The following is a 48022-nucleotide window of genomic DNA, read 5'->3' as shown; positions in this document are numbered from 1 at the left end:
CGAATATTCTTCCATAGCGCCCAAAAAAATGAAGACGGCCTTTATCTATACAATGAACGTCACGGAAAATTTTATGCGCGAGATGCACTATCCCGAGCACCTTGGCGGCATGGAATACTTTACGGGCAGAATGCTGACCCCGCCCACCGTGCTCTATGTCAATGACACCTATCAGTTTATGGATTACAGCAAGTACAAGGTGGAGTGTTTTTCTGAAAAAGACAAGCTGAAGCGCAGAGAAGAAGTTTTTCCGGAAGACTGCCGGAAAGCCTTTGAACTGGGCATGAGCATGGCCCGGGCCTGAACGGCACTGTCGGGATAGATGGAGCAGGAGCGCGGCCAGCCAGAGCAGGTTCACCTTGAAATTGTTCTGGCGGCTGCGCGAACGCATGCCCGTCACAAAGGCGGAACGCAGCCTCAGCCGTTGCCCGAACAGATCGTGCCTAAAGGCTGCAACGCCAGCCAGTTGCGTTGCAAATCGCCGCAACGGGCATCATAGCACCTTGAAATATACAGCGCTCCATAATTTCTACGCCAGACAAGGCTTGAGAAATACAGACAAAATAACGGTTGAACACAGGGCTAATGCTGGCACTGCGGGCAAAAAACGGTACTCCGGCCCGCCACCTTGGCCTTTTCCAAAAGGCCTCCGCAGGTCTTGCATTTTTGCCCGCCGCGCCCGTACACGGCAAACGTATTCTGAAAGGCTCCCACATTGCCGTCGGCATCCCTGTAGTCACGAATGGAGCTGCCGCACTGGGAGATGGACAGTAAAAGCACGTCCCGCAGGCATTGCAAAAGGCGGTTGGCCTGAAGCCGCGTAAGCTCCGAGGCTTTCCTGCGCGGGTCAATGCCTGCGGCAAACAGGCTTTCGTCCGCATAAATATTGCCGACCCCGGCCAGCACTTTCTGATCCAGCAGCACGGCCTTGATGGCTGATTTTTTTGCGGCAATGCTGCCGGCAAAGGCCGCTTCCGCAATATCCAGAGGCTCGGGGCCAAGCTCCCGCCAGAAAGGCCAGCGGGCGAACATATCCGGCGTGCCTGCCAGCATGGTCCCAAAGGCGCGCACGTCGTCAAAAAACAGGCGGCGCTCGCCGGACGGTGAACAGGCTTCAGACACGGACAGGTCTGCCGCCCCGGCAGGCCCGTGTTCCGCCACAACCTGCCCGCCAGCGCCAGCAGCGGGCAATGCTTTCAGATCAAGAATACAGCGGGTATGCGTGCCCGGCGTGGTTGCCGCCGCATAGGTCATAAGACGCCCCGTCATGCGCAGATGCACGGCCAGGCGCAGATCTTTCATACCGCGCACGCACGCTTTTTCCGCTTCGGCTGCGTCAAGCAGCAGCAGGAGCAGCTTGCCCCGGCGCGTTACGTCAACAATGCGGCATCCCCGCAGATCCTGAAGGGGCAGGCTCAGAGGATGTTGGCTGGTGGCGCGCAAAACCTGCGCATCAGCAATAACACGCCCCTGCACATGGGGCCGCAGGGTGCGGGCAACAGTCTCCACTTCCGGCAATTCAGGCATGGTCATCCTCTGATCGGGCAAATAACATGCACTAACTATAAGGCGCACCAACTGCATGGCAAGGCCGGGCAGCGAAAGGTTCGCAAGTAAAAAACCCGCTTGCGCGGGTTTATAGTCACAGCATGCCCCATATACGGGCTATTTTTCAGAAAGATAAATATCCAGCAGGCCTTCCGGCGGATCAATAATAACGGCCGGACCTTCCAGATCAAAGCCCGCGATAAATTCGGGCCTTGCAGGAAAGAGCACTTCGCGGTTGTCATCGGTCATGATGACCCACATCTCAAGCCCCGCAGGATATTCAAAGTGGTCGAGCGTACCCAGACGTTTTCCGTCCGGCAAAAAAACATCGCCCCCCAGCAGGTCTTCCAGATAGACTTCATCATCTTCCGGTTCCGGCAGGGTTTCGCGTTTGGTTAACAGTTTGCAACCGCGCAGCCCTTCAACGGCATTGCGGTCAACCACGCCTTCAAGCTGAAGCAGCGGGCGCCCTTTATGGCTGCGCACAGCCACCTGACGTACCCGGCGCGGCTCGCCATCGCCCGCCTGAATCCAGAGCGGGGTTGTCAAAAGCAAGGGGGAGTCCGCATACCAGTCGATGCAGATCTCCCCTTTAATGCCGTGGGGCCGCGCAAGCGTACCCATATGAATCCAAGAATCGGCCATAACTTCCAGACGCTATTCCAGTATTTCCAGCACAGTGCGTTTTTTGCACTTGATGGAAGCGGCACTCAGAATGGTGCGCATGGCACGGGCCGTGCGCCCCTGCTTGCCAATAACCTTGCCCAGGTCTTCTTTGGCAACCTTGAGTTCCAGCACGGTAGTCTGCTCGCCTTCCACTTCGCTGACCTGCACCTCGTCGGGGTGATCCACCAGGGACCGGGCAATATATTCGATCAGGGCCTTCATTGTACACCTCCAAGGGGCCTGCGCCGGAAATATCCGGAACAGTAAAGGCCGTGCGCAGTGCCGATTTGCCCATAAACGGCCATTCCCGCCATGTTTTACGATATGCGGGAGGCCGCAGGGCATCTGCCGCCGTGGCGGAAGCGTAGCGGAATGCGCTAGGCCATGTGTTTTTTGATCAGGGCGCGGACGGTGTCCGTGGGTTCTGCGCCACGGGCCAGCCATTCCTTGATTTTGTCCGCATCGAGCTTGACTTCAACCGGATCAGTCATGGGATTATAGTAGCCCAAAAACTCCAGCGGACGGCCATCACGACGGGTTTCGTCAGTGGCGGCCACCACCCGGTAGAAGGGGTGCTTTTTGCTGCCGAGGCGGGTCAATTTCAACTTTACAGCCATGAGTCCAACTCCCTTTGAGGTGTTATGTTATCGTTGCGCCCGGGAAAGGGCAAGGGCGGAAAAGCCTTGGCGCAAAGAGGTGTTGCCGCTACGGCGGCGCTCCTTGCCGCGAAATGCCTTATTTTTTCTTGCGCTTCTGGCGCTCTTTTTTCTTGCGCTTTTTAGCTGCAGCCGATTTGCCGGAACCGGCACGCCCGACGGGCATGCCTTCCATGCCGGGCAATCCCCCCATTCCGGGCAGACCACCCATACCAGGCAGGCCGCCCATGCCGGGCATACCGCCCATGCCGCCGGGGGGCATAATGCCGGGGGGCATACCGCGCATGCGCGGCATTGAGGGCATTTTTGCACCCTTGCCGCCCATCATGCCCTTCATCATCTGGCGCATCTGCTCAAACTGGCGCACAAGCTGGTTCACCTGAGCCACGGTTACACCCGCGCCCTTGGCAATACGCGCCCGGCGGCTGCCGTTCAGAAGGTCGGGATTGCGCCGCTCGGCCATGGTCATCGAATTGATTATGGCCTCGGTGCGCGCCATTTCCTTTTCGGGCATGGCTCCGCTGGCTTCGGCCAGCTTGTCGCGCAGACCACCCAGGCCGGGAATCATCTTGAGGATGCTTTCCAGCGAACCAAGCTTTTTGATGCGGCGCATCTGGGTACGAAAATCTTCAAGGTCAAAGCTGGCTTTTTTCATCTTGCGGGCCAGCTCTTCGGCTTCCTCGGCATTGATGGCGCCCTGTGCTTTCTCCACCAGAGTAAGCACGTCGCCCATGCCCAGAATACGCCCGGCAATACGGTCGGGGTGGAATACCTCCATCTCCGACAGTTTTTCGCCCATACCCACAAATTTGACAGGCGCGCCTGTCACCGCATGGATGGAAAGGGCCGCGCCGCCGCGCGCATCACCGTCCATCTTGGTCAGCACCACGCCGGTGACGCCCAGCCGCTCGTTAAAGCTTTCAGCCACGGTCACGGCATCCTGGCCGGTCATGGCATCAGCCACGAACAAAATTTCCTGCGGCTGCACAGCAGCCTTGATGGCCTCAAGCTCCTGCATGAGCGGCTCATCCACATGCAGGCGGCCCGCCGTGTCGAGCAGCAGCACCGTGGCCTGCTCGCGCCGGGCCTCTTCAAGTGCGGCCTTTGCTATGTCCACGGGGTTCATGTCCACGGTGGAAGGATAGCAGGGCATGTCCAGCTGTTTGGCAAGCACCGTCAACTGGTCAATGGCCGCAGGGCGGTATACGTCGGCCGGCACAAGGTAGGGGCGCATCTTTTGCTTGCGCAAAATATTTGCTATCTTGCCTGCAGAGGTCGTTTTACCCGAACCCTGCAGGCCCACAAGCATGATGACAGCAGGTTCACGCCCCTGAAGGTCAAGCGCGGCGGTTTCGCCGCCGAGCAGGCTGACCAGCTCATCATGAACGATCTTGACCACCTGCTGTGCCGGACTTACCCCTTTGAGCACTTCCTGGCCAAGACACTTTTCGCGCACGCTTTCAACAAAGTCTTTAACGACCTTGAAGTTAACGTCCGCTTCCAGCAAGGCCAGCCGTACTTCGCGCAGGCCGGCCTGCACGTTTTCTTCGGTAAGCTGGCCGCGTCCGCCGAAAGAACGGAATACGCCGGAAAGTCTGTCTGAAAGGCTTTCGAACATGCAATCTCCACAGGGGCCGCCAAGCGGCAAAAAAGCAGTGCTGTCGCCCGCCCCGCGCAGACATGCCTGCACGCGGCCGCCGCACGGCGCATACGCCCCACAGGGGCGAAGTGGTGATTCATAGGATGTTTGCCGCCTCACGTCAAGTCTTGAACAGAAAAGCACCCTCCGGGACTTGCCAAGGGCGCTCAAAAACTGTACGCGCAAGCACCCGCTCCGCACAGGAGCGACCGGCCCGGCCCGTGTCCCCACTGGTCAGGCCGCGGAACCACAGCCCACATTGACATACGGCCCGCAAGGGGATACCCTGTTAGACTACAATTTGAACAAATATTCCAGCATATTACGAGGATGCCATGTTCACCAATCGCGGCAAAGCGCTGACCTTTGACGACATTTTGCTCATTCCCGGCTATTCGGACATTACCCCTGACGCCGTGGATATAGCCACCTGGCTTACCCCTTCCATCCCCTTGCGCATCCCCCTGCTTTCCGCCGCTATGGATACCGTAACGGAATCGGCCATGGCCATTTCAATGGCCCGCATGGGGGGCATTGGCATCGTCCATAAAAATATGCCCGTGGCCCGGCAGCGCCTGGAAGTAGAGAGAGTCAAAAAAAGCGAAAGCGGCATGATTCTCGACCCGGTGACCATTTCGCCCAACAATACGGTGCAGGAAGCTCTTGACCTCATGTCGGACTTTCGCGTTTCCGGCCTGCCCGTGGTGGCCGACGACCGCCTGGTGGGTATTCTTACCAATCGTGACGTGCGCTTTGTCGAAGACGGCCAGGCCGTACGCGTGGCCGACGTCATGACCAGCGAAAACCTTGTTACCGTTCCCATGGGTACATCCCTTGCCGAAGCCAAGCAGCATCTGCACGAGCACCGCATTGAAAAGCTGCTCGTGGTGGATGAAGAAGGTCACCTGCGCGGCCTCATCACCATGAAAGATATCGACAAGGTGCAAAAATACCCCAACGCCTGCAAAGACTCCGCCGGACGCCTGCGCGTGGGCGCGGCCATCGGCATCGGCAAGGACTGCGAATCTCGCGCCGAGCAACTGCTTGAGGCAGGAGCCGACGTGCTGGTGCTTGACTCTGCCCACGGGCATTCTGTCAACGTCATCAAGGCCATCCGTATGGTCAAGTCGTCGTTTCCCAACTGCCAGCTTGTGGCCGGCAACGTGGCCACCTATGAAGGGGCCAAGGCCATTCTTGAGGCTGGCGCCGACACCGTCAAGGTGGGCATCGGCCCCGGCTCCATCTGCACCACCCGCATCGTGGCGGGCGTGGGCGTACCCCAGGTCACGGCCATTATGGACGGCGGCCGCGCCGCACGTGAGATGGATCGCTGCTGCATTGCCGACGGCGGCATCAAATTTTCCGGCGACATCGTGAAGGCCCTTGTGGTGGGCGCGCATTCAGTCATGGTCGGCTCGCTTTTTGCCGGTACGGAAGAAAGCCCGGGCGAAACCATCCTGTACCAGGGACGCACGTACAAGATCTACCGGGGCATGGGTTCCATCGATGCCATGAAGGAAGGCAGCTCTGACCGCTACTTCCAGGAAAAGAGCAAAAAGCTCGTGCCTGAAGGCATTGTGGGCCGTGTGCCGTACCGTGGCCCGGTTATGGAAGCCGTGTACCAGCTCATGGGCGGCCTGCGCTCGGGCATGGGCTATGTAGGCGCGCACAACCTCACGCAACTGTTTGAAAACACCACCTTCTGCGAAATATCCCCGGCGGGCCTGCGCGAAAGCCATGTGCACGACGTGGTGATCACCAAGGAAGCCCCCAACTATCGCATCGAGAACTAGGGCCGCTGCGCCGCAGGGCGCACGCCGTGCAGACAGGCAACCGGCGCGCCCCGGCGCGCGAAGCTCATACAGATCATGAGGACACTATGCCCAGCAAGGTCATTATAATAGACTACGGCTCACAGGTTACCCAGCTTATCGCGCGCCGCGTGCGCGAGGCCGGGGTATACTCCGAAATTCATTCCTGCGTGACCACCGCCCAGCAGGTGGCCGACATGAAGCCCCAGGCCATCATCCTTTCCGGCGGCCCCGCCAGCGTGGGCGAAGCCGATGCCCCGGCGCTGGACCCCGGTTTTCTTGAACTGGGTGTGCCTGTGCTCGGCATCTGCTACGGCATGCAGCTTCTGGCCTGCGGGCTGGGCGGGCAGCTTGCCCAGTCTCTCACGCGTGAATACGGCCCGGCCGACCTCAATTTCACCGCGCCCTGCGCCCTGTGGGAAGGCATCACCGCGCCCACCCGCGTATGGATGAGCCATGGCGACAAGGTTATGGCCCCGCCGCCAGGCTTTACGGTTACAGGCAGCACCAGCACCCTCGAAGTGGCCGCCATGGCCGACGAGACCCGCAAAATCTACGCTGTGCAGTTCCACCCTGAAGTGCACCACAGCGTGGATGGCGAGCGCATGCTGCACAACTTCCTGTTCAAGGTCGTGGGCATCAAGCCTGACTGGACCATGTCTTCTTTTGTGGAGCGCGTAATCAAGGAAATGGCCGAGCAGGTGGGCGACAAGCATGTGGTCTGCGCCCTTTCGGGCGTCATCGACTCCACAGTGGTGGCCGTGCTGCTCCACAGGGCCATAGGCAAGCGCCTGCACTGCATTTTTGTGGACAACGGCCTGCTGCGTCTTGGCGAAGGCGATGAGGTGGTCAGCTACCTGCGCGAGCATTTTGACCTCAACCTCAACTTCGTTCAGGCACAGGATCGCTTCCTGTCCCGGCTCAAGGGCGTGGAAGATCCCGAAAAGAAACGCAAGATCATCGGCCACACCTTTATTGAAATTTTTGATGAAGAAGCCAACAAGCTCGACCAGGTGGACTTTCTGGCCCAGGGAACCTTGTATCCCGACGTCATCGAATCCATTTCCCACAAGGGGCCCAGCGCCGTCATCAAGAGCCACCACAACGTGGGCGGGCTGCCGGATACAATGAAGCTCAAGCTCATTGAGCCTCTGCGCGAACTTTTCAAGGACGAGGTGCGCAAAGTGGCGGTCGAGCTCGGCATGCCCGATTCCATCGTGTGGCGGCATCCCTTCCCCGGTCCCGGCCTCGCCATCCGCGTGCTTGGCGAAGTGAACGAAGAACGCCTCAACATCCTGCGCCAGGCCGACAAGATCGTGCAGCAGGAACTGCGCGAATCCGGCTGGTACCGCAAGGTCTGGCAGGGGTTTGCCGTGTTGCTGCCCCTGAAGACCGTGGGCGTTATGGGTGACGGACGCACCTATGAACACGTGGTGGCCCTGCGCGTGGTCGACAGCGTTGACGCCATGACCGCGGACTGGGCGCGCCTGCCCGCTGATCTCATCGAGCGCATGTCGGGCCGCATCATCAATGAAGTCAAAGGCGTCAACCGCGTGGTTTACGACGTGTCCTCCAAACCGCCCAGCACCATTGAATGGGAATAGGAGAACCGTATGTTCGGTATAGGCAGCACGGAGCTTCTGGTCATCCTTGTGGTGGCCCTGATTGTGTTGGGTCCCAAGAGCCTTGCCAATGTGTCGCGCACGCTGGGCAAGGCTATGGGCGAATTCCGCCGGGTTTCCACCGACTTCCAGCGCACCCTCAATGCCGAGGCTGAAGAGGAAGAGCAGAAAAAGCGCAAAAAAGAAGCCGCCAAAGCCGCCAGAGCCGAAGCTGAGGCAGCGCAGGCAGCACAACAAACCGCAGCGCAGGCAGCGGAACAGCCTGAACCCCGTGCCGCGGATCAGGGTACGGCGACAGCCCAGGATGCGCCTGCATCCGAAGCAGTGCTGGACACCACGGTTGTACAGGCCCCGTCAGAGGCCCCGCAGGCTGAAAGCATGCCCCAGGCCGCCCCTGCTGCGGAAGCAGCACCAGTTGCCGCCCCGGAAACAGACGCTACGGCTTCCGGCGTGCAGGCTCCCCCCGAAGGCAGCCCCCTGGCTGAAGCCCTGGCCCGAACCGAAGCTGAAGCGCGCGCTGCAGAAGCCCGCCTTACTCCGTCCACCCCTGCTTCTGAAAACGGCGGCAAGGCATGACCGAAGAAAAAAAAGTTCCACTGGAGCAGGCCGCGGCAAGCACTTCTGACGCCTCCGGTTCCGAAGAATCCGGCGCCGGGCCGGAAGCCGCCGCTGCACTGTCCGTCATCGGCAACGTGAATCTTGAGGCCGCCAGCCATCTGGCGGCCTCTGCCGCACCCGACGGCGGCCAGGCGGAAAACAGGGCGGAAGACACGCCCGATAACAGCGCCCCCCCTGCGGAACTCCCGGCGCAGGACGGCATGAAAGACCCTGCCGGGGCTGCGCATGCCCCCCACAGCGAAGATGCCCCCCAGGCCAACGTTTCCGGCCAAGACCCGGGGCAAACTCCGGATCAGGATTCGGCTGAAAATGCCGACACGCCTGTGAACACGCACGCTGCGGGCAACACGGTATCCGCCGAAGCTGCTGCCGAAACTCTTGCCGAACCCGCCGCCGCGCCCGCCGCTGCCGCTGGCTCGGGCGGCCAGCCGCCCCTGCCCCCGGCCAGTCCGTTTCCGCCCAACGCATCGGAAGAGCCTGCTCCCGTTCCGGCGGTTTCCGGCGGGCAGCCCCCAGCCACGCCCGATGAGGACGATGACGAGGAAGAAAGCGGCCCGGACAAGCCCATGGGCCTTATGGATCACCTCGGCGAACTGCGCATGCGCCTTGTGCGTTGCTGTATTGCGGTGATCGTGGGTTTTTTTGCCTGCTGGGCCGTAGTGGACCCCATTTTTGACGTGCTGGTGAATCCCCTTCTGGCCGTTTTGCCCAAGGGTTCGCACGCCATTTACACCACCCTGCCCGAAGGATTTTTCACCCGCATGCACATTGCCTTTGTGGCGGGTGTTTTCGTATCCAGCCCGGTGATTTTCTACCAGATCTGGTCATTCATCGCGCCCGGCCTGTATGAAGAAGAAAAAAAATATATCATCCCCATTGCGGTGATGTCGGCCCTGTTCTTCATCTGCGGCGGCGCGTTCTGTTATTTTGTGGTCTTTCCCTATGCCTTCAATTTCTTTGTGAGCTTTGCCACCGAAGAAATTGTGGCCATGCCCAAGGTGAGCGACTATCTGAGCTTTGTGCTCAAGCTCATTCTGGCCTTCGGCATTATTTTTGAAATGCCGCTTTTTGCTTTCTTTCTCGCGCGCATGGGCGTTGTCACCGCTGCCATGATGCGGCAGGTGCGGCGTTATGCGATTCTGGGCATCTTTATTGTGGCGGCCATTCTCACCCCGCCAGATGTGGTTTCACAACTGCTCATGGCCTGCCCCATGCTTATTCTGTATGAAATAAGCATCTGGGTGGCCGCAGCTTTTGGCCGCAAGCCCAAAACTGAAAAAGATGCCGATGACGGCGGGCAGAACAAAGCAGACGCAGACGCGGCATCGGATGCAAAAACCGCCAACGCCTCGGAGAAAGCATGACCACCTCCCCGCGCACTTCCACGCAGGCGCGCACCAGCGCCGAAACCGACATCCGCCTTGAGCTGAATCTGGACGGTCAGGGCAAGACAGACATCAGAACCGGATTCGGCCTGCTGGACCATATGCTCACCCTCACGTTCTTCTGGGCAGGCATGGACCTGACCCTTGTCTGCGAGGGCGACATGCAGGTGGACGCGCACCATACCGCCGAGGACGTGGGCATGACCCTTGGCAAAGCCCTGCTTGACGCCCTGGGCGACCGGGCGGGCATTGCCCGCGTGGGGTACGGCCGAGTGCCTATGGACGAGGCCCTTGCGGAAGTTACCGTTGATCTTTCAGGCCGCCCCTGGCTTGAGTGGCGTGGCGACGAACTGTTGCCCCCCGTACTCGCCGGGGAGGAAAAAGACCTCTGGCGTGAATACTATAAAGCCCTTGCCAGCGGCGCGCGCTGCAATCTGCATGTGGACATGCGCTACGGCAAAAACGGGCATCATTTGCTGGAATCCGCCGCCAAAGGCCTGGGCCTTGCCCTGGCTCACGCAGTGCGTCGGCACGGCACAACCATACGCAGCACCAAGGGAGGTCTTGATTAATGCATAACCGCCTGAATATACTGCTTCTCGTCATATTGAGTCTTACCGTGGTTCTGGGGGCGTGCAGCAAGCGCCCGCGCAGCACCGCCGATGTGCCGCGCAACCTTTCCTCTGCCTACACCATTACCGTGGCTCCCTTCACCCAGCCCGTCAATGCCAGCCAGCTTATCATGGGGCGCATTCCCGAAAATCAGGGGCGCATTCCCGATGACATGCTCACTGCCCTGGACATGCGCCTGCGCCATGTGCTGACCACACAAACCAGCAGGCAATACAAATTCATCAGCCAGCGTACCCTGCCCAAAAATGCGACCGCATTTCACAGCTCCGAACAGCCGCAGGCCCTGCCCCTTTGGGTCGCCTACGGCAAAAAACAGGGGGCGCAGTTGCTGCTGATTCCTCAGGTGCTGGACTGGCATGAGCGCGAAGGCTCCAAAGCGGGCGTTACCCAGTCGGCCCATGTGCGGGTGGAATTTTTCCTGCTGCGCGTGGATGCAGGCAACATCATGGACCGCTCTGTCTTTGAGGAGCAACAGGTCGGGCTGACGGAAAACCTGCTCAACGTGGGTTCATTCCTCAAGCGCAAGGGCCAGTGGGTCACTGCCGAGGAGCTGACAGTGGACGGCATAAGCAAGGCAGTAAAGGACTTGGGTTTATGATTATTTTTCCCGCTGTTGACATTCAGAACGGCAAGGCCGTGCGGCTTAAGCAGGGCCGCGCCCACGAGAGCACGGTTTTTGCCGAAAGCCCCGTGGATGCCGCCAGAGCCTGGGAAGAAGCCGGAGCGCGCTGGCTGCATGTGGTTGACCTGGACGGCGCTTTTGACGGCGCAGCCCAGAGCCGCCGCATCGTGCGCGACATCTGCGCGACTCTTGCCATTCCAGTGCAGCTTGGCGGCGGCATACGCGACATGCATACGGCCGAAGCCTATCTGGAAGCCGGGGTCAGCCGCCTTATTATCGGCACGCTGGCCCTGGAGCAGCCCACCCTGTTTGCCGACATGTGCCGCGCCTTTCCCGGCCGGGTAGGCGTTTCACTGGACGCCGAGGGCGGAAAGCTGAAAAGCCGCGGCTGGGTGGAAGACACCGGCATGACCGTGGACACGGCCCTGCCCCGCCTGCTTGACGACGGCGCCGCGTTTGTCATCTATACAGACATTGAACGCGACGGCATGCAGTGCGGCGTCAACGTAGCCGCGCTGGAGCATCTGGCCCGCCTTTCCACCGTGCCGGTCATTGCCGCCGGGGGCGTGGCCACCCTTGAAGACGTGCAAAAACTCTATCCCCTCACCCTTGAGACCAGCCTTATGGGCGCGGTGAGCGGACGCGCGCTTTACGAAGGAACCCTTGACCTCAAAGAAGCCAACGCCTGGATAGATGCCCAGAAAGGCACGTCCGAAAGCGCCTGACCAGACCGCGCAAACAATCTGCGCAAACAATCTGCGCAGGCAATCTGCGCAGGCAAGCCAACCAATCAAAACAACGCAAAGAGCGCGCCACGGTCCAATCCGGGCGCGCTCTTCGCATACATAAGGGCAGAGTACTCTGCCCTTGCACCCGCCCAGGCCAGAGCCACCGTGCGCCCTTGCCAAGCCCGGTTGCAGAACATATACTAAGGGCATGAACTCAGCCTCCTGTTGTTGGTCCCGCATACGCAGCCGTCCCTTTTGCGGCTACCCTGAAGAACGTTACTGGCGTTCATTTCTTTAATTCTCCGTCTGCAAAAACTGTCTGATGCATGGCCCCTGCGGGCGGCCAGGGCTTTTTCTGTTTCAAATATCGGGCTGAAACATCAGTCTGACAGCGCAGCGAGGATACAATGCTTGAGACCAAACCCTATCACTGGCTCTGCCTCATGGGGGCTATTATTTTTGAAGTGGCCGGAACCACAGTCATGAAGATGGCCCAGGGCTGGGGCTTCGCCCATGCAGCCATGCTGGGCCTTGTGCTTATGTGGCTGGCTATTGCCCTTTCCTATTACATGCTGGCAAAAGCCACCACCGGCTTGCCTGTGGGCGTTGCCTTTGCCTTTTGGGAAGGCCTGGGCCTGACCCTTATCACCATATGCAGCGTGCTGCTGCTCGGCGAAAGCATGACTGTGACACGCGCCCTCGGCCTTGTCTGCGTGCTGGCGGGAGCCTTGCTGGTACACCACGGCACAGGACACGGCAAAGAAGACAAAAAAGACATCCATCCGGCAGCCCGCCCCACGTCCAGCCTGAATCCGGGCGGCACCACCACGGGTGAACGGGGGAACGCATAATGCAGCCCCTTGCCTCTTTTTTCAGCCTTTCCCTTTTACTGGTGGTGCTGGCGGCGGCTCTGGACGTACTGGCAAATCTGCTGCTGGCAAAGTCCGGCGGTTTCAGGCGGCGCTGGCTGGGATTTTTCTCTCTGGTGCTGGTGGGCCTTGCTTTCTATTGCCTGTCGCTGGCCGTGCGGCACATGGATCTGGCTGTAGCCTATGCCATGTGGGGCAGTTTCGGCATTCTGGGTACGTCGATGGGCGGCTGGCTGTTTTTCAGCCAGAAGCTGCGGCCCTGCGCCTTTGCGGGTATGGCCCTGCTCATGACGGGCATGGCGCTTTTGCATATGAGTTGAGCGCTGCCTGCAAATACAAAAATACATCCGCCGGGTGGGACAGAGCAGCGGAAGAGACGCGCAACGGCCCTGCCCGGCCAACGCAATAAAGACGAAAGAACCGCAGCGTGAGCCGCCCTGACACGACCTCGCAAGCTCCGGAGACAACTATGAAAAAAGGATTCTGGAATTATCTTGAAAAATGGCGCGGTCTGTTTTCGCGCCGCAGGGTACTGCGCTGGCGCGGCGGCTGGCTGCAAAACGGCTACTGCCGTGATTGCCGCTATTGCTGCGGGCCACAGGATTCCAGCAAGCCTTTTCCTATGGCCCTGCTGCCCCGGCAGCTGCATGAGGGTATGGAAGAAGATTTTTATATGCTTGACGGGCACACCGCCTATATGGACGGACGCGGCTGCAAGGCCTGCACACGTACCGGCTGCGGGCTGCCGCGCGAGCAGCGGCCCGTGGCCTGCGGTCTTTTTCCTTTTGTGCTTGCCAACGGCAACCTGTATGCCTACAAGACCTGCCCGGCGGTTCTGCTGACGCCTCCGGCGGAACTGGCCCTCCTCGGGCTTGAAGCGGCCCGCTGGCTTGCCGCCTTCAGCCTTGAAGACCTGCGCCGCCTTTCGCTCGACATCGCCGCTCCCGTGCTGGCAGAAAAGTACATTTCCCTGAGCATACAGGTTTTTGACCGTGAAGGCGTGAACCTGCAACTGCGCTGAGCGGATGCGCAGCCAATGCCCGCAGACCCCGCAAGCCGCAGGGCCGCGAAAAGCGTGGCCGTCTGAGGCTTCTTACCATTCCGGCACAAACGTCCGGCAGCCGTATTCCTGCGGGATGTTCAGCGCCTCTTCAAGCGGCAGAGCCATATAGTGGGCCAGCAAACAGCGTATGACGCCCGCATGCGCCACCACAAGCACACGCCCGTCAGGATACTGCCGCCGCCAGCGTTGCACGGCCTCAAGGGCGCGCGCCTGAAGGCAGGTGAAGCTCTCGCCACCCTCGGGCCTGAAGCGGGAAAAATCTTTGCCCCGCAGAGCATACTGACCGGGAAAACGCTGTTCGATCTCGGCTCTGGTCAGGCCCTGCCACAGGCCCATATCGATTTCGCGCAGGCCCGGCTCGGCATGCACCGGGGGCGGGCTGGCGGCCCACTCATTTCCGGTCAGAAGAATGGACGTGGTTTCACGGCAGCGCCCCAGGTCCGAAGTCACCACTGCCGCCAGTTTTCCCGCCAGGGTGGGCATGAAGTCGCGGGCCAGACGGCGTATCTGATTGCGCCCGGCATCGCTGAGCGGGATATCGCGGTTGCCCACAATTCGCCGCTCGGGATTGGGCGGCAAAGCACCGTGCCGCACGAGCCACATGCCGTTCATTGAGATATCTCCTGTTTTTCCTGTCCTGGCCCGCCGGAACACGGGCAAGGCTTGCCGGATTTTTATTTCCGGCTTCAGGCCGTTACAGCCCTTTGGTCTGCCCGGACAGATTTTTCTGCCGCCAGCCGTTCCAGAGCGGCACGGGCCACGTTTGCCGGATGGGGCCAATGTGCTTGCCCGTGCGTCTGGCCGCACGCCAGCTCTCGCGCCAATCTTTTTTCCAGCGCCAGGGCGCGCTCAAGACGGCCCCTGATGGCCGTGGCCGCCGCCGGATCTGCGCCAAAAATTTCCAGCTTTTGCTCAAAACGCCGCTGCACAGGCACAAAGCTTGCGCCGTAACAGTATTTGTCAGCCAGAAACACCAGTTCCCGTTCAGTGATGGGCTGATCGTCCGGCAGGCTCAGATCACGGTGATCCTCCACCAGCCGCGCCATCACGGGCAGCCGCAGACAGCGCAACAGGCGTCCGGCAGCCGATTCATGGCTTTTTTCTCCTTTGCAGATATCATGCAGCAGCCCCCCGGCCAGAGCAAGGCCAGCATTGAGGGACATCTGCCCGCCATGGCAGGCTCCCGGCGTCTGCTCCATCTGCCGCGCCTGTGCAAGGGCTTTTGCCAGGGCAGCGGCAACAGCGCCCACAGCCCTGCCGTGACGCACGCCTTTTTCAGGCACGTTGTGCAGGCGCAGCAATTCCGCAGCTTCGCACGGCCACAGGGCGTTTCTGTGCGGCGCGAGAAGCCGCAAGCTTTCGTAATCTTCCGGCCTGTCCATATCAGGCAGCACAAGACTGTCCGCCACGGCAACCGGCTGCACGGGCAAATCCGCCAGAGCGCCGCGCAATCCCCCTTTGCCGCCCGCATGCCCATGCCCCAGCACCTGACGCAGACAGTGGCCCGGCAGCAGCGGCGGATGCCCCTCTTCACCGGCAAAGGCCGGAACAAGCACGCTCGCCTGATCGGTTGCGTGGGCTTCAAACAAGGCTTGCAGTGTCATGGGGCGCACAAGAGGCACGTCCACAGGCTGCACCAGAACCGGGCCTTCCACATCAAGGGAGCCTGAAGCGCCGTCACGGCCGCAAAACGTTCGAAGCCCGGCGCATACGGAGGAGAACATGCCGTCTTCAGGGCGGGGATTGCGCGCAATCGCAAGGCCAAGGCCCCGTGCCGCCGCCTCTACGCACTCCGCATGAAAGCCTGTAACAACAGTGACCTGCGCAATGCCTGACTCGTGAAAAAGGCGCGCCAGTCCTTCCAGTGCAGTACAGTCGCGTCCGCCGGGGCCAAGCGCCAGAGGCAGAAGGGCCTTGCAACGGCCCATGCGTGAAGCCTGACCGGCGGCCAGAACAAGCGCGTGGCCGTTCACGCCCAGTCTCCCAGCAGGCAGTGGGGGGCATCAGCCGTATCCGGCTGACGGCCCGGACCGGAAGCCGGCTTGCGTCCGCCTTTTTGCAGACGCATCACCCGCACACGCCCGCCGCAGCGCTCCAGCCTGCCGCGCACCGGGCCAAGACGCGGCAACGGGCTGCCACAGCCACAAGGACCGGGCAACAGGCTTGCCACATCACCTGTGCGGTAACGGATAAGGGGCATGGCTTCGCGCTCCAGCGTGGTAATGACCACCTCGCCCGCTTCACCGTGCGGCAAAGGTTCGTCGCCGCAAAAATCCACAATTTCCACAATCATATCCAATGCTCGCAAATGATAGCCGTCGTGCGCGGGGCATTCCACCGCCCCGCCGTAACCCATTTCCGTCAGACCGTAATGGTCGAGCACCGTGCAGTTCCACACACTGGCAAGCACATGGCGCAATACCGGATCAAGCCTGTCGGCGCTGCTGAGCAGACTGCACAGGCCCGGCGGCCCGCTGCTGGGAAAATAACGCAGCAAGCCCTCAAGCTGCCCCGGAGCCGCCACCAGGCAATGCGCGCCCGTTTCAGCCAGCCAGTGCGCCAGTTCGGCACGTATCCCACGCGCAGCAAAAACGGATGCGGGCGCGGCAGCGGGCGAACATATTCCCGGCATGCCCGCGGCATGGGGCTGCGCATATTTCCCCATATTCTGCCCAGTGCCGTCTGCACCTGCAAGCTCTTCGCCCTGGGCGCTTTCACCGGAAATTTCCCCATATTCAGGGGTATGAGCCGCCATTTCCGCTGCCGGTTCCGCTGTGGCAAGCAGGTGCGACGGCGGACAGCAGACCTGTACCCCACAAGAATGCAAGGACTGACGCAGCAGGTCTGCCACGCCGTTGGGCCGCTCCGCCCCCGGCAGCAGCACGGCCAGCGTTTGCCCCGCGCCCACCAGTTGGGACATGCCCGCACGAAAAAAATCCTGCGTGCGTGCAAGGTCCGCATCTGTAAAGGCCAGGCGCTTGGGCTGCCCCGTTGTGCCTGACGTGTGCAGCGTAACCATGCGCCGCACAGCCCCCTGCGACACGCATAAAAAATCCTGCCAGCGGGCAAGGTCTTCAGCAGTGGTAAAGGGCAGGCCACGCATGTTTTCAGGGCGGTAGGCCCCCAGGTCATGCCCGGCCAAACAACGGGCGTAAAAAGAACTGCGGGCCGCGGCATAGTTCAGGGTACGGGCCAGCGCCTCCGTTCGCGCCTGCGCAAGAGCCGTCATAAAGGCTGCCGCATCATTTTCCTGTGCACCACACAGACCGGCCAGCCACGCATCCACCGGATTGCGGCCCCCCACGGCACGCCCCAGGGCCGTTTTTTTGCCGCCGTGTGCGCCGCTGAAGTCACGCCGGGCGCTCATGGGGCATCCTCCGCGTACAGGCGCGTACCGTCCCGCGCCGTGAGATTGTGCAGGCAAAAAGGAATCATGCGTCCGTCACGTCGCAGCACATGTATGCAGCAGCCCCGCACACGCTCGATATCAAGGCTCAGCGCATCCTGAAAGGCCATGGCCGACAGGGTGAAACGCTGCCCTGCCCCGGCGCTGGACAAAAACCGGCTGAATCCATCCTGATCCGCCAGAGCCGGACCGGCTTTGCCACAGCAGTTTTCACTGTTTCCGGGTATTGCCGTGGCGGCCTCCGCGTCAGCGGCGCTGCCGCCGCGCCAGTGCAGGGCCACAAATTTCCGGGCCTTGCGCGCGCCTTCATGCGCTGCGGGCGGCACAGGAGCAGCCCCGGTAGCGGCTTCGGCAACGGACGGAGCCTGGGGCGAGCAGCACGGCTGGTCATCGTGCGCCAGCCATTGCAAAGAGGGTGCGGCTGCCTCAGCCACTCCGGATGGAACTGCATCAGGCTGAGCGGCCCCCGCAGGGCCGCCATCCGTGCGGCGGTACACGGCGCTGAAAGAGCACAGCTCGTTTTCGCAACCCGGGGGGTGGAAGTGGCCGGCGCGCACCAGCTCCGGGGCCTGTTCCGTAAGGCAGGCCATAACTTCGGGCAGGGTGAGCCTGGGGGCCTCTTCCAGTTGCCAGGGGTAACGGCCAAAAAACGCGGCGGGCTGCATGTGCAGGCCGCGCACCGCAGGGCCAAGGCGCAAGGCCAGGCGCAGCAGGTCTCCCACTTCGCCGTCATTGACGCCACGCACAAGAGTAGCCACCAGCACCACCCCCAGCCCGGCAGCGGCACAGGCGGCCACGGCGCGGCGTTTGAAATCCAGGCAGGGCCGCCCGCGCAGCCTCATAAAAGCCGCGTCACTTACGCCGTCCCATTGCAGATAAACCGAATCCAGCCCGGCCTGCCGCAGATTTTCGGCATAGCCTTTTTCTTCGGCCAGACGCAGACCGTTGGTATTGACCTGCACAAGACCGAAAGCACGCTCGCGCGCCAGGCCGATAATGGCGGGCAGGTCTTCGCGCACCGTGGGTTCACCGCCGGAAATCTGCACATTGCACGGACCGGAAGCAGTTTTAAGCGCATCCATCTGGGCGGCAAGGCAATTGAGGTCCGGGTCCGCAGGCAGAGCGCCGCCCCCGTTTCCGGCTCCGGCGTAGCACACGGGGCAGGCCATATTGCAGCGCATGGTCACTTCCACAAGACCTGTACAGGTGTGCTGGGCATGCGCCGGGCACAGGCCGCAGTCAAAAGGACAGCCCTGGTCAAGGGCCATGCGCGGGTACAGCGGATAGGAAGGGCTTTTGGGCCTTGACCAGCCCTCGAAATCAGGCATGGCGTCCATACCCGGCACAGCCGACGCGTCCGCCGGGGCTAGCTGCCAGACAGGCACGCTGAAGTCGCCGTGATCAGGACAGGTCTTGCGCAGCTCCACACAGCGGGGATCGCTTGCGGACCGCGCGTACACAGCATCCACCCTGCGCAGACAGACCGGACACAGGCTTTGTGTGCGGCGCAGCATCATGACGCGGGCGTGATGTCCAGATCATAGCTCTGGACGAGTTCCATAATTTTTCCCCAACATTCGGCCAGCAGATCGCCGCATGCGACGGGATTGGGCATTTCGCCCGCCACGCCGGAAAGCGCCCCAAGCCCTGCGGCCACCTGCCCGCAGCTCTGGCCGCCATAAGGGCCGGTGCGTTCATAAAACCAGGTGGCATAATCGTTGAGCAGGGGCGTCAGCATGGGGTGAGGCGTTTCGTGGGCCGCGCCCTTGCCTGCCGTCAGCGCCAGCGCACACGCCCCGCCCGTAAGCAGGCCGCAGGGACCGTCAGACTGCCCGATGCCGTGACACAGGCCATGAACGGACCGCACCAGCCCGGGATTTTCCTCATCGCGGACCTGAAGCATGAGCAGCACCAGCAGTTGGCTGCAACAGTAGCCCTCATGCACCAGAGGCAGAAGTTCCATCATCATTGGATTCATGCTTGCTCCTTTTGCGCTATCCACAATCCATAACCGAACTTGCGCCCGTTGCCGGAAAAAGAACAGGCGCAGCCTCCGGAAGAAACGGAAGTCGCGGAACGGGTGGAAGATGCGGAAGAAACACCATCGGCACTGCCAGCCCCAATGCCGGAGCCCGGCACACAGGCCGTCTCGTCGCCGCCGTACCAGAGCATGCGGGCGGCCAGCTCTACCAGCGCGCGGCTATGGTCCTCGTACCGGACAACGTGGAAACCGGCTTCGCGCAGATACGCATTCCACAAGAAAACGCTACGCGCCCCGTCCATACAGGATTTTCCATATGCCCCGTATGCGTCACATGAAACGGACGCGCCGGATACACCGGATAAAGCGGGTGCGGCAGGCGAAACGGATACTTTCCCCGAACCGCCCGGGCCGGACAGAAACGCGCCCCGTGTACATCTGCCCGCAACGGCAGGCTCGTCGGCGGAAGCAACGCAAGCGCCCTCGTCCCGCCGTGTGAGGTCGCTGAACAGCAGCACGCCGCCGGGGCGCAGCACGCGCAGGCAGCCGCGCAGGGCCTGCACCGGGTCCGGCAGCAGGGAAAGCACACATTCGCACACAAGGCCCTGAGCGCAGGCATCGGCCAGAGGCAGACGGGCAATGTCCGCCTGTGCAAAACGCCAGCCGTCCTGACCGGCTTCAGACGCCTGCGCCAGAACATTCTTGCAGGCAGCAGCGCTGCCCACCTGCCTGTCCAGCCCCAGAACCTCATAGCCGGATTGCTGCAAAAGCCTGACGGTTCCGCCCGGGCCGCAGCCAAGGTCCAGTACCAGATGCCCCGGCGAAAGGCCGCAAAGCTCCCGGCACAGGATAAGCCCCCGCGCGGTCAGGTCGAGTCCGCCAGGCCGCCAGGCATGCCCCGTCGCGCGGCGAAAATTTTCGGTTTCCCACAGGGCGCTCATTTGTCTTCCAGCAGGGCTTCCACTTCTGCCATCTTGCCCTCGGCCAGGGACTTGGGCACAAGGGTAAGCCCGCACTGCGGGCAGCGCGGCAAAAAAACATCAAAAGCGCTGTTGAGATAAAAAACCGGAATCTTATCCTGCTCCAGCGGCACACGGCAGCGGCCGCATACCCACTGGCCGCCGTCCGGCTCATAACTGGGTCCCATGCTCATGACTGCCCTCCGTCCTGTCCGCCGCGTCGGCCATCTGTGCAGCACTGGTTGCTGTTAATCACGTCTGCGGCCTCCTGTCCGCCGGAACCCGGCACTATCATGCGGTGGCACCATGCGTCGTGCAGGATGAAACCATCGCCATGCGGTTGGTACTCCACCCAAAATGTCACCTGCCGGGGGCGCCACGAGCCGAGCACATGCCCGTTTTCAAGATTTTCAAACCGATGCCCGGCGGCCTCTGCCCCGGCCACTGCCGACTCCACATCCTCCAGCAGAATATGGCGCTCTTCCAGCCGGGCCAGCACTTCGTCAGTCACAAGCACCCGCCCCTTGCCCGGTTCCGGCTCATCCTGCCCCTGCCACTCTCGCAGCAGGCGGCGGCGCAGGGCTGCCCGGTTGGCGCGACGGGCAGACAGGCCCGGGCCTTTTTTTTCTCCGTCCCCTCCGGTGCAGCCGGGTACGAGCAGGTCGAGCAGATGCCAGCATTCCTTGCCGCCTGCCGCCAGCCTGTCGCGGCACATGATGCATGAAGCAAGGCCCGCATGGGGCAGTTCCGTCGCGCGGTGCGCCGCCATTTCCGCCGCCGGACCGGGCTGGGCGCACCACACAAGGCCGCCGTAGCCGCAACAGGCCGTGGCCGCGCCCGTAAGGCGCGGTTCTTCCACACGCGCTCCGGCACGCACCGCCAGACCACGCACAGCCGCAAGCCATGCCCCGTCGTGCCGCGCGGTACAGGGATCGTGGATGGAGAAAACCTCAGGCAGGCCAGCGGATGCGGCGGGCGGCCCCTCGGGCAGCCCCATGCCGTCCAGCACTTCCCACAATGACAGCGCCTCTGCTTCCGGCAGGGCCTGGCGCAGTGCCACAAGACAGGACGAGCAGGCAGCCATGATGCGTGGTTTGCCAAGGCCTTCCCACGCGGCGCGCAGCTTTTCCATATGCTCGGCAAAAAGCGCGGCACGGCCAGCCCATTGCGCCGGAATGCCGCAGCACGAGAGCATCAGGGCCACGCCGGGAGTGACGCTTGCAGCCATTTTTTCGCGCAACAGGGCGTATACCCGTGCCACCTGCTCCCCGCGCGAGGCAGCAAGCTGACAGCCGGGAAAAAACAGCCAGGCCGGGGCAACACCGGGCGGCAACGAAGCATCGGGCAGCACCAGGGAACATTCCGGGCCGGAGGCATTTTCCATATCCTCCAGGGCAAATTCGTGTGCCGATGGCGGCATGTAGCCGTTTTCCACCATGTCCTGACGGGCCGACAGGCACAGTTCGGCCATGGAGAAATTTTCCGGGCAAAGTTCTTCACACTGGCCGCACAGCGCGCAACCGTTAATAAGCGCATTGGCCGTATGCAGGCCCTTGACGATGGAGGCGTTATTGTGGATCTGGCGAGCGTAAACTCTTGGATAGCCTTTATATTTTTGCAGATACACACATTCGCGCACACAGATCATGCACTGGCACTGCAAACAGCGCGCGGCCTCGGCCACGGCCTCTTCCGCCGTGTAGACGGCCCCGGCCGGTTCCACGCGAGATACAGGGGCAATGCCGCCCACATCCGTATGCAGGGGGCCTTGCGTCTTGTCGCGCGCCGCGGTGAGGGAAAGCCCGCCGACCACGCGCTCCAGGGTCTGGGCCGCGCGCCGCCCCTGCCCCGCCTGCTGCGATGAAGAAAAAAAGCAATGTCCCGTGGGTGTCACGCCGGGCCAGCCCGCGCAGCAGATATTGTCCCGCCAGTGCAGGATATCGGCATCCAGGTCCTCACGGGGAGGAGCCAGATGCGGAACGGCCCCCGCATCCAGCAGCACTCCCGCATATTCGGCTGCCGCCTTGCCCAGCAGGGCCTGATCAAGCTCTGCGAGGATGAACTGCACTTTCCTGCGGGCCAGCATCTCCATATCCCCGGCCAGAAAATCCTTGGCGCAGGCTGCCTCGCCGTTGCCTTCAAGCGCCGGATACGCCTCTGCCAGCGCCTGGCCGGGAGTACCCGCATGAAAAACCGTTACGGGATATGCCTTGCCCGAAAGATCCCAGGCCGCTGCAAGCCCAGCCAGACCAGCACCCACCACAGCCATGTGAAAACGCTTGGGCGGTAAGGGCAGGGGACGGCTCTGCGGGCCTGCGGCCAACATGCAGGCAAGCTCAAGCCCGTGCATGGCCACGCTGCCGCCAAGGTCACGCCGCAGACAGACGTTTTCGCACGGGGCATCGCAAATACGCGCCATAATGCCGGGCAGGGGCAGATGCCGCTCCAGAAGCTTGCGGGCCTCGCCGGTTTTGCCCTCGGCCATGCGAGCCATAAAAAGGCGCACGTCCAGATCAAAGGGGCAGGCCGCCCGGCAGCGCGCGGGACTTTCCTGGGTACAGCGGGCTTCGATTTCATGCAGGCGCTTCTGATCCATCATAACTACACTTCTCGCTGGGGTCGGACTTTTGCGGACAACCCGCGCCAATGCCGTTTCACTGCAAGCGGCCGGGCCAACCGTAAAAAGCAGTTGTGACGCGGTATACGGCGATACCGCCCCGCGTCACAAATAAAGGTACAGTATGGGAGCGGAATACAGGGGAAAGAAGCTCTTCAGTTGCCGGAAAGCAGCGCCCTCCGGCAACTGAAGTCTCCTCCCCCATATTGCTGTTACCTTACACCTATCTTACCTGGGCATGGCCTCCAAGACTTTTTCGGGACGCGCGGGCAGATGCCGGACGCGCGCGCCGCAGGCATTGTAGATGCCGTTGATGATGGCCGCATGCGGCGCGGTAAGGGGCATTTCGCCCACGCCCGAAGCGCCGAAAGGACCATCATTGCGGGGTGTTTCCACATAGACGATCTCGATGTCGTCAGGAATCATCTTGATGGAGGGAATGCCCGCTCCACCCATGGTGCTGTGCTTCTTGAGGTCTTCGTAGTCTTCACTGAGGGCCAGACCCACCCCCTGGGCGAGGCCGCCGTAAATCTGGCCGTCCACCACAAGCTTGTTGCAGATCTTGCCGATGTCGGCCACGCAGACCATCTTTTCCACCGTGGTTTTGCCCGTGGCCACTTCCACCGCCACTTCGGTGAGGAAAAGCCCGTACATGTAGCAGGCAAAGGGCGAACCCTGGCCCTTGGCGTCACAATCCTTGGCCGGGGCGGTCCACTTGCCGTCATAGCGCATGGGGCGGCCTTCGGCCTTCATTTCTGCGGGCGTGAAGAAACCGCCGCCGGGCTTGCGCATGCCCTCAATGAGCATTTCGCAAGCCACGCGGATGGCGTTGCCCGTGACAACTTGCGAGCGTGAACCACCCGCAGGGCCGGAGTTGGGGGTCTTGCTGGTGTCGTTCATGACCAGATGGATGTTCTCAGGCGTGATGCCCAGGGGGCGCAGGGCTTCATGGGCCGTACCCAGGCTGCCTGCGTCAGCGCCCTGGCCGTGGTCTTCCCACGAGTTGCCCAGGGTCACGCTGCCGTCGTCATTAAGTTCCACCCAGGCTTCGGAGGTATCCGGCCCGTCCAGACCGGCACCGTACACACCAAGGGCAACACCCACGCCGCGCTTGGTTTCGGCCGTGGAACGCTCTTTGACGCGCTTTTTGGATTCTTCGTAATAGGGACGCATTTTATCAAACATTTCAGGCAGGCTCATGACTTCAGGAATCTGCCCCGAAGGAGTGGTATCGCCCTCTCTGTAGCAGTTGAGAGCGCGCAGCTCAAAGGGATCCATGCCAAGTTTTTCGGCCAGTTCATCCATGAGCACTTCAGAAGGGAACTCCGACTCCGGCGCGCCGTAACCCCGGAAGGCCGCGCCCCAGCAGTGGTTGGTAGCCACAGTGCGCCCCGTGCCGCGTATATTGGCAATGCCGTAGCCCGCGCCGATATACTGCGCGCCGCGCAGGGTCAGCAGGTCGCCGAATTCGGAATAGGGGCCGTGGTCCACGCTCCAGTCCGTTTCCATAGCGAGAATCTTGCCCTGCTTGTCGGCCGCATAGCGCATGGTGGTCCAGAAAGGCGAACGCTTGCCGGTGTAATTCTGCTGCTGCTCGTAGTTGTAGCGCAGGTGGCAGGGGCGGCCGGTAGCCATAACAGCCACGCCCACCAGCGCTTCCATAGTGGGGCTGAACTTGTAGCCGAACGTGCCGCCCGTGGTGTTCTGCACCAGCACAAGATCCTTGGGAAATTCCAGACCAAGACCGGGAGCGATCATGAGGGCGTGCAGATGAATGGCTACAGACTTGGAGTGGATGACCACCTGCCCCTGCTCGTTGATATAGCCGTAGCCCACGTCAGGCTCGATGGGCAGATGGGGCTGGCGCTGGGTATAGTAGCTGCCTTCGGCAACCACGTTGGCAGAATCATTAAAGAACGGGGCCGTGTCTTCGCCTTTTTCTTCAAGCTGGTCGTAATAGACGTTGGGTGTACCGGGGTGAATTTCAATGGCATCCGGGGCCATAGCTTCCGGCGCGCTCATGTATTCGGGCAGAAGCTCCAGGTCAAATTTGACCTTTTCAGCGGCGGCGCGGGCGTTGGCCTCGGAATCTGCGCAAACGATGGCGAGGGCATCGCCATACTGGAATATTTTGCTGTCATTAAGAATAGGCCGTTCCCAGCCGTCCCCCTTGTTGGTGGGGAAGGTGATAAGCCCTGTAATGCGGTTTTTGCCCTTCACGTCCTTATGGGTCAGCACCTTGTACACGCCGGGCATTTTTTCGGCTTCGGACGTATCAATACCCCTGATAAGGGCATGCGATACCTTGGCCTGGGCAAGAGCCAGATGCAGGGTATTTTCCGGCATGCGCAGGGCGGCGTCCGCGCCGAACTCGGCCAGACCCGTCACCTTGGCAACGGCGCTGGGACGCGGAATACTGCTGCCCCAGATGCGGCCATCTGCGGGCATCTTGAAGCTGATGTCTTCAACAGTTTTTTCGCCGCGCAGTATGGCGGCCGCGTCCATGACGGCGTCCACGAGGGGCTTGTAGCCCGTACAGCGACAGATGTTGTGATGCTTCTGGAACCAGTCGCGCACATCTTCGCGGCTGGGAGCGGCATTTTCGTCCAGCAGAGCCTTGGCCGAAACAATGAAGCCGGGCGTACAAAAACCGCACTGCGCCGCGCCGTGCTGAATCCACGCATGTTGCAGCGGATGCAGACAGTCGGGGGCGCCTATGCCTTCAAGCGTGGTGACCGAAGCATTTTCAGCTACCCGGCTCATTTTGATGATGCAGGCCCGCACCACCTTGCCGTCCAGAATAACCGTGCATGCACCGCACTGGCCCTTGCCGCAGCCCACCTTTACGCTGGTGAGCTGCAACTGGCTGCGCAGCACGTCTACCAGAAGATCATTGGGACTGACCAGCAGGCGCCGGGCCATGCCGTTGACTATGAGGGTTTTGGTTTCCATGCGCGACTCCTTTGCTATGGTAAGTACCTGGATATATGCCGACGCGGGATATCCGCGCTCAAGGCCGCAATTTTCCTGCGCGCGCCGCAAGACGCCGCAGGAATCCTGACACGTTGACTATGATACCGGTACGAGCACACCTCTACTTGCCGAACGGGCAAACGGGATAAGCGCACTCCGGGCAACTGGCGCAAAAACCACCGTGTCCCAGAGCGGCTATGTCTTCAGCCGTAACTTCGACCCCGGCCAGCAGACGCGGCACAATAAGGTCAAAAATGCTGGCCTTGTGGTACATGACGCAACCCGGCAGCCCCAGTACCGGCACGCGGCCGCCGGGGCCTTCCGCATAGGCCAAAAGAAACATGGCGCCCGGATATACCGGCGCGCCATAGCAGAGAATTTGCGCACCCGAGGCGCGTATGGCCGCAGGTGTGCGGTCATCGGGATCAACAGACATGCCGCCCGTAACCACAATCATGTCCGCGCCCTGATGTAAAAAATCCGCGATGGCCGAGGCAGTCATGCTCACCTCGTCGCTGGTCAGGGTCTGCCCCATGACGGTACTGCCCAGAGCGGCAAATTTTTTGCGCAACACAGGGCCGAAAGCGTCACGGATGCGTCCGTAATAAACCTCGCTGCCCGTGGTCACCACGCCCACTCTGGCGCGTGCAAGAGGCAGCACCTCAACGACGGGCCGTTTCACAGCGGCTTCCAGACATCGCAGCTTGTCCTCGCCGATCATAAGAGGGACCACCCGGGTCCCTGCCACGGCGCGGCCTTTTGTCACAAACTGCATGCCGTGCAGGGTGGCCATGGTGATCTCGCCCAAACTGTTGACCCTGTTCAGGGCCGGCACATCTATCCGCAACAGCCCGTCGCAAGCGGCTACAAGGTCGATGCGCCCCTCTTTGGGGTCGCCGGCCATGAGGTTGGCCCCCACGGTGGCCGCCACAATGCGGGCAGCGGCGTCATTTTCGTGCACCATGCCGGCAAGCGGTTCAAAAACATAAAGATGCTCCTTGCCTGTTTCGAGCAGCACCTTGATGTCTTCGGGCCGCACGATATGCCCTTTACGAAATACCGGCCCCTTGCTTTCGCCGGGTACAATTCTGGTTATATCGTGACAAAGAACACTACCTACCGCATCATGAACGTGTATGACTTTCATACAAAGTTCCGCCATGGTTGCTCCTCAGATGATGCATGACCTGATACCCAGATTGTGCTTAGCGTAACATTCCCACAACGAAATGCAAAATAAAATTCGGGATTTATAAAGTGTGGTCATGATAACTTGACGTAATATCAGGCATTTGATTTTTATTTTCCCCATTTAAACAAAAAGCGTGACTATTACGGCCCGCAGCGGCAGCGGCAGCAATTGACAGAGCAGACATTCTCTGCGAGATGGAGGGGAGAAGAACTACTGTACCGCAACTACGTCAGACAATGATGGCGCTACGGTTTACCCCCGCCAGGAGCCAGCATGAACACAGCTTTTTGTCCCGCGCGCGCGCCGCGCATCAGCCGTCTGGCGGCCTTGGCAGCCGCCCTCCTTCTTGCCCTGCCTCTGGCCGCCTGCGGCCTTGGCGAAACCCCGCAAAGAGAAGAAACGCCCCCAGGCCCCGTGGAAAACTTCATGATCATTTCCACCCCCGGCCAGACCACCGTGCTGGACGATGTGCAGTTCGGACAGGGCGTTAATGTAAGCGTTGATGAAGTCTTTACTTCGGCCAAAGGCGAAAGCTGCAAGCGCGGCACAGTGCTGGCCGGACAAAAAGAAGCCGAGGTGGTCGTTATCTGCCAGGATGCCCAGGGCCGCTGGACCATGGCCCCCAGAGTATGGGGCCAGGGCATTTCCAAACCGTAATCGCACGGGGCCAACTTCCGAAACCATAGCAGGCGCGCGGCGCGGCACAGCCGCGAGACCGCGCGTCGCATACTTTGAAACACCATGCTGCAACAAAAATATCTTCTTGCCGTTCTGACGCTGCTGGCTCTTTGCGGCTCCGCTCATGCCGCCGACACTGTACAGCCCTACGCGGCCAATCTTTTTCAAGGCAACTTTGCCCAGAACAAGGAAGGCGCGGTTATTGCGCCCGGTGACCGTGTGGTGGTGCGCCTGTGGGGCGGCGACCTCAATGTGGACCGCACCCTCGCTGTTGGGCCGGACGGGCATATGAACCTGCCCGAAGTGGGCGACATGCCCGTGGCCGGGCTGGCCTACGATAAACTGGCCGATGCCCTGCGCAGCAAACTGGCCGCCAACGGCCATGCTGATGTGCAGATATACGCAGCGCCGCTGGATGCACGGCCCGTGTCCGTTTTTGTAACGGGCGGTGTAAGCCGTCCGGGGCGCTATACCGGCGGCCCCAGCGACCCCCTGCTCAGCTTTCTGGACAAGGCGGGCGGGCTTGACCCGGTGCGCGGCAGCTACCGTGACATCCGCCTCATGCGCGACGGCAAAACCGTCACCAGCCTCGACCTCTATCCCTTTGCCCGCAAGGGCGTGCTCCCCGCCGTGCGCGTGCAGGAAGGCGATACCCTTGTGGTAGGCGAAAAAGGCCCCACCATCACGGCCACCGGCGCGGTGCGCAATCCCGCGCTTTTTGAATTTCCCAAGGGCCAGGCCACCGGAGCCGCGCTTATGGATCTGGCCGACCCCGAGGGACGCGCTTCGCATATAGCCCTGAACGGAACCCGCAACGGCGCGCCGTACAGCACCTATCTGCCCCTCAAGGACCTGCGCTCCCTCCAGCTTGAAGACGGCGACAAGGTGCAGTTTATTGCCGATGCGCCGGGCAATACCATCATGATTGAAGTGCAGGGAGCGGTGCGCGGGGCTTCGCGCTTTCCCGTACGTCAGGGGGCGCGCCTTCAGGACGTAAAAAACTTTATCGCCGTGGAACCGGAACGCGCCAACCTTGAGGCCATGTACATCAAGCGCAAGAGCGTGGCTGCCAGACAAAAGAAAGCTATTGCCGATTCTCTGCGCCGTCTTGAGGAAACGGCACTTACCGCTTCGTCGGCCAGCACGGAGGAAGCGCAGATACGCGCCAAGGAAGCCGAAATGGTGTCCAAGTTCGTGGAACGCGCCAAAGCCGTCGAGCCTGAAGGCGTGGTGGTGCTGGACGGCGGCCCGGACAAGGCGGACCTGAGCCTTGAGGAGGGCGACGTTATCGTTATCCCCACCAAGAGCGATGTGGTGCTGGTGAGCGGTGAGGTTATGGTGCCGCAGGCCATGCTCTGGGGCAGAAAGAAGGATGCCGACGACTATATCAAGGGCGCGGGCGGCCTGACCAGCCGCGCCGACAGCGGCAAGATTCTTGTCATGCACCAGAACGGCTCTGTAACCCAGGGCGGGGGCGACATCTCCCCCGGCGACCAGATACTGGTACTGCCCAAGGTTGAATCCAAGAGCATGCAGGCCGTCAAGGACATTTCGCAGGTGCTCATGCAGGTGGCGGTATCTGCCCGGGTGCTGCTGGGGCTGCCTAGCCTGTAACAAAAATTCCCTGGGGCTGTTTTCAAGGAATGCGTATTTGGAAACAGCCCCTCATAGGCATTGCTACCGTTTTTATGTATACTGCTCTGGACGGCCCTGCCGCTTGGCAACGTTTCCGGCGGCTTCTCCACCCCTGACGCTGGAAGAACGCATGAACCAGGCCCTGAAAAATTGCGACCTTTTTGCCCACATGAGCCCGGATGAGGCAAAACTTTGCCTGGGGTGCAGCGGCGCGGTGGAAGAAAAATACGGCAAGGGGGGCATGATTTTTTGCGAAACAGACGCCCCCACCCGGCTTTTTGTTCTGCTGGAAGGCGCTGTTTCCGTAGGGCGCGACAGTGCCGACGGCAGGCGCGCCGTTATGGCCCGTATCGACCGCCCCGGCGACCTCTTCGGCGAAGTTTATGTTTTTCTTGATCAAACCAACTACGGCTGTAGCGTGCAGGCAGAAAGCCCCGTGCATGTACTGGCCATACCTGCAAAATTTTTCTATTCTACCTGCGAGAAACGCTGTAGCATGCATTCGCAGATCATACGCAACATGCTTGCAGTATTTGCCCGCAAGGCTTTTTTTCTGACGCGCCGCGTATCACTGCTTTCATCGGGCAGCCTGCGCCGCAAGATCGCCTCTTTGCTGCTTGAACACCGCAACCCTGACGGCTCGCTGAATCTGCTCATGAACCGTGAACAGATGGCCGATTTTCTGGGTGTCACGCGGCCTTCACTTTCACGCGAGCTGGCAGCCATGCGTGATGAAGACCTGCTGCACATCAACGGAAAAACTATCTCCCTGCCTCACCCCGACCGCCTGAAAGAATTTTACGATTATTCTGTTCCGTAACAATTGTTACGGACGTCCACACTCCCCCTTGGTATACAGGAATCATCAAAAGCAAGGAGGGAACCATGCAACGCCTGCTCAAGAATCTCGATTACGCCACCGCGCTGCCCCTGGCCGCGCAGGTGGCCTGCCAGCCGGGCCAGGTAACCAGCAAGACGCTTGTTCAGAATGATGCCGTGGGCATAACCCTTTTCGCCTTTGACAAGGGCGAAGAAATCAGCGCCCACACCTCCACGGGCGATGCCTTTGTGCTTGCCCTTGAAGGACAGGGGCAAGTGACCATCAACGGACAGACCAGCGCCCTCAAGGCCGGAGAGTCCATCATCATGCCCGCGGGCCAGCCCCATTCCGTCAGCGCTGTGGAGCGCTTCAAGATGCTGCTGGTTGTCATTTTTCCGCCTGAATAACGCCAGCCCGCCCACCGGTGGCACAAGGCGGCCCGGACAGTTTTTCATGTCGTAAACAGTTTTTCATCCCCCGATGCCCGCCTGCTGCGGGTTTCACCCAAGCCTCCGCCGCAACGGAGCCATATAAGGACAAGACACCATGAGTAATGCCATGTTCTGCTATCAGTGCCAGGAAACCGTGGGCAACAAAGGCTGCACCCAGGTAGGCGTGTGCGGCAAAAAGCCTGAAACAGCCGCCCTTCAGGATGCGCTGATCTATGTAACCAAGGGCCTCGGCCAGATCGCCACGCGCCTGCGCGCCGAAGGCAAGGCCGTTGACCACAGGATAGACCGTCTGGTTACCGGCAACCTGTTTGCCACCATTACCAATGCCAACTTTGACGACGACATCCTTACCGAGCGCGTGCGCATGACCTGTGTCGCCAAAAAGGAACTGGCCGCATCCCTTACCGACAAGAGCGGCCTCAGCGATGCCGCCCTGTGGGAAGCCTCCGAAAAGTCCGCCATGCTGGCCAAGGCCGGAACCGTGGGCGTTATGGCAACCACCGATGATGATGTGCGCTCCCTGCGCTGGCTCATCACCTTTGGACTCAAGGGCATGGCGGCCTACGCCAAACATGCGGATGTGCTTGGCAAGCATGAAAACAGCCTTGACGCCTTCATGCAGGAAGCCCTTGCCAAAACTCTGGACGACAGCCTGAGCGTGGCCGACCTTGTGGGTCTGACCCTTGAAACGGGCAAGTTCGGCGTATCGGCCATGGCCCTGCTGGATGCCGCCAATACCGGCACCTACGGTCACCCCGAAATTACCAAGGTCAACATTGGCGTGGGCAGCAATCCCGGTATCCTCATTTCCGGGCATGATCTGCGCGACCTTGAAATGCTGCTCAAGCAGACCGAAGGCACGGGCGTTGACGTGTACACCCACTCTGAAATGCTGCCCGCCCATTACTACCCCGCCTTCAAGAAGTACGCGCACTTCAAGGGCAACTACGGTAATGCCTGGTGGAAGCAGAAAGAAGAATTTGAAAGCTTCAACGGCCCCGTGCTGCTGACCACCAACTGCCTTGTGCCGCCCAAAGACAGCTACAAGGACCGCGTGTACACCACCGGCATCGTGGGCTTTACGGGCTGCAAGCATATCCCCGGTGAAATCGGCGAACACAAGGACTTCAGCGCCATCATCGCCCATGCCAAAACCTGTCCCGCGCCTACGGAAATTGAATCCGGTGAAATCATCGGTGGCTTCGCGCACAATCAGGTACTGGCCCTGGCCGACAAGGTGATTGACGCGGTCAAGTCCGGCGCCATCAAGAAGTTCGTGGTCATGGCCGGCTGCGACGGCCGCGCCAAGTCCCGCAGCTACTACACCGACTTTGCCGAAGGCCTGCCCAAAGACACGGTCATCCTTACCGCTGGTTGCGCCAAGTATCGCTACAACAAGCTCAACCTGGGCGACATCGGCGGCATCCCGCGCGTGCTCGACGCCGGGCAGTGCAACGACTCCTACTCCCTGGCCGTCATCGCCCTCAAGCTCAAGGAAGTGTTCGGTCTTGAGGACGTCAACGACCTGCCCATCGTCTACAATATCGCCTGGTACGAACAGAAGGCTGTTATCGTGCTGCTGGCCCTGCTGAGCCTCGGCGTGAAGAACATCCACCTCGGACCGACGCTGCCCGCCTTCCTTTCGCCCAACGTGGCCAAGGTGCTGGTGGAACAGTTCAACATCGGCGGCATCACCAGCCCGCAGGACGACCTCAAGGCATTCTTCGGCTAATCCTTCCCGCAACACACCCAAACACGCAGAAGGCGCGCACTCCGGTGCGCGCCTTTTATTTCTTCAGAGCAGATTGGCGTTGAAATGCTGCACATTTCAAATCTGCTGACGATCATGCCGCAACTGCGCGCTCTCAGGATGCCGCACTTCCGGCGCGGCGTCTTTGCATAATGCTCACTGCGGCGCCGGCTCCCAAGGCTGCGGCCACAGCCACCAAATAGCAGAACCACAGGGGCGTAACTTCCACAAGAGCCATAACAATGGCAAAAAAGGCTATACAGCCAAACCAGCCCGCCATAAGCCCGCGATATACGCGTACTACAGCCCAAGGCCCCTGGGTGGTGTGAATAAAAGGAACCATTGCGCAGATCATGACAGGAAAAAACATAAGAATACCGCTCCAGCCAGCCCCGAGCCGGTGCGCCACCTCAGTGACCACGTAGACCAGCAGCGAGCCAAAAGCCATCTGCACAAGCATGAGCCAGCGGTGCGACTGCGGCTGTGGCACGGCGCGCGCCTTTTGCCGGGGCAGGCAGACCAGCACAAGCAACGGCGAAAGCAGGGAAAGCCCCACCGCGCCCAGAGGCCAGTGCGGCAAGAACTGTACAAGCCAGCCGCCCAGAACGTAGATGCCCAGCGAAAGCACAATGGCCAGATACCAGGGCAGGCCAAGCACGGCCAGCCAGGGATAGGCCACAGCGGCCAGACCGTTGGCATCAATGCCGAGCAGGGTATTATAGGATGCCTGGGCGGAAAAGGCCGTTCCCTGTTCAAGGGTAAGAAAAAAAGAAAGCGGACCAGACACCACCGGCAGCCCTGCCGCCACGCCCCCGGCAAAGGTTCCCCAGCGACGGGTGATGAGCATGCAGGCAAGCACAAGCAGGGGGGTAAGCGTCAGCTTGAAGATAAGAATACGGTCCACGGCGCTCTCTCTGAAAGATGAAACGGGCGCCGTACCCGGCAACATGCGTTACGGCGTGCAGCAGAAGCCATAACGCTCTACCCGCTGCAAGGCAAGGACGGGCATGGCCTGTAAAAGACTATATCTTCGGCCGTCTATAGCCTCCTTCAACACCTCCTGGCGAAAGAACGATCTGCCATAACTGCAGGTCACGGGCGCGGAATGCCCCGGCGCAGCTTAACAGATAATACAAAAACATGCGGCTCTGCGCCTCGCTGCACTGGAATCTCCTCTCTTCTCTGCCCCGGGTGAAGTTTTCTGCCCAGCACATGAGGGTCTTGTCATAATACGCACCCAAATTTTCCCAGTCTTCCATCACCATACGGCCTTCAACACAGTTGCCTACCAGATGAATGCTGGGCAGAATGCCGTTTTTGAAAATATACTTTTCAATCCAGGGGTCCACGCAACGGCGCGCCTTGTTTCCTCCTATGGTATGCAGCAAAAAAAGGCCGTCCGCTGACAAAAGACGGCGGACGGTATCCATATAAACAGCATAATTCTTGCGGCCCACATGCTCGAACATACCCACAGAAACAATGCGGTCAAACGTGCCGGAGAGCGTCCGGTAGTCCTGCAACAGCCAGCGGGCGTCCGTGCCTTCGTCATGTTCCCGTGCATAATCGGCCTGCGCCCTGGAAACCGTCACTCCGGTGACCCGCACGCCGTATTCCCGCGCCATGTAGCGCCCAAGCCCACCCCAGCCACAGCCTATGTCCAGCACACTCATACCCGGCTGCAATTGCAGCTTGCGGCAGATCATATCCATCTTCTGCCGCTGTGCTTCTTCCAGATCCGCGGCATGTTCCCAGTAAGCACAACTGTACTGCATGGCCGGATCAAGCATGGCCTCAAAAACATCATTGCCGAAATCATAGTGGTGCACTGCCACCATACGCGCACGCTCAGGGCTTTGCAGATTGCGGAATGAGTAGGCAATGATCTCCATCAGAACAGGCAGGGTAAACCGAAAGCGCTTTTCCAGGCCACCCCGCAGAACACGGTAAAAAAACTGGTCAAGGGCCTTGCAGTCCCACCAGCCTTCCATATACGCCTCGCCCAGCCCCAGGTTGGCGAAGCGCAGAACACGGCTGTAAAGTTTACTGTTATGAACCTGAATATCCCATGGGTGGGATCCGCCAATCTCCACATCTACTGAAGCAAGCATTTTTTTGATGTCCGATTCAAACATAACTGATACTCCTGATCGATCTTAACGCAAAAACATGCGCAAGCCCTTACAGAAAGCAAACAATCTTGCTAGTTACGTAAGTCAGACCCCTCCATATAACCTCACATGCCAATTATGGTACTGCTGCACTTTAAAAAACACAACATCCTCTCATATCCTAATAGATAGTAGGTAAAAACATCTTTCATGCCGTCGGTGCACAGGGTGTATACAATAAAAAAACGCGGCGAACGTTCACGGCAGGGCCGCGCGTTCGCCGCGCCCGGATGTCCGGCGGGCAAGGCTGTCAGTGCAGGTTACAAAACTTTCATGCGCGCGAGGTGGCGTGTCATGTGCAGCAGGTCTTCACCGTAAAACCACCACGTCAGCCCGACCACACAGGCCAAAAAACAGTATTCCCCAAGGCTGCCTGTGGAACAGAGCTTGAGCGAAACCCTGTTCTTGCGCGAAAACGGCGTCAGCGGAACCCCGGAAGGCGTCAGCATGTCCAGAGCCACATGGCTTAAACCGCCAAAGCCCAAGCCCAGCAGCACATCACGCCCTATGGGGCCAAGCTCGGCCGCAGGCAGAACAAAGGCAGCCACGCACAGGGCCAGCCACCAGCCAAACCAGTGGGTGCTGCCCCGGTGCACGGCATTGAATATTTTCTGCCTTCCCCGCCGGGTGGGGGCCAGACCCGCCATGCGCTGGTCCAGCACATCGGGCAGCACGGCTCCGGCACAGGCCGCCGCCACTCCGGCGGCAGGCAGGTGCAGTGCCAGAGCAGCGGCCACGGCCGTGGCCTGATGTGTTATCCACTTCATGCAAATCCTTTAGCGCCTTTTACCTTTGAGCATATGCATTTCAAAGGTTCACGGCGCTCACTGCGGCACGCAATGCCGCCAGTACACAGGGCTGCCGGCCTCAGTCGCAAACCCCTGGGCAACGGCTGAGGCCGGTTTACGCCTGAACGGTGATCACCTGCTCCCGCAGGCAAGAGCAGTTTCAAGGCAATATTGCTCTACCCGCAACGGGAAAAGCCGCAGGCCGGGCAAATGAGGCAGCCTTCCTGAAATACCAGTTTTTCGCCGCAGTCCGGGCAACGGCTGGCGGCAATATCGCTGACATTATCCACCACTTCGTCCTTGAGATAGCGCTGCTCCAGTACCCAGGCGATGGCATCGGGTATGGAAAGCAGCAGCCCCTTGCCCCTAAATACAGGGTGTTCACCGCCGATGCCCTTGATCTGCGCCACCACGTCACGCACATGCACGCCGGAGCGCAACGCAAGGGACACGAGCCGCCCGATGGCCTCCGCCTTGGCCGTGATGGAACGCCCGGACTTGCCGATGGTGGCGAACACTTCAAACGGCCTGCCGTCCACCTCATTCACAGTAAGATACATGGCCCCAAGACCCGTCTGTACCTTACGGGTGAAGCCCTGAACCTCATCCGGGCGCTTGCGCACCAGTGAAGGCATGGCGGCAATGGGGCCGTCTGCCGCAACCGCATGCCCGCCAGCCTGACCGGCTGCATGCTCGGACGCTTGCCCGGTCTGGGCGCTGCCGTCCGCTGCTTCAGCGGAGCCACCGTCCATTTTTTTCTGCCCTTCGCCGGTAGCCAGCACCTGAATGCTCTTGCAGCCGTCGCGGTACACGGTGACGCCCTTGCAGCCTTCCTGATAGGCCAGCCAGTAAATCTCGCGGATATCCTGCTCTGTTGCGCTGTTGGACAGATTGACGGTCTTGGACACGGCATTATCCGTATGCCGCTGAAAAGCCGCCTGCATGCGCAGATGCCACTGGGGCGCAATATCCATAGCGGTTACAAAGGTTTTGCGCAGCGGCGCGGGCAGATATTCCATATCCTGAATGGAGCCTTTGGCCACTACCGCATCCATCAACTCATGGCTGAACAGGCCGCCGGATTCCAGCGCTGCCTCAAAATGCGGATTGATCTCCACCAGACGTTCGCCGTCCAGAATATTACGGGTAAAGCAAAGGGCAAAAAGCGGTTCCACACCGGACGAGCACCCCGCGATGATGGACAGCGTTCCCGTGGGCGCAATGGTAGTTACTGTCGCGTTGCGGTAAGGCCCAAGTTTTTTGCGGGCAAACACAGAAGATTCGTAGGCCGGAAAAGGCCCGCGCTCCCGCGCCAGTTCCGCCGAGGCCCTGTGTCCTTCCTCCTGCACAAAAGCCATGATGCGCTCGCCAAGGTCAAGGCCCTGCTGCGAATCATAGGCCACGCCAAGCTGAAAAAGCATATCCGCAAAGCCCATAACGCCCAGACCGATCTTGCGGTTTTTGCGTACGGTTTCGCCAATGCGGTCAAGCGGAAAGCGCGAAGCGTCAATGACATTGTCAAGAAAACGCACAGACAGATGCACCACGCGGCGCAGTTCATCCCAGTCAATGGCCGCAGCGGGGTCAGCGCTGTTCTCATGCCCCGGCACATGGAAGCAGGAAAGATTGATGGACCCCAGATTGCATGCCTCAAAGGGCAAAAGCGGCTGCTCGCCGCAAGGATTGGTGGATTCGATGTCGCCCTGGTCAGGCGTGGGGTTGTCGCGATTGATGCGGTCCAGAAAAACAATACCCGGATCGCCGGACTGCCACGCCTTGCGCACCAGCAGGTCAAAAATTTCACGTGCGGGCAGGCGCTTCATGACTTCGCCATTATTGGGCGAAACAAGGTCATACTGCTCGTCGTTTTCCACAGCCTGCATGAAAGATTCCGTCAAGCCGACGGAAAGATTGAAGTTGTTAAACTCCCCTTCTTTCTCCTTGGCCCGGATGAATTCCAGAATATCCGGATGATCCACCCGCAGGATGCCCATATTGGCCCCACGCCGTGTGCCGCCCTGCTTTATCTGCTCAGTGGCGGTATTAAAAATGCGCAAAAAAGATACCGGGCCGGACGCCACCCCCCCGGTGGAGCCTACACGGCTGTCTTTGGGCCGCAGGCGGGAAAAGGAAAAGCCCGTGCCGCCGCCGGATTTGTGTATCATGGCGGCGTATTTGACGGCATCAAAAATCTCTTCAATGGAGTCGCCCACGGGCAGCACAAAGCAGGCCGAAAGCTGGCCCAGCTCTGTACCGGCATTCATGAGGGTGGGAGAATTGGGCAGAAATTTCCAACTGGTCATCAGGTCGTAAAAGTCACGGGCCAACTGGTCCGGCTTACGGCTTGAATTTTTGTAGCTTTTTTCCTGGGCGGCAATGGTGGTGGCCACGCGCCAAAAAAGATCGCGCGGCGATTCGATGATTTTGCCGTCAAGGTTTTTACGCAGATAGCGCTTTTGCAAAACAACTTCGGTATTGGGCTTCAGTTGCGGATGGGGCAGATTTTTGGGCATTGCAAGCATGGGAGCAGTAACCTTTTCTTGAAGTTACAATGGGCGAAAGCGGCCTTGCGGGCCAACGGCTACTATACACGCTTATGGAACAAATAAAAGTCGCCAAACCAGACCATCAATGTAACACTTTGATTTTTATTGTTTTTTATAACGATAAACCGTATCATTAAAGAATGACTGGCAAAAGTCCGCCCCGCGTTTCCTACAGCGTCACGCGGGGCGGCAAAAGCGGGCGAGCACGATAAACCGTGAATAATAAAAGCTGGCGCAACCTTGCCTTGCTACGACCCTGACGGTTGCCAAACCGCTGCCAAGCCGCTGCCCGGCCAGCGGTACAGAAGAACGTCCGCCACAAAGGCCGTGCGCTGCATGCACGGCGGCACGCCGCAAAAGGCGGCGCGTCGCCGCTGGGAAGACATGTTTTTAGGGTTGCAACGCTTCAGGCACGCGGCCTACCTGCCGCCCCTTTCATTGCGGCCCTGCGCACGCCGGGGAGCTTGCACAGACGATGGCGTGCCGGGGCGCCGCACAATGCGCGCGCCGCTTTTGGCATCACGCGCCGCATCCGGGGCCACGGTCACGTCAAGTATGTGGCCGGAGGGCAGCCCGTCGGCATCTTCCAGCAGCAAAAGGCCGCAGGCAGAACAGGCGTATCGCCCCCGCCCCGCCAGACCGGGAACGGCAAAGGGAGCCGTGAGTACACGGGCTTTCATGACGCCCGAGCGCGGCGGTCTGCCAGGCCCGTGCGGCCCCTCGGGAGCCATACGGGCGGCTTCTGCCGGGGATACGGGTGCAAGCAGCAGGGGCGCCAGACTCAGGCCGCTCTTGGCAAGGCCGGAATCCGCAGAAAGCTCTTCAAGCCAGCGCGGCGCGCCTTCACTGCCAAAAGTGAAGTGACACCAGGTACGCCCCCCCTGTCCGCCGGACAGCGGGCAGCCTGCCTGATGCGGGCAGGGAGCCAGCGCTGTAAGCCCGCCTTCCACAGCAAGTTGCCGTAAATCCATGATGGTGGAGCCGCCAAGGCGCGTGCCGGGTTCCACAAAGAGCAGGGCCGGGCCTTGCGGGGCCGCGTAGCGGCTATGGAACAGGGGCGCCAGAGAGTCCAGAAAACGTACCAGTTTTTCCTGGCGGCAGTCTTCAGGCCGTTCGCCATCAACGGCCTCGCGCCCGCGTGAACGGCCTGGCCGCAGAATATGGCCGCCCCCGGAAAATCCGTCATCACCCATATCTTCCATATCGTCGGCGCTGCCGAAATCATCCGGCGCGTCGTCATCCAGCAGGCCGAGCCGCTCTTCAAGGGAGCTTCCCCGTCCGCTGCGCTTGCCGAAGCGCAGTTCATTAAGCACATTGGCCGCGCTGACAAGCCAGGGCCGCGTCTGCCCCCCGGCCAGCAGGGGCGCGGCATGCCGGGCAGCATGCTCCATCTGGCCCCGGGCCACCTGCACGGCCCACGGCTCATGAAAGGTCAGTCCGGCCAGCTCTTCAAGCAGGGCGCGCCCCAGTTCCAGCGGCTGAGACGAATTGTCCAGCGCCAGCACCTGAATGGGGGCCTGACGCCATTGGGGCCGGGCCAGCCACAAGGCCAGGGGCAGCGTCAACGGGCCTGAGCCCACGTCCAGCAGCAGTGCCTTGCCATCCTGCGGCGCGGCAAGATGCGGATCGGGCAGCGGAATGGCCGACAGCAGCCGGGTGAGCCGAACGAGGTTCCAGGGCAAAAAGTAATACAGATAGGCGCTGACGAACGCCGGGGAACTCCAGTACGGGCGGTCCAGCGCGGCGCGCTCGGTGGTGAGCAGGCGCGAAAGATGGGCCACGTCGTCTGGCAGGGTACGGCGGTGTGCCTTGCTCAAAGGCCATACGCGCGACAGGGCCTGCGGCAACTGCTCAAGGATATGACGCGCTTCTTCCGTCAAGCGCGGAAACAGGGCCTCGGCTCCCTGCCATGCGGTTCCGTATGTGCCGTCACGGCGCGGGGCGCGAATTTCGCGCACATCACGAGTATCACGGGCATCACGCAGGCCGCGTCCGGACGCATGCTCCTGCCTGCTCTTGCCGGATGGCCTGTCCGCCCCCCTGCCGCCAGAACGACTGTCATCCGGCCCTTTGTGGCCAGGCCGACCACGCCCGTCACGTCCGGCATCACCGGGCTTGCCGCCGGGAGCCGGTCTTCCGGCGCGTTTCTTGTCCGCACCGGTTCCGCCGGGCGTACTCCCCTTCCCCGGACCGGCAGGTCTGCCGCCCCGGGAACGGTCATTGCCCGCCTTATCACTGTGGTTGCCCTGATCGCCGCGGCCACCGGTTTTGTCCTTGCCCGGTCTGCGTCGCTCCGCTTTATCCGCCCCGGTTCCCGCCGGTTTTCCCGGATGCGACGGCCTGTCGCTTCTGCCCCGCTTTTTTTCGTCCTGTTGCGGACGGGACGGCCGGGGATTCTTTTTATTCTGATCTGACATTTATGCTCCAAAGCGCATGTGGCGCAAATAGTTCTGGTGAAAATTCTTTTCGTCTACAAGAGAAAGCACAGTGGCCCGGGCGCAGAGCCGGGCCAGTTCCTCACGTTGACGCGGGTGCACGGCCAGAAGCGCCGCGCCGTCAAGTGAGGCATTGCCCACAGCGCGCAGGCGCGGGGCCAGGGAGGGCGAAATGAAGCCAATAGTTTGCAGGTCATGCGCCCGTACATGCTCTCCCAGGGCTCCGGCCAGGCACAGGGCGCTTACGTCCTGCGGGGCAAGCCCCGCCGCCGCGAGCAGGCTCTCAAGGGCCAGGGCAAAGGCCGCCTTTACCTTGAGCAGTCCCTCCACATCCGCAGCGCACAGCCACTGCCCGTAAGGCAGGCGCAAGCGCGCTCCGCCGCTGCCGCTTCCGGCTTCCAGCGCGGTAGCGAGCCTGCGGGCCAGCGGCATGGCCGGGGCCGGCACAAATGCGCCATCTTCGCGCAGCAGACCAGCACGCAGCAGCACCGCCAGCAAAGACACATAGCCCGTGGCGCTGATGCCGCGCGCTGGAGACACAGCCCCTGCCGCCGGATCGAGCCGCCCGGCTTCGCCAGCCACAGCCTGACAGGCCGGGCAAGGGCAGTGCCCGCCATGCGGCACAGGCCACGGCGTAACATCCGGCACAGGCCCCGGCTTTGACGCGGCGTGCGGCTCCGGCATAAAAAAATGCGCTTCAAGCCCGGTGGGCGCAAGGCTGAAATCCGTGATCACCCCCGGTCCGGCAAGCTGACCGCACTGCGGGCCAATGCCCTCAAGAGCCGGACCAAGAGGCACACTGGCAAGCAAAAGGTCGCCAGCCCCATCCACCAGAGCCAGTTCGCCGTTGGTGCCAAGGTCCGCCAGCACAAAGGGGCGCGGCACATCAGCGGCAAGCAGGGCCGCCAGTCCCGCGCTCACATCTCCCCCCACAAAGGGCGCGGGCAAGGGGGGAATATACACGGGCGGAAAGCTAGGCACGTCCGCCCACTCATGCCCCTGATGCCCAAGGCGGTAGGGCGCTGCGCACAGACCATCCACCGGGCGGTCGAGAAAAATATCCGTCATGGCCGTATTGGCCGCCACGCACAAACGCTCCACGCGGCCCGCACCATCGCGCTCAAGCGAGTCCGCCACCCGCAGTAAACTCTGCCGGGCAAGACGGGACAGCACGGCGCGCCCCGGCTCGTGCATCGCCACGGCCAGACGGGACATGATATCAGCCCCGGCCCCGGCCTGCGGATTCAGAAAACGCCCCTGCCCCACAACTTCCGGCGCACCACAGTGTTCTCCGGCAGCAGTACCGGACGGAGCATGCCGGACAGGCAGGCCATTGCGGCTCTCGCGGGGCAGCACGCCTTGCAGGCCCTCACTCTGCCCCACCAGGCTATCCTGGCTGCAACCATCGCTTTTTTCGCATGCTTCCGGCAGGCGCACGGCCCGCCAGTACACGGATGTGGTCCCAAGGTCCACGGCCAGCGCCAATGGGATACGCGCTGCCGGAGACGCCGAAAGCGCTTTTTCGTCCGCGGGTGCAGACGCGGGCCGCGGGCATTCCCCGCCCGGCCTCGCCGAAAACTCCGCATGCCCTGCAAGATTTTCCGGCGGCAGGGCAATATCCAGTTGCGCGGCGTCAGGCACTTGACGGCGGCAGGCCAGCCGCCAGCCCTGCTCCAGCTCCCAGACGGAAAAAACCTCCGCTTCAGCGGGCAGGGGCGACGGCGCAGGACTGAAAAAACGCACCCGGCAGCGCCCGCAGCGGCCAAGCCCTCCGCATAGCGGCAGGGGGGGCAGCAGCCCCGAAAGCCAGATGGCCCGCGAAAGGCTGTCGCCCGGTGCGGCCGCAAGCTCCAAAAGCGGCGCGGGTGCGCCCTCCACAGGGCTTGCCTTGCCGGAGGCGGCAGAAAATATTCGTAACAGCATGGGCTTTGCTCCGGCTGTAGACTGCCTCAAGGGGCCTTGGTTGGCAAGAAAAAGGGCGTATATGAACAGCCTGCCGTCCTGCGGGCGCATTCCACAGCTTGTCAAAATGGCCTTTTTCTTGCATGGTTGCTCTTGCTGACGAAGAATACCAAGAACCATCACAGGATGTTTGTCGAGGCTGGCATGAACAAAGTTTTGGCGCAAGATGAAGTGGATGCCCTGCTGCGCGGGCTTTCAGGCGGCGAAATCGAGAGCGAGGTAGAAGTGCCGGAGGACGATTCCGGCATAGTAGCCTTTGACCTTGCCAATCAGGACCGCATCATACGCGGGCGCATGCCCGTGCTCGAAATCGTCAACGACCGTTTTGCCCGGCTGTGCACCAACGCACTTTCCAACTCTGTGCGCAAACGCGTGGAGCTGAACCCCATATCCATTGATATGACCAAGTTCGGCGAATTCATGCGCTCCCTGCCCGTCCCCACCTCCATCAACATCTTCAAGATGGATCCCCTGCGCGGCAACGCCATCATGGTGGTGGACTCACGCCTGGTCTTCGCCCTTGTGGAAAGCGTTTTCGGCGGCGCAGGCTCCCAGCCCAAGGTGGAAGGACGCGAGTTTACCCGCATTGAACAGGCCGTGGTGGACAAGATCGTCAAAATTGCCCTGGACAATATGGAAGAATCCTGGCGGCCCGTGCACGATGTCAAACTGGAGCTGGTACGCAGCGAAATCAATCCGCAGTTCGCGGCCATTGTACCGCCCAGCGATGTGGTGGTGGTCATCACTTTTGAGGTAGAACTGGACACGGCCCTCGGCTCCATGATCATCTGCCTGCCCTACGCCACCATTGAACCCATCCGTTCCAAACTGCACGCCAGCTTTCAGACTGAGCGGCTTGAGGTGGACCATGCCTGGGTGGCGCGCCTTAAAGAACGCCTCATGGAAACACCGGTTGAGCTCAAGGTGTGCTTCGGCAAGACCACTATTACGGGCAATCAGCTTCTGCGCATGCAGGTGGGCGATGTTCTGGTGCTGGATAAGGATGAGGAAGATATGCTCGACTGCACCGTGGCGGGCGTATGCAAGTACCAGGGTATCGCAGGAACAATCAAGGCCATGAAATCATTTCAGATTATCAAAGAAAACGAGCCACAGTACACCTGATCACAAAAGCACGGCAACCTGCGCAGCCGACACTGGCACAAACGGGGCTGGCACAGACGGGGCTGGCACAGACGGGCCGGGCATGAACAGCCCCTGCGCCCCGGCGGCTTTGCCGCCCGCCCGGCAACCGTCAGAAAACAGTACCGCACACCATACCCAGCCGACCGGGCAGGCTGCCATCCGGCAGCGCCTGCCGTGGCGGGCCTTGGCATTTCGCCCCACCGGCTTGCCACAAGGCAGGCCAGCCTTGCCGACTCATTCCTTCATTTTTTCCAGCAGACGGGCTGCGCGCAGCTCACGCATGCGCGGAGCCAGAATGTGCACCCCCGCCGCAGGCAGATGCGGCGCTACGGACACACCGTCCGGCACGTCCTCGTCATTTTCATACCCGCCGCTTTCAGGATGCAGCAGAATACTGCGGCAGCCCGCCGCCAGGCCGGCACGCACGTCGCGCACGCGATCGCCGATCATCCACGAACTGGCAAGGTCCAGGTTCAGGTCACGGGCAGCCTGAAGAATAAGCCCGGGCTCCGGCTTGCGGCACTGGCATGGGCCGGTAATTTCAGGCAGGTGCGGGCAATAGTACCATGCATCAATGGCGGCATTTTTGGCCGCCAGGTCGGCATTGATCCATTCTTCCAGGCGCTTCAGGGCGTCATGGTCAAACATGCCCCGCGCAATGCCCGACTGATTGCTCACCACCACCAGCACATAGCCCACGGCGCGCAGACGCTTGAGCGCCTCGGGTACGCCGGGCAGCCATTGCCAGTCTTCCTTGCGATGCACATAGCCCGTATCCCTGTTCAGGGTTCCGTCGCGGTCAAGAAAAATGGCCCGGCGCAACGCCGTTTTTTCCGTCATGATTCTACTCCTGCCCCTGCTGTGCTCTGTCGCAGCCCGGCGCTATTTCTGCTTTTGGTAACCGTGCAGGGTGGCGGCTTCTTCCGCAGCCTGGGCCACCGCAGCGGGTACAACGGTCTTGCCTATGGGGCAAAGGGCCAGGGCCGCCAGCTTGACGTGCTGCCATGCAAAGGGAATGCCGATAATGGTCACGGCGCAAGCCGCTGCAGACACCAGATGCCCGAGGGCTATCCATATGCCCGCAAAGATGAGCCACAGGATGTTGCCCACCGTACCCAGCACGCCGGTTCCCACATCGGGCTGCCCGGTGAGCACCTCGCGCGAAACGGGCATTTTGCCGAAAGGGAAGAAGGTGAAGTTGCCCATGACAAAGCAGGCACGGCCCCAGGGAATGCCGATGATGGAAATAAAACAGAGCACGCCGAACATCCACCACACAAGGCCCATGACAAAGCCGCCGAGTATGAACCACAGAGCATTGCCAAGGCAGCCCAAGGTACTGTTCATGTTTCCCCCAGTCCGGCGGCAGACGCCAGAGTAGCACCGCACACGCAAAGGAACACGGGACGCAAGATTTTCGTCCATCGGCATGTCCCGGCCATACGACATAAAAACAGCCCGCCCGCGAAACCGGCGCAGACGGGCTTTGGCCGCCCGGGGCGGCTGAAAACTGATGCGCCGAAAATCAGAAGTTTACAATAACCTGTTCATTTTCGCCGCCCGCGTCATTCTTGCCGCGGCGGGCCACATCACCGATATGCCAGGCGCGCAGGTTGAACGCCTGAATACGGCTGATGGCTTCTTCGCTCTGGTCAGGGGGGAGCACCAGCACATAGCCTATGCCGCCGTTGAATATCTGCAGGATTTCAGGCCAGGAAAGGTCACCCGTTTCCTTGAGCCATTTGAAAACCGGAGCCATCTGCCAACTGCCGAAGTTGATGCGGGCCTCCACCTGCGCAGGCAGAACGCGGGGGATATTGTCATAAAAGCCGCCGCCCGTGATGTGGGCCATGCCCTTCACGTTAAGGTCGCGCAAGAGGGAGCGTACGGCATCCACATAAATAATGGTGGGCGCAAGCATAACATCGCGCACGGTGGCGCCGTCCGCGCCGGGAAAGGCATCATCGGGGGCAAGGCCGCTCTTTTCCAGCACCTTGCGGGCCAGGGAATAGCCGTTGGAATGCAGGCCCGAAGAGGCAATACCCACTATGTGGTCGCCCACCTGAATGCTTGAGCCGTCAATAAGCTTGGCGTTGTCCACAATGCCTACGCAAAAACCGGCCAGATCATACTCGCCGGGGGCGTACATGTCGGGCATTTCCGCTGTTTCGCCGCCCAGCAGGGCGCAGTCGGACTGGCGGCAGCCTTCGGCCACGCCGCCGATGACGGTCTGCGCCGTGTCCACGTCCAGCTTGCCAGTGGCAAAATAGTCAAGAAAGAACAGGGGGGTGGCTCCCTGAACAAGAATATCGTTCACGCTCATGGCCACCAGGTCGATGCCCACGGTATCGTGTTTGTCAAAGGCGAAAGCCAGCTTGAGCTTGGTGCCCACACCATCGGTGGAAGAAACCAGCACAGGCTCGCTCATGCCGCTGAGATCGGGACGGAAAAGGCCGCCAAAGCCGCCTATGTCTGAAATGACGCCCCGGGTCTGGGTGCTCTGCACCATAGATTTGATGCGCGACACAAGGGTGTTTCCCGCCTCAATGTCAACGCCTGCCTGAGTATAGGCCTTCGCGCGATCGCTGGACATCCGTAGCCTCCTTTGGATTGCGGTTCTTTAGCAGATTTTGCCGTAAAGCCCAAGCGACTTTTTTGCATGATCGCAGCAGTACCTCACGCCTGCCAACCTGTGCCGCGCCCCTGCCGTTGCCGGATATTCTTGCCCGTCTTCAGGCCCAACGCGGCGCTGTAGCACAGCTTTTCTGCCAGTACGGCCCTCTCCACATAAAAAAATGTACCTCCTGAAAAAAGCTGTCTCACCGGGCTTCATCAGTTCAGACGAGCGACCTCCGGCAAAAAATCCCGCCAGTTCCAGCTTCTTTATGGACCGTCAGGCCCGGCATTGCTAGACTGGCAACGTGGCTAGCGCCAAAATACCGCCTGCACCGCGCCATTCCAGATTCAGGCAGCGGGAATACCGGCATGCGCACCGTGAAAAGCCGCCGCCCTTCCGCCGGATGCCAGGTTTTACCGGCGTGGCATAAGGCATAAATTTTGCTAGTATCTGTTCCGGAAGCACTCGCTGGGCAACCGTGCGGTCGCCTTCTGCCAGCAGCAAGGCCGCGCCGGAGGTCCCTTTCCATAGATGTGCTCCAAGTGAGGACAACCATGAAAAATATCGCTGCCATATGCCTGCTGTGCGCATCTTGCTGCCTGTGGGCCTTACGACCGGGCGCGCCCCTGGCGGCCGGACAGGAAAAGTACATCCCCCCGCCCGGCCAGCAGGGCGGCGCGCAGGTATGGGGTACGCGGGATCTTGAAGCGGAAGGTCTGGAACGCCGGGGCCATACCCATACATGGCGCGACAGCAACGGAGACATCATTACTTCGGTAACGCCGCCACCGCCACCACCGCAGCCCGAACAGTGGAACGGCTCCATCTACGTAACCCCGTGGGTATCCCCTGACGGCAGCTACGGAACGGGCGGACAATGGGGCGGCGTTACGCCGGGTATCCCTCTGCCCGGTGGCCCGTACCCGGGTATGCCTGGTCCGGGCAAGCCCTCACCCGGCAAGCCCCGTCCCGGCTCACATCCGGGACAGCATCCGGGCGCATACCCGGGGCCGAATACGGGGCCGCATTATGGCGGCCAACGCCCGGAACACCGGCCCGGTCCGGGCGGCGGGCGCCCCGCATATCCGCACCAGCGGCCCGGCCCCCAGACAGGCGGCCCCGGCTACAACTGGCAGCAGGACCCCTATTTCAACAGCAACCCGCAACCCGGCAGCCCAACCTGGCCTGGCGGCGCGGCTCAGCCGAGCGGCAATTACGGCAATCAGGGGTATGACCGGGGTTATGATCAGGGTTTCGGGCAAGGCTACAATCGAGGCTACGAACAGGGATATGACCGGGGCTACAGACAGGGCAACGACGGGCTGCCCCCTCAGAACTCTCCGCCGCAATATGCTCCCCCCACCCTCAATCAGCAGGCCAACGAACAGGCTGACGCTCTTGCCGACGAGCAGGACTGGCGGCAGGAAGGCACGCCGCCGGACGCAGCAGGCACGCCGCAATCCTTTGGGCCGCCCGCAGATTTTCCCCCGGCGGCACCACGGCAAAACAGCGTACAACCCGCGCCGGAACAAGGCGACACGCCCCGTTCCATGCCATTCAGCAGCATATACCCACCCGGTTCCGGCACGGAGGAACGCTGACATGCAGACACAACTCTGGCAGCCTCTCGCAGGCCAGGATCAGGGCAGCGTGCTATGCCGCCTGTGCGCGCACGGCTGCCGCCTCAAAAAAGGGGCCAAGGGCCTGTGCGGCGTGCGGGCCAATATCAATGGTGAACTTGTCTCGGTGGTACGCGATGTGGTTACCGCCGTGAATCTGGACCCGGTGGAAAAAAAACCGCTCTACCACTTTCTTCCGGGCAGCCGGACTTTTTCCATAGGCAGCGTAGGCTGCAACTTTTCCTGCAAGTTTTGCCAAAACAGCGGTATTGCGCACATACCCGCCAGCGGAGTCGTTCCCGGCAGGCGTGCCACGCCCGAAGACCTGATTCTGCTGGCTCAGGAAAACCGCGCCCGCAGCATGGCTTTTACCTACAACGAGCCTACGGTCTTTTTTGAACTGGTTTACGAAACC

The 48022-nt window shown here is 61.0% G+C and carries 42 protein-coding genes and 1 pseudogene; 19 read left to right on the top strand and 24 right to left on the bottom strand.

Annotation, left to right across the window (positions count from 1 at the left end):
• A pseudogene (locus QZ377_RS07890) lies at positions 1-304 on the top strand (flavodoxin family protein); the annotation flags it as partial.
• Positions 305-582: 278 nt separating this feature from the next.
• Here QZ377_RS07890 and mutM read toward each other — a convergent pair.
• From mutM to ffh, 5 genes are all read right to left on the bottom strand, one after another.
• Positions 583-1527: a bifunctional DNA-formamidopyrimidine glycosylase/DNA-(apurinic or apyrimidinic site) lyase gene (mutM, locus tag QZ377_RS07885; protein ID WP_291440621.1), complete on the bottom strand. Its 945-nt coding sequence runs from the start codon at positions 1525-1527 to the stop codon at positions 583-585.
• A 138-nt stretch (positions 1528-1665) separates the two neighbouring features.
• Positions 1666-2193 (bottom strand): ribosome maturation factor RimM, encoded by a 528-nt coding sequence (rimM, locus tag QZ377_RS07880; protein WP_291440620.1) that lies wholly within the window; start codon positions 2191-2193, stop codon positions 1666-1668.
• Between the two features lie 12 nt (positions 2194-2205).
• Positions 2206-2436 carry a KH domain-containing protein gene (locus QZ377_RS07875; protein WP_012625423.1) on the bottom strand — a complete coding sequence of 77 codons (231 nt, stop codon included), beginning with the start codon at positions 2434-2436 and terminating at the stop codon, positions 2206-2208.
• Positions 2437-2591: 155 nt separating this feature from the next.
• Positions 2592-2831: a 30S ribosomal protein S16 gene (rpsP, locus tag QZ377_RS07870; RefSeq protein ID WP_012625424.1), complete on the bottom strand. Its 240-nt coding sequence runs from the start codon at positions 2829-2831 to the stop codon at positions 2592-2594.
• A 118-nt stretch (positions 2832-2949) separates the two neighbouring features.
• Positions 2950-4488 carry a signal recognition particle protein gene (gene ffh, locus QZ377_RS07865; RefSeq protein ID WP_291440619.1) on the bottom strand — a complete coding sequence of 513 codons (1539 nt, stop codon included), beginning with the start codon at positions 4486-4488 and terminating at the stop codon, positions 2950-2952.
• Positions 4489-4844: 356 nt separating this feature from the next.
• Here ffh and guaB point away from each other — a divergent pair, with 356 nt between their 5' ends.
• From guaB to QZ377_RS07815, 10 genes are all read left to right on the top strand, one after another.
• Entirely contained in the window at positions 4845-6302 is a 1458-nt protein-coding gene (gene guaB / locus QZ377_RS07860) for an IMP dehydrogenase (RefSeq protein WP_291440618.1), read from the top strand.
• Between the two features lie 86 nt (positions 6303-6388).
• Positions 6389-7924 carry a glutamine-hydrolyzing GMP synthase gene (gene guaA, locus QZ377_RS07855; RefSeq protein ID WP_291440617.1) on the top strand — a complete coding sequence of 512 codons (1536 nt, stop codon included), beginning with the start codon at positions 6389-6391 and terminating at the stop codon, positions 7922-7924.
• Positions 7925-7933: 9 nt separating this feature from the next.
• Complete coding sequence (gene tatB / locus QZ377_RS07850) at positions 7934-8518, top strand: Sec-independent protein translocase protein TatB (RefSeq protein WP_291440616.1); 585 nt, start codon at positions 7934-7936, stop codon at positions 8516-8518.
• Positions 8515-9924, top strand: coding sequence for a twin-arginine translocase subunit TatC (tatC, locus tag QZ377_RS07845; RefSeq protein ID WP_291440615.1), 1410 nt, complete (start codon positions 8515-8517; stop codon positions 9922-9924). Before tatB ends, tatC begins: the two co-directional genes overlap by 4 nt.
• Positions 9921-10517: an imidazoleglycerol-phosphate dehydratase gene (locus QZ377_RS07840; protein WP_291440614.1), complete on the top strand. Its 597-nt coding sequence runs from the start codon at positions 9921-9923 to the stop codon at positions 10515-10517. The genes tatC and QZ377_RS07840 overlap by 4 nt, the downstream gene beginning before the upstream one ends.
• A complete protein-coding gene (locus QZ377_RS07835; RefSeq protein ID WP_291440613.1) occupies positions 10517-11176 on the top strand; it encodes a hypothetical protein in 660 nt (219 codons plus the stop codon). Before QZ377_RS07840 ends, QZ377_RS07835 begins: the two co-directional genes overlap by 1 nt.
• Positions 11173-11925: a 1-(5-phosphoribosyl)-5-[(5-phosphoribosylamino)methylideneamino]imidazole-4-carboxamide isomerase gene (gene hisA, locus QZ377_RS07830; RefSeq protein ID WP_291440612.1), complete on the top strand. Its 753-nt coding sequence runs from the start codon at positions 11173-11175 to the stop codon at positions 11923-11925. Before QZ377_RS07835 ends, hisA begins: the two co-directional genes overlap by 4 nt.
• Before the next feature lie 410 nt (positions 11926-12335).
• Positions 12336-12779 (top strand): multidrug efflux SMR transporter, encoded by a 444-nt coding sequence (locus QZ377_RS07825; protein WP_291440611.1) that lies wholly within the window; start codon positions 12336-12338, stop codon positions 12777-12779.
• Complete coding sequence (locus QZ377_RS07820; protein WP_291440610.1) at positions 12779-13117, top strand: SMR family transporter; 339 nt, start codon at positions 12779-12781, stop codon at positions 13115-13117. The genes QZ377_RS07825 and QZ377_RS07820 overlap by 1 nt, the downstream gene beginning before the upstream one ends.
• Before the next feature lie 149 nt (positions 13118-13266).
• Positions 13267-13818, top strand: coding sequence for a hypothetical protein (locus QZ377_RS07815; protein WP_291440609.1), 552 nt, complete (start codon positions 13267-13269; stop codon positions 13816-13818).
• A 72-nt stretch (positions 13819-13890) separates the two neighbouring features.
• Here the strand turns inward: QZ377_RS07815 and QZ377_RS07810 are convergent, their stop codons facing one another.
• From QZ377_RS07810 to QZ377_RS07765, 10 genes are all read right to left on the bottom strand, one after another.
• Positions 13891-14472 carry a histidine phosphatase family protein gene (locus QZ377_RS07810; RefSeq protein WP_291440608.1) on the bottom strand — a complete coding sequence of 194 codons (582 nt, stop codon included), beginning with the start codon at positions 14470-14472 and terminating at the stop codon, positions 13891-13893.
• Between the two features lie 74 nt (positions 14473-14546).
• The gene (locus QZ377_RS07805) at positions 14547-15833 is read right to left on the bottom strand and encodes a DVU_1551 family NTP transferase (RefSeq protein ID WP_291440607.1); all 1287 of its coding nucleotides are present in this window, start codon (positions 15831-15833) and stop codon (positions 14547-14549) included.
• On the bottom strand, positions 15830-17227 hold the full coding sequence (locus tag QZ377_RS07800; RefSeq protein ID WP_291440606.1) for an AMP-binding protein: 1398 nt from the start codon (positions 17225-17227) through the stop codon (positions 15830-15832). Before QZ377_RS07800 ends, QZ377_RS07805 begins: the two co-directional genes overlap by 4 nt.
• Entirely contained in the window at positions 17224-18783 is a 1560-nt protein-coding gene (locus QZ377_RS07795) for a radical SAM protein (protein ID WP_291440605.1), read from the bottom strand. The genes QZ377_RS07800 and QZ377_RS07795 overlap by 4 nt, the downstream gene beginning before the upstream one ends.
• Positions 18780-19244, bottom strand: a complete 465-nt coding sequence (locus QZ377_RS07790; RefSeq protein WP_291440604.1) for a DVU_1555 family C-GCAxxG-C-C protein — start codon at positions 19242-19244, stop codon at positions 18780-18782. Before QZ377_RS07790 ends, QZ377_RS07795 begins: the two co-directional genes overlap by 4 nt.
• Positions 19241-20188 (bottom strand): DVU_1556 family methyltransferase, encoded by a 948-nt coding sequence (gene trsM, locus QZ377_RS07785; RefSeq protein WP_291440603.1) that lies wholly within the window; start codon positions 20186-20188, stop codon positions 19241-19243. The genes QZ377_RS07790 and trsM overlap by 4 nt, the downstream gene beginning before the upstream one ends.
• Positions 20185-20400, bottom strand: coding sequence for a DVU_1557 family redox protein (locus tag QZ377_RS07780; RefSeq protein ID WP_291440602.1), 216 nt, complete (start codon positions 20398-20400; stop codon positions 20185-20187). Before QZ377_RS07780 ends, trsM begins: the two co-directional genes overlap by 4 nt.
• On the bottom strand, positions 20397-22805 hold the full coding sequence (locus QZ377_RS07775) for a pyridine nucleotide-disulfide oxidoreductase/dicluster-binding protein (RefSeq protein WP_291440601.1): 2409 nt from the start codon (positions 22803-22805) through the stop codon (positions 20397-20399). The genes QZ377_RS07780 and QZ377_RS07775 overlap by 4 nt, the downstream gene beginning before the upstream one ends.
• 246 nt (positions 22806-23051) lie before the next feature.
• Positions 23052-25775, bottom strand: coding sequence for a molybdopterin-dependent aldehyde oxidoreductase (locus tag QZ377_RS07770; protein ID WP_291440600.1), 2724 nt, complete (start codon positions 25773-25775; stop codon positions 23052-23054).
• 142 nt (positions 25776-25917) lie between these two features.
• A complete protein-coding gene (locus QZ377_RS07765) occupies positions 25918-26943 on the bottom strand; it encodes a molybdopterin-binding protein (protein ID WP_291440599.1) in 1026 nt (341 codons plus the stop codon).
• Between the two features lie 318 nt (positions 26944-27261).
• On the opposite strand from QZ377_RS07765, the gene QZ377_RS07760 reads away from it, so the two are divergent.
• From QZ377_RS07760 to hcp, 5 genes are all read left to right on the top strand, one after another.
• The gene (locus QZ377_RS07760; RefSeq protein WP_291440598.1) at positions 27262-27645 is read left to right on the top strand and encodes a DVU3141 family protein; all 384 of its coding nucleotides are present in this window, start codon (positions 27262-27264) and stop codon (positions 27643-27645) included.
• Between the two features lie 84 nt (positions 27646-27729).
• Positions 27730-29280 carry a polysaccharide biosynthesis/export family protein gene (locus tag QZ377_RS07755; RefSeq protein WP_291440597.1) on the top strand — a complete coding sequence of 517 codons (1551 nt, stop codon included), beginning with the start codon at positions 27730-27732 and terminating at the stop codon, positions 29278-29280.
• 151 nt (positions 29281-29431) lie between these two features.
• The gene (locus QZ377_RS07750) at positions 29432-30121 is read left to right on the top strand and encodes a Crp/Fnr family transcriptional regulator (protein WP_291440596.1); all 690 of its coding nucleotides are present in this window, start codon (positions 29432-29434) and stop codon (positions 30119-30121) included.
• A 65-nt stretch (positions 30122-30186) separates the two neighbouring features.
• Entirely contained in the window at positions 30187-30528 is a 342-nt protein-coding gene (locus QZ377_RS07745) for a cupin domain-containing protein (protein WP_291440595.1), read from the top strand.
• A 151-nt stretch (positions 30529-30679) separates the two neighbouring features.
• Positions 30680-32305 (top strand): hydroxylamine reductase, encoded by a 1626-nt coding sequence (hcp, locus tag QZ377_RS07740; protein WP_291440622.1) that lies wholly within the window; start codon positions 30680-30682, stop codon positions 32303-32305.
• 133 nt (positions 32306-32438) lie between these two features.
• On the opposite strand, the gene QZ377_RS07735 is transcribed toward hcp, so the two are convergent.
• The 6 genes from QZ377_RS07735 to QZ377_RS07710 all read right to left on the bottom strand — a co-directional run bounded on the left by QZ377_RS07735 (position 32439) and on the right by QZ377_RS07710 (position 42186).
• Positions 32439-33227 carry a hypothetical protein gene (locus QZ377_RS07735; protein WP_291440594.1) on the bottom strand — a complete coding sequence of 263 codons (789 nt, stop codon included), beginning with the start codon at positions 33225-33227 and terminating at the stop codon, positions 32439-32441.
• A 118-nt stretch (positions 33228-33345) separates the two neighbouring features.
• Positions 33346-34458 carry a cyclopropane fatty acyl phospholipid synthase gene (gene cfa, locus QZ377_RS07730; protein ID WP_291440593.1) on the bottom strand — a complete coding sequence of 371 codons (1113 nt, stop codon included), beginning with the start codon at positions 34456-34458 and terminating at the stop codon, positions 33346-33348.
• A gap of 296 nt (positions 34459-34754) precedes the next feature.
• Positions 34755-35261, bottom strand: coding sequence for a metal-dependent hydrolase (locus tag QZ377_RS07725; RefSeq protein ID WP_291440592.1), 507 nt, complete (start codon positions 35259-35261; stop codon positions 34755-34757).
• 197 nt (positions 35262-35458) lie between these two features.
• Positions 35459-37804 carry a vitamin B12-dependent ribonucleotide reductase gene (locus QZ377_RS07720; RefSeq protein ID WP_291440591.1) on the bottom strand — a complete coding sequence of 782 codons (2346 nt, stop codon included), beginning with the start codon at positions 37802-37804 and terminating at the stop codon, positions 35459-35461.
• 443 nt (positions 37805-38247) lie between these two features.
• Positions 38248-40245 (bottom strand): small ribosomal subunit Rsm22 family protein, encoded by a 1998-nt coding sequence (locus QZ377_RS07715; RefSeq protein ID WP_291440590.1) that lies wholly within the window; start codon positions 40243-40245, stop codon positions 38248-38250.
• Positions 40246-42186: an ASKHA domain-containing protein gene (locus tag QZ377_RS07710; protein ID WP_291440589.1), complete on the bottom strand. Its 1941-nt coding sequence runs from the start codon at positions 42184-42186 to the stop codon at positions 40246-40248.
• Between the two features lie 183 nt (positions 42187-42369).
• On the opposite strand from QZ377_RS07710, the gene fliM reads away from it, so the two are divergent.
• Positions 42370-43350 (top strand): flagellar motor switch protein FliM, encoded by a 981-nt coding sequence (gene fliM / locus QZ377_RS07705; RefSeq protein WP_291440588.1) that lies wholly within the window; start codon positions 42370-42372, stop codon positions 43348-43350.
• 255 nt (positions 43351-43605) lie between these two features.
• Here the strand turns inward: fliM and gmhB are convergent, their stop codons facing one another.
• From gmhB to purM, 3 genes are all read right to left on the bottom strand, one after another.
• Positions 43606-44211: a D-glycero-beta-D-manno-heptose 1,7-bisphosphate 7-phosphatase gene (gmhB, locus tag QZ377_RS07700; RefSeq protein WP_291440587.1), complete on the bottom strand. Its 606-nt coding sequence runs from the start codon at positions 44209-44211 to the stop codon at positions 43606-43608.
• A 42-nt stretch (positions 44212-44253) separates the two neighbouring features.
• Complete coding sequence (locus tag QZ377_RS07695) at positions 44254-44718, bottom strand: YccF domain-containing protein (protein WP_291440586.1); 465 nt, start codon at positions 44716-44718, stop codon at positions 44254-44256.
• 178 nt (positions 44719-44896) lie between these two features.
• Complete coding sequence (gene purM / locus QZ377_RS07690) at positions 44897-45964, bottom strand: phosphoribosylformylglycinamidine cyclo-ligase (RefSeq protein ID WP_291440585.1); 1068 nt, start codon at positions 45962-45964, stop codon at positions 44897-44899.
• Between the two features lie 578 nt (positions 45965-46542).
• Between purM and QZ377_RS07685 the strand changes: the two genes are divergently transcribed.
• Positions 46543-47589 (top strand): hypothetical protein, encoded by a 1047-nt coding sequence (locus QZ377_RS07685; protein WP_291440584.1) that lies wholly within the window; start codon positions 46543-46545, stop codon positions 47587-47589.
• A 1-nt stretch (position 47590) separates the two neighbouring features.
• A partial coding sequence (locus tag QZ377_RS07680) for a radical SAM protein (protein ID WP_365854589.1) occupies positions 47591-48022 on the top strand: 432 nt, incomplete at its 3' end.

The sequence above is a fragment of the Desulfovibrio sp. genome, assembly GCF_019424165.1.
In the GTDB taxonomy this organism is placed as follows: domain Bacteria; phylum Desulfobacterota; class Desulfovibrionia; order Desulfovibrionales; family Desulfovibrionaceae; genus Desulfovibrio.
Note: the sequence above shows the minus strand (reverse complement) of the source record. Positions and strands in the feature narration are given on the sequence as shown.

Bases quoted from the DNA above. Each gene is read 5' to 3' on its own strand.
- guaA (WP_291440617.1), top strand. From the start codon at position 6,389: ATGCCCAGCAAGGTCATTATAATAGACTACGGCTCACAGGTTACCCAG.
- purM (WP_291440585.1), bottom strand. From the start codon at position 45,964: ATGTCCAGCGATCGCGCGAAGGCCTATACTCAGGCAGGCGTTGACATT.
- QZ377_RS07745 (WP_291440595.1), top strand. From the start codon at position 30,187: ATGCAACGCCTGCTCAAGAATCTCGATTACGCCACCGCGCTGCCCCTG.
- rimM (WP_291440620.1), bottom strand. From the start codon at position 2,193: ATGGCCGATTCTTGGATTCATATGGGTACGCTTGCGCGGCCCCACGGC.
- QZ377_RS07820 (WP_291440610.1), top strand. From the start codon at position 12,779: ATGCAGCCCCTTGCCTCTTTTTTCAGCCTTTCCCTTTTACTGGTGGTG.
- QZ377_RS07840 (WP_291440614.1), top strand. From the start codon at position 9,921: ATGACCACCTCCCCGCGCACTTCCACGCAGGCGCGCACCAGCGCCGAA.
- QZ377_RS07825 (WP_291440611.1), top strand. From the start codon at position 12,336: ATGCTTGAGACCAAACCCTATCACTGGCTCTGCCTCATGGGGGCTATT.
- rpsP (WP_012625424.1), bottom strand. From the start codon at position 2,831: ATGGCTGTAAAGTTGAAATTGACCCGCCTCGGCAGCAAAAAGCACCCC.
- QZ377_RS07835 (WP_291440613.1), top strand. From the start codon at position 10,517: ATGCATAACCGCCTGAATATACTGCTTCTCGTCATATTGAGTCTTACC.
- hisA (WP_291440612.1), top strand. From the start codon at position 11,173: ATGATTATTTTTCCCGCTGTTGACATTCAGAACGGCAAGGCCGTGCGG.
- QZ377_RS07685 (WP_291440584.1), top strand. From the start codon at position 46,543: ATGAAAAATATCGCTGCCATATGCCTGCTGTGCGCATCTTGCTGCCTG.
- tatB (WP_291440616.1), top strand. From the start codon at position 7,934: ATGTTCGGTATAGGCAGCACGGAGCTTCTGGTCATCCTTGTGGTGGCC.
- QZ377_RS07715 (WP_291440590.1), bottom strand. From the start codon at position 40,245: ATGTCAGATCAGAATAAAAAGAATCCCCGGCCGTCCCGTCCGCAACAG.
- QZ377_RS07725 (WP_291440592.1), bottom strand. From the start codon at position 35,261: ATGAAGTGGATAACACATCAGGCCACGGCCGTGGCCGCTGCTCTGGCA.
- QZ377_RS07710 (WP_291440589.1), bottom strand. From the start codon at position 42,186: ATGCTGTTACGAATATTTTCTGCCGCCTCCGGCAAGGCAAGCCCTGTG.
- mutM (WP_291440621.1), bottom strand. From the start codon at position 1,527: ATGCCTGAATTGCCGGAAGTGGAGACTGTTGCCCGCACCCTGCGGCCC.
- QZ377_RS07815 (WP_291440609.1), top strand. From the start codon at position 13,267: ATGAAAAAAGGATTCTGGAATTATCTTGAAAAATGGCGCGGTCTGTTT.
- QZ377_RS07810 (WP_291440608.1), bottom strand. From the start codon at position 14,472: ATGAACGGCATGTGGCTCGTGCGGCACGGTGCTTTGCCGCCCAATCCC.
- QZ377_RS07795 (WP_291440605.1), bottom strand. From the start codon at position 18,783: ATGATGCTGCGCCGCACACAAAGCCTGTGTCCGGTCTGTCTGCGCAGG.
- QZ377_RS07770 (WP_291440600.1), bottom strand. From the start codon at position 25,775: ATGGAAACCAAAACCCTCATAGTCAACGGCATGGCCCGGCGCCTGCTG.
- QZ377_RS07720 (WP_291440591.1), bottom strand. From the start codon at position 37,804: ATGCTTGCAATGCCCAAAAATCTGCCCCATCCGCAACTGAAGCCCAAT.
- ffh (WP_291440619.1), bottom strand. From the start codon at position 4,488: ATGTTCGAAAGCCTTTCAGACAGACTTTCCGGCGTATTCCGTTCTTTC.
- gmhB (WP_291440587.1), bottom strand. From the start codon at position 44,211: ATGACGGAAAAAACGGCGTTGCGCCGGGCCATTTTTCTTGACCGCGAC.
- QZ377_RS07695 (WP_291440586.1), bottom strand. From the start codon at position 44,718: ATGAACAGTACCTTGGGCTGCCTTGGCAATGCTCTGTGGTTCATACTC.
- trsM (WP_291440603.1), bottom strand. From the start codon at position 20,188: ATGAGCGCCCTGTGGGAAACCGAAAATTTTCGCCGCGCGACGGGGCAT.
- tatC (WP_291440615.1), top strand. From the start codon at position 8,515: ATGACCGAAGAAAAAAAAGTTCCACTGGAGCAGGCCGCGGCAAGCACT.
- fliM (WP_291440588.1), top strand. From the start codon at position 42,370: ATGAACAAAGTTTTGGCGCAAGATGAAGTGGATGCCCTGCTGCGCGGG.
- QZ377_RS07775 (WP_291440601.1), bottom strand. From the start codon at position 22,805: ATGATGGATCAGAAGCGCCTGCATGAAATCGAAGCCCGCTGTACCCAG.
- QZ377_RS07750 (WP_291440596.1), top strand. From the start codon at position 29,432: ATGAACCAGGCCCTGAAAAATTGCGACCTTTTTGCCCACATGAGCCCG.
- QZ377_RS07875 (WP_012625423.1), bottom strand. From the start codon at position 2,436: ATGAAGGCCCTGATCGAATATATTGCCCGGTCCCTGGTGGATCACCCC.
- guaB (WP_291440618.1), top strand. From the start codon at position 4,845: ATGTTCACCAATCGCGGCAAAGCGCTGACCTTTGACGACATTTTGCTC.
- QZ377_RS07765 (WP_291440599.1), bottom strand. From the start codon at position 26,943: ATGAAAGTCATACACGTTCATGATGCGGTAGGTAGTGTTCTTTGTCAC.
- QZ377_RS07755 (WP_291440597.1), top strand. From the start codon at position 27,730: ATGCTGCAACAAAAATATCTTCTTGCCGTTCTGACGCTGCTGGCTCTT.
- hcp (WP_291440622.1), top strand. From the start codon at position 30,680: ATGTTCTGCTATCAGTGCCAGGAAACCGTGGGCAACAAAGGCTGCACC.
- QZ377_RS07780 (WP_291440602.1), bottom strand. From the start codon at position 20,400: ATGAGCATGGGACCCAGTTATGAGCCGGACGGCGGCCAGTGGGTATGC.
- QZ377_RS07790 (WP_291440604.1), bottom strand. From the start codon at position 19,244: ATGAATCCAATGATGATGGAACTTCTGCCTCTGGTGCATGAGGGCTAC.
- QZ377_RS07800 (WP_291440606.1), bottom strand. From the start codon at position 17,227: ATGAGCGCCCGGCGTGACTTCAGCGGCGCACACGGCGGCAAAAAAACG.
- QZ377_RS07760 (WP_291440598.1), top strand. From the start codon at position 27,262: ATGAACACAGCTTTTTGTCCCGCGCGCGCGCCGCGCATCAGCCGTCTG.
- cfa (WP_291440593.1), bottom strand. From the start codon at position 34,458: ATGTTTGAATCGGACATCAAAAAAATGCTTGCTTCAGTAGATGTGGAG.